54 protein-coding genes and 3 pseudogenes (2 of these 57 cut by a window edge) are annotated in these 56,622 nt (G+C 71.5%); 24 read left to right on the top strand and 33 right to left on the bottom strand.

The genetic code is table 11. The features are described from left to right. Together VG276_21825 and VG276_21830 are read left to right on the top strand one after the other, a co-directional pair. The coding region (locus VG276_21825) for an FAD-dependent oxidoreductase (GenBank protein HEV8651960.1) at positions 1–1,459 on the top strand (1,459 nt) is incomplete at its 5' end. Continuing rightward, positions 1,456–2,880, top strand: coding sequence for an ATP-binding protein (locus tag VG276_21830; protein HEV8651961.1), 1,425 nt, complete (start codon positions 1,456–1,458; stop codon positions 2,878–2,880). The genes VG276_21825 and VG276_21830, both read left to right, overlap by 4 nt. Before the next feature lie 95 nt (positions 2,881–2,975). Here the strand turns inward: VG276_21830 and VG276_21835 are convergent, their stop codons facing one another. After that, positions 2,976–4,058, bottom strand: coding sequence for an NAD-dependent epimerase/dehydratase family protein (locus tag VG276_21835; GenBank protein ID HEV8651962.1), 1,083 nt, complete (start codon positions 4,056–4,058; stop codon positions 2,976–2,978). 186 nt (positions 4,059–4,244) lie between these two features. Here VG276_21835 and VG276_21840 point away from each other — a divergent pair, with 186 nt between their 5' ends. Both VG276_21840 and VG276_21845 read left to right on the top strand, forming a co-directional pair. Next, positions 4,245–4,985: a response regulator transcription factor gene (locus tag VG276_21840; GenBank protein HEV8651963.1), complete on the top strand. Its 741-nt coding sequence runs from the start codon at positions 4,245–4,247 to the stop codon at positions 4,983–4,985. After that, positions 4,982–6,250: a HAMP domain-containing sensor histidine kinase gene (locus tag VG276_21845; protein HEV8651964.1), complete on the top strand. Its 1,269-nt coding sequence runs from the start codon at positions 4,982–4,984 to the stop codon at positions 6,248–6,250. The genes VG276_21840 and VG276_21845 overlap by 4 nt, the downstream gene beginning before the upstream one ends. A 69-nt stretch (positions 6,251–6,319) precedes the next feature. Here VG276_21845 and VG276_21850 read toward each other — a convergent pair whose 3' ends face one another. Next, complete coding sequence (locus tag VG276_21850; GenBank protein ID HEV8651965.1) at positions 6,320–7,003, bottom strand: TIGR04282 family arsenosugar biosynthesis glycosyltransferase; 684 nt, start codon at positions 7,001–7,003, stop codon at positions 6,320–6,322. A 130-nt stretch (positions 7,004–7,133) separates the two neighbouring features. Beyond that, positions 7,134–7,895: a glycosyltransferase family 2 protein gene (locus tag VG276_21855; GenBank protein ID HEV8651966.1), complete on the bottom strand. Its 762-nt coding sequence runs from the start codon at positions 7,893–7,895 to the stop codon at positions 7,134–7,136. A 99-nt stretch (positions 7,896–7,994) separates the two neighbouring features. Between VG276_21855 and VG276_21860 the strand changes: the two genes are divergently transcribed. Then, on the top strand, positions 7,995–9,374 hold the full coding sequence (locus tag VG276_21860) for a hypothetical protein (protein ID HEV8651967.1): 1,380 nt from the start codon (positions 7,995–7,997) through the stop codon (positions 9,372–9,374). Between the two features lie 89 nt (positions 9,375–9,463). On the opposite strand, the gene VG276_21865 is transcribed toward VG276_21860, so the two are convergent. From VG276_21865 to VG276_21880, 4 genes are all read right to left on the bottom strand, one after another. Then, positions 9,464–10,294 carry a radical SAM protein gene (locus VG276_21865; protein HEV8651968.1) on the bottom strand — a complete coding sequence of 277 codons (831 nt, stop codon included), beginning with the start codon at positions 10,292–10,294 and terminating at the stop codon, positions 9,464–9,466. Further along, on the bottom strand, positions 10,291–10,866 hold the full coding sequence (locus tag VG276_21870; protein HEV8651969.1) for a carboxymuconolactone decarboxylase family protein: 576 nt from the start codon (positions 10,864–10,866) through the stop codon (positions 10,291–10,293). Before VG276_21870 ends, VG276_21865 begins: the two co-directional genes overlap by 4 nt. Positions 10,867–10,964: 98 nt before the next feature. Beyond that, positions 10,965–11,507, bottom strand: coding sequence for a DoxX family membrane protein (locus VG276_21875; GenBank protein HEV8651970.1), 543 nt, complete (start codon positions 11,505–11,507; stop codon positions 10,965–10,967). 210 nt (positions 11,508–11,717) lie between these two features. Beyond that, a complete protein-coding gene (locus tag VG276_21880; GenBank protein HEV8651971.1) occupies positions 11,718–12,398 on the bottom strand; it encodes an HAD family hydrolase in 681 nt (226 codons plus the stop codon). Between the two features lie 436 nt (positions 12,399–12,834). Here VG276_21880 and VG276_21885 point away from each other — a divergent pair, with 436 nt between their 5' ends. Continuing rightward, a complete protein-coding gene (locus tag VG276_21885) occupies positions 12,835–14,355 on the top strand; it encodes an APC family permease (GenBank protein ID HEV8651972.1) in 1,521 nt (506 codons plus the stop codon). Positions 14,356–14,563: 208 nt separating this feature from the next. Here the strand turns inward: VG276_21885 and VG276_21890 are convergent, their stop codons facing one another. From VG276_21890 to VG276_21900, 3 genes and pseudogenes are all read right to left on the bottom strand, one after another. Next, complete coding sequence (locus VG276_21890) at positions 14,564–14,938, bottom strand: DUF742 domain-containing protein (GenBank protein ID HEV8651973.1); 375 nt, start codon at positions 14,936–14,938, stop codon at positions 14,564–14,566. Between the two features lie 48 nt (positions 14,939–14,986). Next, on the bottom strand, positions 14,987–17,386 hold the full coding sequence (locus VG276_21895; GenBank protein ID HEV8651974.1) for a nitrate- and nitrite sensing domain-containing protein: 2,400 nt from the start codon (positions 17,384–17,386) through the stop codon (positions 14,987–14,989). Between the two features lie 277 nt (positions 17,387–17,663). After that, positions 17,664–18,236: pseudogene (locus VG276_21900) on the bottom strand (substrate-binding domain-containing protein). Here VG276_21900 and VG276_21905 point away from each other — a divergent pair. The 4 genes and pseudogenes from VG276_21905 (at position 18,154) to ugpC (ending at position 22,810) form a co-directional block, all read left to right on the top strand. Further along, entirely contained in the window at positions 18,154–18,825 is a 672-nt protein-coding gene (locus VG276_21905) for an extracellular solute-binding protein (GenBank protein HEV8651975.1), read from the top strand. The pseudogene VG276_21900 and the gene VG276_21905 overlap by 83 nt on opposite strands. A 172-nt stretch (positions 18,826–18,997) precedes the next feature. Beyond that, positions 18,998–19,828, top strand: a complete 831-nt coding sequence (locus VG276_21910; GenBank protein ID HEV8651976.1) for a sugar ABC transporter permease — start codon at positions 18,998–19,000, stop codon at positions 19,826–19,828. Positions 19,829–19,830: 2 nt separating this feature from the next. Continuing rightward, complete coding sequence (locus VG276_21915) at positions 19,831–21,672, top strand: glycoside hydrolase family 13 protein (GenBank protein HEV8651977.1); 1,842 nt, start codon at positions 19,831–19,833, stop codon at positions 21,670–21,672. Positions 21,673–21,697: 25 nt separating this feature from the next. Further along, positions 21,698–22,810 (top strand): annotated as a pseudogene (gene ugpC / locus VG276_21920) (sn-glycerol-3-phosphate ABC transporter ATP-binding protein UgpC). A gap of 254 nt (positions 22,811–23,064) precedes the next feature. Here ugpC and VG276_21925 read toward each other — a convergent pair. Further along, positions 23,065–25,185 (bottom strand): MMPL family transporter, encoded by a 2,121-nt coding sequence (locus VG276_21925; GenBank protein HEV8651978.1) that lies wholly within the window; start codon positions 25,183–25,185, stop codon positions 23,065–23,067. Positions 25,186–25,667: 482 nt separating this feature from the next. Between VG276_21925 and VG276_21930 the strand changes: the two genes are divergently transcribed. Then, the gene (locus tag VG276_21930) at positions 25,668–26,000 is read left to right on the top strand and encodes a phosphatase PAP2 family protein (protein HEV8651979.1); all 333 of its coding nucleotides are present in this window, start codon (positions 25,668–25,670) and stop codon (positions 25,998–26,000) included. Positions 26,001–26,032: 32 nt separating this feature from the next. Here VG276_21930 and VG276_21935 read toward each other — a convergent pair whose 3' ends face one another. The 6 genes from VG276_21935 to lpdA form a co-directional block, all read right to left on the bottom strand. Continuing rightward, entirely contained in the window at positions 26,033–27,601 is a 1,569-nt protein-coding gene (locus tag VG276_21935) for an alkaline phosphatase PhoX (GenBank protein ID HEV8651980.1), read from the bottom strand. A 270-nt stretch (positions 27,602–27,871) separates the two neighbouring features. Further along, the gene (locus VG276_21940; protein ID HEV8651981.1) at positions 27,872–29,230 is read right to left on the bottom strand and encodes a pyruvate dehydrogenase complex dihydrolipoamide acetyltransferase; all 1,359 of its coding nucleotides are present in this window, start codon (positions 29,228–29,230) and stop codon (positions 27,872–27,874) included. Positions 29,231–29,244: 14 nt separating this feature from the next. Next, on the bottom strand, positions 29,245–30,237 hold the full coding sequence (locus VG276_21945; GenBank protein ID HEV8651982.1) for an alpha-ketoacid dehydrogenase subunit beta: 993 nt from the start codon (positions 30,235–30,237) through the stop codon (positions 29,245–29,247). 4 nt (positions 30,238–30,241) lie between these two features. After that, on the bottom strand, positions 30,242–31,348 hold the full coding sequence (gene pdhA, locus VG276_21950) for a pyruvate dehydrogenase (acetyl-transferring) E1 component subunit alpha (protein HEV8651983.1): 1,107 nt from the start codon (positions 31,346–31,348) through the stop codon (positions 30,242–30,244). 36 nt (positions 31,349–31,384) lie between these two features. Next, on the bottom strand, positions 31,385–31,852 hold the full coding sequence (locus VG276_21955) for a CBS domain-containing protein (protein ID HEV8651984.1): 468 nt from the start codon (positions 31,850–31,852) through the stop codon (positions 31,385–31,387). 66 nt (positions 31,853–31,918) lie between these two features. Further along, positions 31,919–33,424 (bottom strand): dihydrolipoyl dehydrogenase, encoded by a 1,506-nt coding sequence (lpdA, locus tag VG276_21960; GenBank protein ID HEV8651985.1) that lies wholly within the window; start codon positions 33,422–33,424, stop codon positions 31,919–31,921. Between the two features lie 565 nt (positions 33,425–33,989). Between lpdA and VG276_21965 the strand changes: the two genes are divergently transcribed. The 10 genes from VG276_21965 (at position 33,990) to VG276_22010 (ending at position 42,128) form a co-directional block, all read left to right on the top strand. Next, complete coding sequence (locus VG276_21965; protein ID HEV8651986.1) at positions 33,990–34,742, top strand: DUF4118 domain-containing protein; 753 nt, start codon at positions 33,990–33,992, stop codon at positions 34,740–34,742. 496 nt (positions 34,743–35,238) lie between these two features. Beyond that, a complete protein-coding gene (locus VG276_21970; GenBank protein ID HEV8651987.1) occupies positions 35,239–36,060 on the top strand; it encodes a methane monooxygenase/ammonia monooxygenase subunit C in 822 nt (273 codons plus the stop codon). Between the two features lie 162 nt (positions 36,061–36,222). Continuing rightward, positions 36,223–36,987, top strand: a complete 765-nt coding sequence (locus tag VG276_21975; GenBank protein ID HEV8651988.1) for a methane monooxygenase/ammonia monooxygenase subunit A — start codon at positions 36,223–36,225, stop codon at positions 36,985–36,987. Positions 36,988–37,015: 28 nt separating this feature from the next. Continuing rightward, positions 37,016–38,245 carry a methane monooxygenase/ammonia monooxygenase subunit B gene (locus VG276_21980; protein HEV8651989.1) on the top strand — a complete coding sequence of 410 codons (1,230 nt, stop codon included), beginning with the start codon at positions 37,016–37,018 and terminating at the stop codon, positions 38,243–38,245. A gap of 41 nt (positions 38,246–38,286) precedes the next feature. Then, positions 38,287–38,463 (top strand): hypothetical protein, encoded by a 177-nt coding sequence (locus VG276_21985; protein ID HEV8651990.1) that lies wholly within the window; start codon positions 38,287–38,289, stop codon positions 38,461–38,463. After that, a complete protein-coding gene (locus tag VG276_21990) occupies positions 38,460–38,735 on the top strand; it encodes a hypothetical protein (protein ID HEV8651991.1) in 276 nt (91 codons plus the stop codon). The genes VG276_21985 and VG276_21990 overlap by 4 nt, the downstream gene beginning before the upstream one ends. A gap of 399 nt (positions 38,736–39,134) precedes the next feature. Then, the gene (locus tag VG276_21995) at positions 39,135–39,683 is read left to right on the top strand and encodes a hypothetical protein (GenBank protein ID HEV8651992.1); all 549 of its coding nucleotides are present in this window, start codon (positions 39,135–39,137) and stop codon (positions 39,681–39,683) included. Between the two features lie 83 nt (positions 39,684–39,766). Beyond that, a complete protein-coding gene (locus tag VG276_22000; protein HEV8651993.1) occupies positions 39,767–40,639 on the top strand; it encodes an IclR family transcriptional regulator in 873 nt (290 codons plus the stop codon). 131 nt (positions 40,640–40,770) lie between these two features. Continuing rightward, on the top strand, positions 40,771–41,103 hold the full coding sequence (locus VG276_22005; protein ID HEV8651994.1) for a hypothetical protein: 333 nt from the start codon (positions 40,771–40,773) through the stop codon (positions 41,101–41,103). A gap of 170 nt (positions 41,104–41,273) precedes the next feature. Then, positions 41,274–42,128 (top strand): GNAT family N-acetyltransferase, encoded by an 855-nt coding sequence (locus VG276_22010; GenBank protein ID HEV8651995.1) that lies wholly within the window; start codon positions 41,274–41,276, stop codon positions 42,126–42,128. Here VG276_22010 and VG276_22015 read toward each other — a convergent pair. After that, positions 42,101–42,355, bottom strand: coding sequence for a hypothetical protein (locus tag VG276_22015; protein ID HEV8651996.1), 255 nt, complete (start codon positions 42,353–42,355; stop codon positions 42,101–42,103). The two genes, VG276_22010 and VG276_22015, sit on opposite strands and share 28 nt — an antisense overlap. A gap of 342 nt (positions 42,356–42,697) precedes the next feature. Here VG276_22015 and VG276_22020 point away from each other — a divergent pair, with 342 nt between their 5' ends. After that, positions 42,698–43,198, top strand: a complete 501-nt coding sequence (locus VG276_22020) for a low molecular weight protein-tyrosine-phosphatase (GenBank protein ID HEV8651997.1) — start codon at positions 42,698–42,700, stop codon at positions 43,196–43,198. Positions 43,199–43,251: 53 nt separating this feature from the next. On the opposite strand, the gene nucS is transcribed toward VG276_22020, so the two are convergent. The 3 genes from nucS to VG276_22035 form a co-directional block, all read right to left on the bottom strand. Continuing rightward, a complete protein-coding gene (gene nucS / locus VG276_22025) occupies positions 43,252–43,905 on the bottom strand; it encodes an endonuclease NucS (protein HEV8651998.1) in 654 nt (217 codons plus the stop codon). 99 nt (positions 43,906–44,004) lie between these two features. Continuing rightward, positions 44,005–44,412: a DUF202 domain-containing protein gene (locus VG276_22030; protein HEV8651999.1), complete on the bottom strand. Its 408-nt coding sequence runs from the start codon at positions 44,410–44,412 to the stop codon at positions 44,005–44,007. Between the two features lie 150 nt (positions 44,413–44,562). After that, on the bottom strand, positions 44,563–44,727 hold the full coding sequence (locus VG276_22035) for a hypothetical protein (GenBank protein HEV8652000.1): 165 nt from the start codon (positions 44,725–44,727) through the stop codon (positions 44,563–44,565). 167 nt (positions 44,728–44,894) lie between these two features. Here VG276_22035 and VG276_22040 point away from each other — a divergent pair, with 167 nt between their 5' ends. Beyond that, positions 44,895–45,590, top strand: coding sequence for an HAD family phosphatase (locus VG276_22040; protein ID HEV8652001.1), 696 nt, complete (start codon positions 44,895–44,897; stop codon positions 45,588–45,590). Positions 45,591–45,670: 80 nt separating this feature from the next. Here the strand turns inward: VG276_22040 and VG276_22045 are convergent, their stop codons facing one another. The 11 genes from VG276_22045 to VG276_22095 all read right to left on the bottom strand — a co-directional run bounded on the left by VG276_22045 (position 45,671) and on the right by VG276_22095 (position 56,011). Then, entirely contained in the window at positions 45,671–46,567 is an 897-nt protein-coding gene (locus VG276_22045) for a carbohydrate ABC transporter permease (protein HEV8652002.1), read from the bottom strand. Then, on the bottom strand, positions 46,567–47,505 hold the full coding sequence (locus VG276_22050; protein ID HEV8652003.1) for a sugar ABC transporter permease: 939 nt from the start codon (positions 47,503–47,505) through the stop codon (positions 46,567–46,569). Before VG276_22050 ends, VG276_22045 begins: the two co-directional genes overlap by 1 nt. Before the next feature lie 4 nt (positions 47,506–47,509). After that, on the bottom strand, positions 47,510–48,553 hold the full coding sequence (locus VG276_22055) for an ABC transporter ATP-binding protein (GenBank protein ID HEV8652004.1): 1,044 nt from the start codon (positions 48,551–48,553) through the stop codon (positions 47,510–47,512). Positions 48,554–48,563: 10 nt separating this feature from the next. Continuing rightward, entirely contained in the window at positions 48,564–50,006 is a 1,443-nt protein-coding gene (locus tag VG276_22060) for an extracellular solute-binding protein (GenBank protein HEV8652005.1), read from the bottom strand. 291 nt (positions 50,007–50,297) lie between these two features. Then, complete coding sequence (locus VG276_22065) at positions 50,298–50,759, bottom strand: peroxiredoxin (protein ID HEV8652006.1); 462 nt, start codon at positions 50,757–50,759, stop codon at positions 50,298–50,300. A gap of 558 nt (positions 50,760–51,317) precedes the next feature. Further along, positions 51,318–52,055, bottom strand: coding sequence for an XdhC family protein (locus VG276_22070; GenBank protein ID HEV8652007.1), 738 nt, complete (start codon positions 52,053–52,055; stop codon positions 51,318–51,320). Beyond that, positions 52,048–52,212, bottom strand: a complete 165-nt coding sequence (locus tag VG276_22075; GenBank protein HEV8652008.1) for a hypothetical protein — start codon at positions 52,210–52,212, stop codon at positions 52,048–52,050. The genes VG276_22070 and VG276_22075 overlap by 8 nt, the downstream gene beginning before the upstream one ends. Before the next feature lie 16 nt (positions 52,213–52,228). Then, complete coding sequence (locus tag VG276_22080; protein ID HEV8652009.1) at positions 52,229–52,600, bottom strand: rhodanese-like domain-containing protein; 372 nt, start codon at positions 52,598–52,600, stop codon at positions 52,229–52,231. 13 nt (positions 52,601–52,613) lie between these two features. Next, positions 52,614–54,548, bottom strand: coding sequence for an aconitate hydratase (locus VG276_22085; GenBank protein HEV8652010.1), 1,935 nt, complete (start codon positions 54,546–54,548; stop codon positions 52,614–52,616). Between the two features lie 72 nt (positions 54,549–54,620). Then, entirely contained in the window at positions 54,621–55,355 is a 735-nt protein-coding gene (gene aat / locus VG276_22090) for a leucyl/phenylalanyl-tRNA--protein transferase (GenBank protein HEV8652011.1), read from the bottom strand. 269 nt (positions 55,356–55,624) lie between these two features. Further along, positions 55,625–56,011 (bottom strand): nuclear transport factor 2 family protein, encoded by a 387-nt coding sequence (locus tag VG276_22095; GenBank protein ID HEV8652012.1) that lies wholly within the window; start codon positions 56,009–56,011, stop codon positions 55,625–55,627. Positions 56,012–56,351: 340 nt separating this feature from the next. On the opposite strand from VG276_22095, the gene VG276_22100 reads away from it, so the two are divergent. Beyond that, on the top strand, positions 56,352–56,622 hold the 5' portion of the coding sequence (locus tag VG276_22100) for an STAS domain-containing protein (GenBank protein ID HEV8652013.1). Its footprint extends 92 nt past the window's final position; 271 of the gene's 363 nt are visible here — the first part of the coding sequence; it begins with the start codon at positions 56,352–56,354; its stop codon lies beyond the right edge, outside the window. Next, position 56,622: pseudogene (locus VG276_22105) on the bottom strand (RNA polymerase subunit sigma-70); it runs 233 nt beyond the window's last position. The gene VG276_22100 and the pseudogene VG276_22105 overlap by 93 nt on opposite strands.

Below are 56,622 nucleotides of genomic sequence, written 5' to 3' on the forward strand. Positions count from 1 at the left end.
GATGAGCGGCCTGGAGTTCCTGGAGCAGGCCATGGACCTGTTCCCGCATGCGCGGCGGGCGCTGCTGACCGCCTACGCCGACACCGACGCCGCGATCCAGGCGATCAACGTGGTGGACCTCGACCACTACCTGCTGAAGCCGTGGGACCCGCCTGAGGAGAAGCTCTACCCGGTCGTCGACGCGCTGATCGAGCTGTGGCTCGTCACCGGGGACAAGCCGGTCACCGAGACCCAGGTGGTTGGGCACCGCTGGTCGGCGCGCTCGTTCGAGGTCCGGGACTTCCTCGCGCGGAACTCGGTGCCGTACCGCTGGCTCACCGTCGAGCAGCCGGAGGGCCAGGGGCTGCTCGAGGCTGCCGGGCTCGACGCCACCAGCATCCCGCTGGTGGTGACGCCCGCCGGCGACTCCCTGGTCGACCCGAGCGTCGAGGAGCTGGCCGCCCGGGTGGGCCTGTCGACCACGCCCGCCACTGACTTCTACGACACGGTGATCGTCGGCGGTGGGCCCGCCGGGCTTGGCGCGGTCGTGTACGCCGCGTCAGAGGGGCTGCGCACGGTCCTGCTCGAGCGGCAGGCCACCGGCGGGCAGGCGGGCCAGAGCTCGCGGATCGAGAACTACCTCGGCTTTCCCGACGGCGTCAGCGGCGCGCAGCTCACCGACCGGGCACGTCGCCAGGCCCACAAGTTCGGCGCGGAGATCCTCACCGCCCGCAGCGTCGCCGGCCTCGAGGTGCGCGGGTCGTCCCGCGTGGTCCGCTTCGCCAACGGCAGCGAGGTCGCCGCCCACACGGTGGTGCTCGCCACCGGTGTCGCCTACCACAAGCTCGATGTGCCCGGCGCCGACCAGCTCACCGGCCTGGGGGTGTTCTACGGGTCGGCCGCGACCGAGGCGCCCGCCTGCGCCGGCGAGGACGTCTACGTGGTTGGGGGCGCCAACGCCGCCGGCCAGGCGGCGGTGTTCCTGTCCAGGCACGCGCGGCGGGTCACGCTGCTGGTGCGCGCGGACGGCCTGGAGCAGTCCATGTCGTACTACCTCATCCGCCAGATCCGCGACACGCCCAACATCGAGGTGCGACCCCGCACCCAGGTGGTCGGGGCGGCGGGCCAGGAGCACCTGGAGCGGCTCAGCCTCTGCGACACCCGCGCCGGCACGGTGGAGGAGGTGCCGGCGAGCTTCCTGTTCGTGTTCATCGGCGCGGCGCCGTGCACCGAATGGCTCGACGGCGTGATCGAGCGTGACCCCAAGGGGTTCCTGCTCACCGGCCCAGACCTGCTGGTCGGCGGGAAGCGGCCAACGGGCTGGCCGCTGAACCGGGACCCCTACTACCTGGAGGGCAGCGTGCCAGGGATCTTCGCCGCCGGCGACGTGCGCGCCAACTCGGTGAAGCGGGTCGCCTCCGCGGTCGGTGAAGGGGCGACGGCGATCCAGCTCGTCCACCGTTACCTGGAGACCCAGTGACCGAGCGGCTCGGCGCCGAGGCGCTCCGGGAGCTGTTCCTGTTCGAGAAGCTGAGCGACGAGCAGCTCGCCTGGCTCGCGGAGCGCGGCGAGGTCAGGAGCTACCCGGCCGGCACGACCATGTACACCGCTGGCGAGCCCGCGACCCGCCTGTTCGTGCTGCTGGATGGCACGCTGTCGATGTCGGTGCGGGCGGGCGGCACCGAGATCGAGATGAACCGCTCCGACTACCGGGGCACCTACGCTGGCGCGTTCTTGGCGTACCTGGACGTGCCCCCGCGCTCGTACGTCGGCAGCCTCCGTGCCGTGACCGGCTGCCGCTTCTGGGAGCTGGCCGCCACCGACTTCGGCTGGGCGGTGCGGGAGTGGTTCCCGATGGCGACGCACCTGCTGCAGGGCTTCGCCATCCAGGGGATGGCTACGCAGCAGACGGTGAGCACGCGCGAGCGGCTGGTCGCCCTCGGCACGGTCACCGCCGGCCTCACCCATGAGCTGAACAACCCGGCGACCGCCGCCGTCCGCGCCACCGCCACCCTCCACGAGCGGCTGGCGGGCCTGTGGGGCGAGCTGGCCGCGCTCACCCACCACGGTGAGCTTGCGGCCGGCCGGCTCGCCACGCTGGTCGACCTCGTGCGCCAGGCCCTCGGTCGTCGTGCCGAGCTGGCGCCCCTGTCCCCGTTGCAGGCGTCCGACCGTGAGGACGAGCTGGGCGGCTGGCTGGAGGAGCACGGCGTCGCCGGTGGCTGGGACCTCACGCCGCCGCTGGTCGCCGCCGGCGTGGACGCCGCCTGGCTCGAGCAGGTCGCCGCGAGCGTCCCCGCCGAGCTGCTCCCGCATGCTGTGGGCGTCGTCGCCGTCACCTGCGAAGCCGAGAGCCTGCTCGATGAGCTCGCCGACGCGGCCGCGCGCATCTCCAAGCTCATCGGCGCGGCCAAGCAGTACACGCAGATGGACCGCAGCCCTCTGCAGCACCTCGATGTGCACGACGGGCTCGAGTCGACCCTGACGATGCTCGGGCACAAGCTCGGCACGGGCATCGAAGTGGTGCGCGACTACGACCGGTCGCTGCCGAAGCTCCCCGCCTACGCGGGCGAGCTGAACCAGGTGTGGACCAACCTGATCGACAACGCCGTCGACGCCATGGACGGCCGCGGCATCCTGACGGTGCGCACCCGCCGCGACGGCGACCGCGTGCTGGTCGAGATCGGCGACACCGGCCCGGGCATCCCTGAGCGGGTCGGCGCCCACATCTTCGAGCCGTTCTACACCACCAAGCCGGTCGGCAAGGGCACCGGCCTCGGCCTCGACATCTGTTGGCGGATCGTCGTGCAACGCCACAGCGGCGACCTGCGTGTCACCTCAACCCCGGGCGACACCCGCTTCCAGGTGCTGCTGCCCACGGGCGGTCCCCCCACCCAGTAGGGATGAGCAGCTCGGCCGCTGCCGGCGCTCGTTGTCGAGCTTGAGCGGCGGCCCCCGGTCGCATCAGGCGAGCTCGAAGCGCAGAGGGAGGTGGCTCAGCCGGTGTCGGTACCGGCGCGGGCCGGGGCGCGGAGAGGGGCGGTGGCGAGCTCGGCCATGCCGTCGGCGAAGCCGACCAGGGCCCGGAAGCCGAGCCGCTCGGCGGCCAGCTCGGGCGAGGCGACGACGTGGCGGACGTCGCCGGGCCGCCAGCCGCCCACCACCTCGGGGGCCGGCCCGCCCACGGCGGCGGCGATCGCCGCCGCCATCTCCCCCACCGTGTGCGGCTCGCCGCTGGCCACGTTGAACGCGCCGAGCACCGGCCGGGGAGCGGTCAGCGCCAGCACGTTGGCGCGGGCCACGTCGGCGACGTGGACGAAGTCGCGCCGCTGGCGCCCGTCCTCGAACACCCGAGGGGGGCGCCCGTCGGCCAGCGCGCTGCGGAAGATGGCGGCCACCCCGGCGTAGGGGGTGTCCCGGGGCATCCGCGGTCCGTAGACGTTGTGGTAGCGCAGGGCGGTCACGGCCGGACCGCCCTGCAGCATGGCGGCCGTGGCGAGCTGCTCCTGGTGGAGCTTGGTGGCCGCGTAGACGTTGCGCGGGTCGGTGGGCGCGTCCTCGGTGACGGCGACCGGGCCGACCTCGGCGCCGCAGCACGGGCAGACCGGCTCCCAGCGCCCGGCCGCGAGCCGTTCGACCGGGCGCGGGGCAGGGCGTACCCCGCCGTGCTCGCCGCACCGGTACCCGCCCTCGCCGTAGACGACCATCGAGCTGGCCAGCACCAGCCGGTCGACCTGCCCCCGGCGCCGGTGCAACGCGGCGAGCAGGGCCGCGGTCCCCAGGTCGTTGTCGCGGACGTAGTCGACGACGTCGGCCACGTCCCGGCCGAGCCCGACCATGGCTGCCTGGTGGCTGACCGCGTCGACGCCGTCGAGGGCGGCGTCGAGCGCCACCCCGGCCGCCGGGTCTGCCAGGTCGACCTCCCAGAACTCGGCGTCGTCGCGGAGGTGGTCGGGCCGCCCGGCATGCGCGTTGGGGTGCAGCCGGTCGAGCACCCGCACGCGGTGGCCGAGCTCGACCAGCCGGTCCACGACGTGGCTTCCGATGAACCCGGCCCCGCCGGTGACCAGGACGCGCATGACCTGGGAGCCTGCCGCCCGCGGCTCCCGCGGTCAACCGTTCCACCCTTACGAAGTCGTGACGGCGCGCGGGCCGGCCTGGCGGCCGCCGCGCTGGTGTGCCACCGTCGGGCGGGTGGACCGGGACCGGCGTCCGCGTGCCGCGCTGCCGGCCGACACCGGCCCGACCGGGGAGGAGGGGGCGGGATGGCCGGGGAGCGGGTGCTGGTGGTCGACGACGAGCCGACCGTCGGCGAGGTCGTCCGGCACTACCTGGAGCGGGAGGGCTACCGGGTCGAGGTGGCCCGCGACGGCGCCCGGGCGCTCGAGGCCGTCGCCACCCGCGCCCCCGACCTCGTGATCCTCGACCTCATGCTGCCGGCCGTTGACGGGCTGGACGTCTGCCGCCAGGTGCGGGCGGCCGGCGCCACGCCGATCATCATGCTGACCGCCAAGGGCGGGGAGGCCGACCGGGTCCTCGGCCTCGAGCTTGGCGCCGACGACTACGTCGTCAAGCCGTTCAGCCCCCGCGAGCTGGTCGCCCGCGTCCGCAGCGTCCTGCGCCGGACCCGGCCGACCGACGGCCCCCGCCCGCTGCCCGTCCGGGCCGGCGACGTCGTGGTCGACCCGGTCACCCGCGAGGTCGAGGTGGCCGGCCGCCAGGTCGCGCTCACCGTCCGGGAGTTCGACCTCCTGCTGTTCCTCGTCCGCCACCCGCGCCAGGTGTTCACCCGCGGGCAGCTCCTGCAGCAGGTCTGGGAGTACGCCTGGCTCGGCGACACGTCGACCGTGACGGTGCACGTGCGCCGGCTGCGCGAGAAGGTCGAGGACGACTCGTCCAACCCGCGACGGGTCCAGACCGTCTACGGCGTCGGCTACCGGTTCGTGCCCGTCGGGCCAGGCGAGGCGCTGGTCGCCAGGGAGGGCTTGGAAGGAGGGGCGGGATGAAGCGTCGACATGCACTCCAACCGGCGCTGTGGTTCGGGATCGGCGTCGCGGGAACCGCCTTGGTCGCCGCTGCTGCGGGCATCCCGTGGCCCGACCTGGCCATGCTGCTCGGCCTCAGCACCGCCGGCGGGCTCGCGGTCGCCGTGGCCGGGCTCGGCCTGCAGAGCCGGCTGCGCCGGCAGCGGGCCGCCATGGCCAGGCAGACCGCGCTCACCGCCGCGGTGACGGCTGGCGCCGCCCTGGCTGCGCTCGGCGTCGTGGCCGCGTGCATGCTGGCCAGCCCCCACGACCTGTCCGTCGTCGTCGCCTCGCTCCCCCTGGCCGCGGGCGCCGGCGTGGCCTACGGCATCGTCAGCTCGCGACGGACCGCGGCCGACCTCGAAGCATTGGCCGAGGTGGCGCGCCGCCTCGAGGCGGGCGACCTGTCCGCCCGAGCCCGCCTTGGCGGCACGCCCGAGGTGGCCGCCGTCGCGGAGAGCCTGAACGCGGCCGCCGCGCGGCTGGCCGACGCCCGCGAGCGGGAGCGGGCGGTCGAGGCGAGCCGACGCGACCTGGTCGCCTGGGCGTCGCACGACCTGAGGACCCCGCTCGCGAGCCTCCGGCTGGTGGCCGAGGCGCTCGCCGACGACGTGGCTCCCGACGAGGCAACTCGCCGCGGGTACCTGGCCGGCCTGGCTGGGCACGTCGACCGGCTCTCGAGCCTGGTCGACGACCTGTTCGAGCTGTCGGCGATCCAGGCTGGTGCGGTGGTGCCCCAGCTCGAGCCGACCTCCCTGCCCGAGCTGATCCGGGAGGTGCTGGAGCGGTTTCATCCCGAAGCCGAGGCAGCGGGGGTGCGGCTCGAGGCCGACCTGCCCCAGGAGTTCCGGATCGTGCTGGCCAGTCGTGACCAGCTCAGCCGCGTACTGGCCAACCTCGTCGTCAACGGCATCCACCACACCCCACCCGGAGGATCCCTGGTGGTCAGCGCGGACGACGCGGACGACGCGGCGGTGGTCCATGTGCGGGACAGCTGCGGCGGCATCCCCGCCACCGACCTACGCCGCGTGTTCGACCAGCTCTGGCGGGGCGATCAGGCCCGCTCGACCAGGGGGACCGGGCTCGGCCTCGCCATCGCCCGGGGGCTCGTCGAAGCCCACGGCGGCACCATCCAGGTGGCCAACGTCGACGGGGGCTGCCAGTTCGCCTTCCAGCTGCCCCACCAGGTCGGCTCCAGCGCGAGCGTCTGCAACGGTCGTCGGCGCACGACGTCGCCACCGTCGTGATCCCGGGACGCCCAGGCGTACGGCTGCGGTGATGAGCGCTGCTGGTGGGACGCTCCGAGGCTTCCGCTGTCACTCCTGGGGGGCAGGTGCGCGCCGGACGGCCAGCAGGTCGGCCACGGCAGCCCGGGTGCGCGGGCTGCCGTCGAGGTCACCGGCCGCGAGCGCAGCCCGCAGGTCCTCGAGCCGGTCCAGGTCGCGCAGCATCGGGACCATCCCGATCCGCAGCCGCCGGCGAATGGCCCGCTCGATGGTCACGTGGAGCACCGCGTCGGTGCCCATGGGAACGCCGACGAACAGCTCGGGGAGCGCCGCCTTGGCACCCACCAGATAGTAGCCGCCGTCCTCGGCCGGCCCGAGGACGACGTCGACCTGATCCAGCAGCGCGAACGCCGCATCGTAGGTTTCGCGAGGCACATGCGGAGTGTCGGCCCCGACGATCACCACCCGCTCGGCGCCGCCGCCGAACAGCGCCGCGAAGCAGGCAGCCAGGCGGTCGCCGAGATCGCCCTCGACCTGGGCGATCAGCCCGCAGCCGGGGGCGAGGCGGGCCATCCGCATGCGCGCATCAGGCGGTGCGAAGCACACCCACGGCTCGGCGTCGAGCTCGGCCATGACCGCCAGCGTGTCGGTCAGCATCGCAGCCGCCGCCCACGCGGCGCCGTCGGCACCCAGGACGGGCGCAAGGCGCGTCTTGACCGCGCCCGGCACGGGCTCCTTGGCGATGACGACCAGCGCGCGACGAGGCCGCGTCATCCGGCGGCCCAGCTCGAGCAGCGCTCTCGCACCAGCATGCGTGTGACCACGGGCAGGCCGACCTCGGACGGGAACAAACGCAAGCGCGGCGGGCCGGCCGCCGGCCGGCGGCGAACGGGTAAGTGGGGGTTCATCTGGCGGTTGGCGTTCCAGGTCGACGGGCGGGCGCCTCTCGCAGGAGACGGTAGGTGACGCGGGTCATGGCGGCCAGCGCGCGAATGGTCCCAGGCAGCGACCCGGACACCTTGCTGGTCCCCGCGGCCCTGGGCCGGTAGCGCACCGGCACCTCCAGGACCCGGAGCCGATGCCGGCCGGCCCGGCCGATCATCTCCAGCGGCCAGCCGTGGCCACGGTCGCGGATCCCGAGCGCCAGCAGCGTGTCGCGTCGGACCGCTCGGAACGGGCCGAGATCGGAGAGCGGGACGTCGAACAGCAGCCGGCAGGCGAAGCCGAGGAGGAGGTTCTCCGCTACCGCGACCGCCGACATCGCACCCGGCTCGCGGGTGCCTTTCAGACGCGAGCCGACGACAAGGTCCGCTTCCCGCGCGAGTACCGGCCCGGCAACAGCGGCGAGGTCGGCGCCATCGAAGGAGCCGTCCGCGTCAGCGAACGCGATCACCTCGGCGTCGGGTGAGGCCAGAACCCCGGCCCAGCAGGCAGCGCCGAAGCCGCGGCGCGGCTCGTGCACGACCCGGGCACCGGCGGCGGCAGCGGCAGCGCCGGTGCCGTCGGAGGAACCGTTGTCGACCACGACGAGGTCGGCCTCTGCCGGGAACGAGGCGAGGGCGGTCGGCAAGGCGGCCGCTTCGTTGAGGGCCGGCAGGACGACGGTGACCCCGGTGAGGTCCATGGCGGAAGTGTACGGGCGGGATCGTTCGAAGTCGGCGTTCACTTCTTACGGTCTTGCCACAGATGGCCAGCCGATCTTACGGTCTTGCCACAGATGGCCAGCCGGCGGGCGCCATGGCCTTCGGGCCGTTACGCTTCGCGCATGCGGCCGAAAGCGCTCCGGAGGCAGCTCGAGCAGCCGGCGGACAAGGCGTTTGCCCGAGCGAGCATCGCGGCCGCGGTGACGGTCCTCGCGATCGGGACGCTCGGTACGTTCTATCTCCGCCACCAGAGCGGGGTCGCGCTCCAGGTCCCGAGCGTCCCGTACTTCTTCAGCCTCCCGTTCTACGTCTTCCCCCACCCGCACCTCGCCGCCGGCTGGGCCGCCGCTGCCACGCCCGTCATCGCGGCCGCGGCGGCCGCGGTGGTGGCGCTGCATCGCGGCCAGGCCGGATGGCGGGTGCGGGTGGCGGTCTCGGCGGGCCTCGCCGCCATCCTCGCCCTCGCCGTCTCTGCGCTGGCCGGCGGCCCGTGGGCGTGGCGCAGCCCGTTGGACTACGCGGGCGAGTACCCGGCGGGTGTGGGCCATGTCGGCGCGGTCCCGACGTTCCTTCGCCACTTCCCGCAGCTGCTGCCCTCCCTGCCCACCCACGCTGCCGGACACCCGGCCGGTGCGATGCTCGTGTACGCGCTGGTGAGCAGGGTCTGGCCGGGTCTCACCGCCGCCGCGCTCGCCACGGTGGCCATCGGGTCGCTCGGGGTGGTGGCCGCCGGCGGCCTGGCGCGCGACGAGCTCGGTGAGGAGGGCGGGCGCCTGGCGCTCGCCGCGTGGGTCCTGTCGCCGGGGGTCGTCCTGTACCTTGCGACCTCCGCCGACGCGATCTTCGCGACCGTGCTCGGAGCGGCCGCGTGGACCGCTCACCGGGGCCTCACCCGCCGCTCCCCCGCCTGGACGGTGGCTGGCGGAGCCCTGCTCTGGGCGGGGGCGATGCTCACCTACTCGGCCGTCCTGCTGCTCGCGTTCCTCGGCGTGCGGGCCATTGGCCGGCTGCGCGGCGACCGGGCCTGGGTCCTGCGCTGGGCGGTGGGTACCGCGGCGGTCTCCACCGGACTGGCCGGGCTGCTCTGGCTCACGACCGGCTACGACGTCGTCGCCGCGGTGCGGGCGGTCCATCGCGCCTACCAGGCAGCCCCCGGCTCGGCGGGTCGACCCCTTGTCCTGTGGCTGCCAGGCGACATCGTCGCCTTCGGCGGGATGCTGGGCGTGCCGCTGCTGGCTGCGCTCGCCACGCGCGCCGTGGCGGTGGTCCGCGAGCGGGCATGGACGTCGGTCGACGGGGCCGCGCTTGCGACCCTGCTCGCGGCGGCCTCCTGGGGCTTCACCAAGGGCGAGGTCGAGCGCATCTTCCAGTTCCTCGTGCCGCTCGTCCTGGTGCCGGCGACCCGCCAGCTCCTCACTTGGCGCGTGCGCTTCCCGGTCGTCGCGTGCCTGCTCCTGACCCAGGTCCTGGCTGTGCAGGTCCTGTTCGACACGCGCTGGTAGCGGCCGTGTTCGAGGCGGTCCTGGATGAGCTCCGCTGGTGGGTGAAGCGGGATCTGGGTGAGCCCGACCGGGCTCGTAGCGGCTCACGCTCACCTGATGTTGAGCTGGGTGTCGGCTCCCTGGGGGCGGCCCTCGACGAGGCGGAGCAGGACGCCGGCCGGGGTGCTGAGCGGATCGGTGGTCCGGGTCAGCAGCAGGTCGGTGTCCAGCCGGCCGCCGTGCACGGTGGGCCCGAACGGGCTCCAGAACGCCCCGTCGGTCGTGATGGTGAGCTCGGCGGGCAGGTCGGCGGGGCCGGCGTCGACGCCCAGGCCGTGGTCGACGGCACGGCCGCGGTGGACGATCGGGCGGATGACGTGGTCGTCGTCGGCGACGCCGAGCCGGCGGTGCAGCTCGCACAGCCGCTCCTGCTCGCCGGCGGCCATGGACGTCACGGTCGTGGCGATGCGCACGCGCACGCCCTGCCCGACCAGCCGGGGGATCGTCTCGACGACCTTGCGGAAGTTCTCCGGGCCGCGCATCGCGTCGTTGGTGTCGGGCTCGGGCCGGTCGAGGGAGAGCTGGATCGCGGCTGGCAGGTCCGCGAGGGGCTGCAAGCGCGCCAGCCGGTCACGGGTGAACATGGTCCCGTTGGACAGGCACACGATGGGCAGGATCCCGGCCAGCTCGACGAGCAGCTCGGGCAGGTAGGGCAGCAGGAACGGCTCGCCGCCGGTGACGCCCAAGGCGGTGAAGCCCAGCGTCCGGGCTTCCTCGGCCAGCTTGAGCATGCGCTCGCGGCCGAGCTCGCGCCGAGCCGCCTTGGGTCCCGACTCGGTCAGGCAGTAGGCGCAGACCAGGTTGCAGTGGTAGTTGGCGTAGAACCAGACCCGGCCGGGCAGCACACCCTCGGCGACGGCCCTGGCGATGGTCGCGGTCATGCCAGCCCCTCCTGGGCCAGCCGGGCCAGCACCTGTGGGGAGGTGGGCAGGTCCAGCGCGGTGCAGAACCGGTTGAGCAGCACGGTCGCGCCCACGAGCAGGGTGAGCTCGACCAGCTCGGCGTCGCCGAACCAGACCCGGACGGCGGCCCGGGCCGAGTCGGGCACCGGTCCAGGGCCGAGCGCGACCGTGTCGACCCAGTCGAGCAGGGCGAGCTCGTGCGGGTCGTCGAAGGCGGCCTCGAGCGGGAGCTCGCCGCGAAGTGCCCGTACCTCGTCCAGCGCCAGCCCGGTGTCGCGGGCGGCCACGGTGTGGGTCTGCACGCAGAACCGGCACGCGAGCCGGGCCGAGGTGCGCAGGATGACGAGCTCCTTGGCGCGCGCGCTGATCCAGGACGGGCCGAGCGCCGCACCCAGGAACGGCATGGCGACCTCGAGCAGCTCGGGCACGTGGGCCAGAGCGGCGACGATCGGCCCCGGGTCGCCGCTGGCGTAGTAGGGCCGGGCGAGCAGCGGGGCTTGCTCGGCCTTGATCAGATGAACGCCGCCGATGGCTCTGCCCTCCTGAATCATGGGGCTTGCCCTGTGAACGCTTCCGCCGCTTGCCTCCCATACGTCCGGACTGGTGCCGCCCCGGCGGGCACGACCCGGGTGCTCACCACTGACCAGGGTCAGAACGGCCATCGGTCGCCGAAGCGGGCGACCATGCGGCCGTCGAGCCCCCATACCCGGCCCGAGGGCACCAGCGCCAGGATCACGAACGGCACGACATCGGGCAGGAAGTCGAACAGGTAGGCGCCGTTGTCGATCGTCATGATCAGCAGCGGCCCGATCAGGCCGACCCCGATCAGCCCACCGAAGCGGCTGGCCAGCCCGATGCAGAGCAGGACCCCGCCCGTGACCTCGGCCGCAGTGAGGAAGTACTGCCAAAACGCCCAATGGTCGAGCACGACCGAGTTGTAGAACGACTTCATGAACGCTGGCGCGTGCGACTTGGGGCCGGCATAGACCACCAGCAGCCCACGCGCGACCCCCCGGTCGATGAGACCGAACGAGACGATCTTGAAGTCGTAGGCGCTCTTGTTGACGACTTTGGCCAGCCCGTTGGTCAACAGCGTGAAACCCATGAAGATCCGGAACGCGGCCAGGCCCTTGGCCACCACCCGGGCTGGGAGCACCCCCACTCCGACAGGCGCCTTGGCGGTTCTGGCCATCGGAGTCCTTTCGCAACCACTCGCAACCACGGCCACACCGGGATCCTAGACCTGAACCATCTCGGTCGCCCTGGCAGCAACCTTACGATCTTGGGACAACACCGGTTCGCCAGGGCCTGGCCGGCCGGTCCCCACGACGCCCGCCCCACGACCGCCGCACGGAGCGCTCACGGCAGGCTTGGCCGGCGGGTCGCGCTCGTCGAGACAGATTTAGAGGGTGCGTGGTCGCACGCCGACCTCGTCCAGGTGGTCCAGCAGGTCGGCCGGGTCCTCGTACACCCGGTAGGCGCCGGCCCGCTCCAGCTCCTCACGGCCGTAGCCGCCTGCCAGCAGCCCGATCCCCAGCGCCCGCGCCCGCCGGGCCGCCAGCAGGTCCCACACCGAGTCGCCGACCACCATCGCGTCGGCGACGTCGGCGCCCAGCCGCTCGGCGGCGGCCAGGAAGAGGTCCGGGTCCGGCTTGGCGTGAGCGACCTGGTCGCGGGTGATCACCGGGACGTGGTCGGGGACCCCGAGCAGCTCCAGGGTCGGCCGGGCCGCCTCCGCGAGCCCGCTGGTCGCCACCGCCCAGGGCACGCCCAGGTCGGTCAGATGCTCCAGCAGCTCGCGGGCGCCGGGCAGCAGCCGCAGCCGGCCGGCGCGGCGGCGGTAGGCCTCGGCATGGGCCTGCTGCAGCTGGGCCACCGTGGTCGGGTCGACGGGCTTGCCGGTCTCGCGGAGCAGCGCGCCGACGAACAGCCCGCCGCTCATGCCGATGCGCCGGTGGATCCGCCAGACCGCCAGGTGGATGCCGGCGCCCTCGAGGGCCTCCTGCCAGGCGAGCACGTGCTGGTAGACGCTGTCGACCAGCGTGCCGTCCAGGTCGAACACGAACACCGTCCGCTGGTTCATCGCCTCCGCCACGAAACCGGGAAGTCCAGGAAACCGGGAGCCGGGAAGCCGGGAGGCCGCAGGGAGATGCCGGCCCTGCAGCATGCCTCCATCCAACCGGTTGCCACCGTGGTGATCCCCTAACCAGACCCCATGCGCGTCGACCGGGTCCGGATGCTGTCCTGCTGCTCCCTCAGGGTACTGCCACCTACTGCGAGCATGCACCGCAGGACGAGCTCACGGTTCATGGACCGCCCGGTACGGCTCGCTTGATGCCCGGTACGTCGCACTTGCCGACCCCTGTCCTGATCGTCTAGGCTCACCTAAAGCTCTTGGTGATGAGCCAATAACTATTGGCGAAGATGCAATAAGGATCTCCCACCACAGTCGCGACCGACGCGCGCTCTGACCTACCAGCAGCCAGCAACGCCAACCAAACGCCACCAGGAGGCGGCACATGGATCAGCCAGTCCTGCAACGCGCGACCGTGCAGGTCGACGACCGGCAGCTCCTGAAGGCGTTGCACTGGTACGACGGGTTCGTGGTCTGCCTGGCCAACCCTGGCTTTCTCATCGCCAGCCTCGGCGCGTCCATCGGCACCCTCGGCGCGCTGGGCGCCTTCGTGCTGTGGACGCTGTCGATGCTGATCGGGGTCGCCCAGAACAAGATCTACTCCGAGCCGGCGACCATGTTCCCCGACCGCTCCGGCGGCATCCCGATCTACGCCCACGAGGGCTGGCGCCGCTATTGCACCTTCGTCGGACCCATGGCCGCGATCGGCTACTGGGCCGGCTGGACGGTCGTGCTCGCGATCAACGGCCTGGTCATCGGCTCGCTGGTGCAGGCGCAGTGGTTCCCCAACGCGACCTGGACGATCGACGTCGGCGTGACGCTCACGCTGCCGCGCCTCATCGCCATCCTGTTGATCGTGGCGGTGTGGGCCTTCAACGCCCTCGGCGTCAAGCCGGCGCTGTGGGTCGCCTATGTGACCGCCGCCCTGCTGGTCATCCCGCTCGCGCTGTTCATGATCTTCCCCTACCTCACCGGCTACTTCCGCCCGCACAACCTCACCTGGCTCGTTGACGACACCGGCGGCTCGCTGGGGAACAGCTGGCGGCTCGCGCTGGTCTGGTTCTACCTGATGGGGTGGTCGTCGTACGGCGTCGAGTCGGCCGCCACCTTCGCGCCCGAGTACCAGGACCCGGAGCACGACACCGCTCTGGCCCTGCGGCGCTCGGCCGCGTTCTCGCTGGTCGTCTACGCGCTGCTGCCGCTTGGAGTAGGCGGCGTGCTGTCGGCCGACAAGATCGCCGCAGGCGCCGTCGACTACTCCTTCTACGTCGCCGCGATCAACAAGATGATCGGCGTGGGCGCGAACTTCATCCTGCCGCTGCTGATCGCCGCGTTCATCCTGGCCATGAACACCGCCACCATGGACGGGTCGCGCGCCCTGTACGGCATCTCCAAGACGGGGATGACCATCAAGTGGCTCGGGCGCCTGAACCGCTTCCACGTACCGGCGCGGGCCATGACCGTGGACATGGTCGTGAATATCGTGGTGGTGCTGACGCTCACCAACACCATCGCGATCCTCGCCGCGAGCAACCTCGGCTACATCCTGTGCCATGTGTTCGCGCTGACGGCCATCCTGCTGCTGCGCCGGGACCTGGCCACCTGGCCGCGGCCGCTGCCCCTGTCGTCGCTGTGGCTGTGGGTCGCGGGCATCCTGGCAGCCGCCAACCTCGCCTTCGTGCTGATCGGCGCGCCGTCGTTCAGCCTCACCGGCTACGGCGGCTACAAGGAGCTCCTCATCGGCCTCCTCACGCTGGTCGCCGCGTGCGTGCTGTACGCCTACCGGCGAGTGGCCGAGGACCGCGAGCCGCTGCGGCTGCGGGACCTGTCCCCGACCTCGCCCATGCCGACGGGCGTGCCCGCGACCGAGGCAGACAGCTATCACCGCGGTAATCAAACGGGGTGATGCTGTTTCGCGTTTCCGCTGGTGAGCAGCCTGACAAGTCACACCGTTTGGCTGCCCCGTAGTAGGACGAGCGAGGAGGGCGGCACAGGCCTGCGCCCGTCGGTCACCTGCTGCTGTGGCGAGGTCGTGACACCACCGTCCTGCGGGGGCCTGCCCGGGTCCCTGCCCTCGAGCCCGGGTCCCTGCCCTCCTTGCCGCGCGGTCGTCGCTAGATCGTCCGCAGGCCGGCCAGGACCCGCTCGAGCAGGACGAGGTCGGGGCGCCCGCCGGAGCTCGCGGGTCGGTGCACGATCACGAGCCGCTCGTTGGCCATGTCGCTGACAAGGATCTTGGCGACGCCGAGAGGCAGGTCGAGGCAGGCGGAGATCTCAGCGACCGACAGCACGTCCCGGCACAGCATGGCGATCGAGCGCCGCTCGAAGCCGAGCGACGGCGCCGTGGCCTCGCCGTGGGAGGAGGTCGTGACCAAGGTCTCCAGCTCGAGGTCGTCGCGCTGGGAGTGGGTCCGGCCTCCGGTCACCGCGTAGGCGCGGACCAGGCGGCTCGGCCCCTCCGAGCTGTCGGCGCCGCCGGTGCTGCTCATCGCGCGTCCTTCTCCTCGCGACCAGGGGGCCGGGCGACCCGTGCCCGGCTAGTGCGGCATGTCATGCGCGCTCCCGGGGAGCAACGGGTCGGAGGGGTCGGCTGCGGGCTGGGTGTGCTGGTCTCTGGTCGCCTCCAGGCGGCCGTGCCGGAGACCGGCCCGGTAGCTGGTGAGCATATTCCGGATGTCGTCGGGCGAGCGGGTCAGCCCAGACGGTGGCGGTGGCGGCTGCGCCGTCGGCTGGGCCGTGGTGGCCAGCCCGGGAGCGAGATTCTCCTGCGGGGTCCTGCGCGGCAGGGCGCTCTCGGACATCTTCTCGGGTCGCAGCGGTGGGTGCGTGGTGGCCCAGGCACCGCCCTGGAACCACTCCGACCGGGCCGCCTCGAAGATCGGCAGGTCGCCGCCGCGACCGACGCTGGCCATGGCCGGCGCGGGCGGCGGCGGGAGCTGCGCGAGGCGGCTGTCCTGCGGGAACTCGCCGGCCTCGGTCATTGACAGCTGGGTCGCGCCCGGCTGGGTGAGCAAGCCCGGCGGGATCAGCACCAGCGCGGTCACGCCCCCGTACCAGGAGTGCCTGAGCTGGACCTTGATGCCGTAGCGCTGCGCGAGGCGGCTGACCACGAAGAAGCCGAGCAGACGCGACAGCGCGAAGTCGATCATCGGCGGGTTGGCGAGGCGCTCGTTCGCTGCGGCCAGCTGGTCGTCGGTCATGCCGATGCCGCAGTCCTCGATCTCGAGCAGGTGCCCGTTGGGCATGGCCTGCCCGGCGATCTTCACCGGCGTCTCCGGAGACGAGAAGGTCGTGGCGTTCTCGACCAGCTCGGCGAGCAGGTGCACGACGTCGTTGACCGCGTGGCCGGAGACCTGTACCTCGTCGACCGTGATCTGCTGGACCCTGGTGAAGTCCTCGACCTCGGAGATGGCCGCGCGAATCACGTCGGCGAGGGGGACGGGCTCGCTCCAGCGTCGCGCGGACTCGGCGCTTGAGAGGACGATCAGGTTCTCGGCGTTGCGCCGCATGCGGGTCGCCATGTGGTCGAGCTGGAAGAGCTTCGCGAGCTCGTCGGGGTCGGTCTCGTCGCGCTCCAGCTCCTCGATGAAGTTGAGCTGCCGGTCGATCAGGCGCTGACTGCGCCGGGCCAGGTTGACGAACATGTCGCCGATGCTGCGGCGCAAGGCGGCCTGCTCGGTGGCGACGCGAGTCGCCACCTGGTGCACGGAGTTGAACGCCTCGGCCACCCGGCCGATCTCGTCCTTGGATCTGATCGGCACCGGTTCCGCCTGCATGGCGGCGAGGTCGACCTCCTGGGCCTGCTGCAGGCGTTCGACCACGCCGGGGAGCTGCTGCTCGGCCACGTCGCGCGCGCTCCGCTCGAGGAGCTCCAGCGGTCTCGCCATCGAGCGGGCCATCAGCAGCGAGAAGCCGATCGTCGCCTCGAGCACGATGATTGTCAGGAAGAACGCGACCGTGGCGCGGTTCTCCGTGCTGGTCCGCACCGACCCGGCAAGCTTCCCCACGTCGCCGGCGAGCTTCTGCTCGACGGCGCGAAGCAGGTCGATCTTGGCCCGGGCGGAGAAGAACCAGTCGGTGGCGTCGTTGAAGCCGGCCAAGTCGGGGGTGTTCTTGAGGTCGTGGACAAGGTCGTGAGAGTCCTGGGCAGCGATCGCGGCGTCGTGGATGGCAGTTGCGCGGTTGACGTCTGGCCCCTTGACGGTGTGGTCGAAGAACTCGGTCTGCTCGGTGGCGGCGGTCGCGCGGAACTGCTTGCGCCAGGCGCTCTCCTCACCGGTGGCGGTGGTGAAGTCCGCATACTGCGTGCCGACGAACCGGCCGCCCGCCAGGGCCGCGAACAAGATCCCCTGCTGCTCGGACGCGGCCTCCTTGAGCCGGGAGACGGCGGTGAAGGTGACCAGGTTGCGGGCCAGGTTCCGGTCGGAAGTCTGAGCATCGATCTCGTTGTGCAACAAGAGCAGGTCGCCGATGACCTGGTTGTAGTACTCGGCGACGTCCTTCACCGACCCGGCTTCCTCGAAGGCCCTCCGCTGGTATCCCTGCGCCTTCGGGTTGACGAGCTGGTCCGCCCTGGCCACCGTCGCGGTCAGCTGGGCGCGCAGGCGCCCACTGAAGATGTCGAGGTCGAGCTTGGCGAACTCGGCGTCGAGGGCGCGCTTCGCCTGGTTGGTGATGACCCGGTCCGCGAGCATCGTGCTGCGATAGTGCCGGCGGCTGCTGCCGACGTAGCCGAGCGTGATCCCCCGCTCCAGCTGCGCGGCGTCGACCATCCGGATCAGCGCCGGCATGAAGTGGCTGATGTCGTTCACGCCACGGGCCTCTTTGCTGTTGCGGGAGGTGGAGATGACCTGCGACGAAGCGAAGACCGCGAGTGCCGCCAGCGGGAGGATCAGCAGGCTGACGATCTTCGACCTGATTGTCAGATTCTCGAGCATCAGCTACCCTTTGTCGTAGTCCGATCCTTGGGCCAGCTATCCAAAGCGACCGGATCGCGATGCTCTCGCGCATGACCACGGCAAGCCGGGCCGCCGGTTCCTCGGCGGCGCGAAATGGGCAGCCTCTTCGGCTCCATAAGGCAGAGGGTGGCGATATCCGAAGCTTGGACGAGGAGCGGGAACCTACTCGCGCATGCCTGTCACTGCAATAGCCCCAACAGCGAGATTCCGGCAGTTCAACCCGACAGACTCACCGGCGTCCTGGGAGGGTTTGGCGCTACCGGGCCTGGGTGAGCGGCGCCACGGAAGCCGCCCCGGCCCGAGCTGGCCCGGTCGACCGGCGGACGACCAGCTCGGTGTGGAAGAGCAGCTCCCGGCGGGGCTGCGGGGTGCCGCGGATCTCGTCGAGCAGGGCGGCGACCGCGTGCTGGCTCATCGCCGGGACGTTCTGTCGCATCGTGGTCACCGGCGGGTCGGTGAAGGCGATCAGCGGAGAGTCGTCGTAGCCCGTCACCGAGACGTCCCGCGGCACCTGCAGGCCTTGTCCCCGCACTGCCCGGATCGCGCCGAGCGCCATGAGGTCGCTGCCGCAGACGACCGCGCTCACGCCCCGCTCCAGCAGGGCCTCGGTGGCCGCCTGGCCCCCCTCGACGGAGTACACCGAGTGGACGACGAGGTCGTCGACCACCTCCGCGGTCGCGCCGGGGTCCGCCCCGTCGTCCCGGGCCAGCAGCGCCTGCTGGAAGCCGCGGACCTTGCGCTGGCTCGTGACGTACCGGGCCGGGCCCATCGCGCAGCCGATCCGGCGGTGGCCGAGGCTGCGCAGGTGCTGGACGGCGATCATCATCGCCCTCGGCGTCGCCAAGCCGGAGGCCGCCAAGGCGTTCGAGAAGATCGCGGAGCTGGGCGAGAAGGGGGAGGGCGCGCTCAAGCGCTCGATCAGTGGCGACAACGTGACCAGCGTCTTCACCGGCAGGAAGACCGCCTTCATGATCTCCGGGCCGTGGCAGATCCCAGACCTCAAGAAGAGCGGCGTCAAGTACGACATCTCACCCGTTCCCTCCTTCCAGGGCGGCAAGCCGGCCCGACCGTTCATCGGCGTGCAGGCCATGTACGTCGCCAGCAAGGGCAGGTTCAAGTCGCTGGCGCAGGAGTTCGCGACGAACTACTTCATCCAGCCCGACGTGGCCATCGCGCTCTACAAGGCCGACCAGCGCCCGCCGCCGCTGAAGGCCGCGTTCGCCGAGGTCGTGAAGACTGACCCGGACATGGCGAAGGTGCTGGCAGCAGGCAAGGGCGGCGACATCATGCGCGCCATCCCGCAGATGGCGACGGTCTGGGACCCGCTCGGCAAGGCCGAGGCGGCGGTCATCGGCGGGGCGCCGCCGGGATCCACCATCACTGCGGCAGCCAACGCGATCCAGTCACAGATCAAGTGAGCACGTCCGCTGACCGGCCCTGTGCGGGCCGGTCCAGCGGACGTCACCCCGGTAGGAGGCTGACGTGGCGCAACAAACAGAGATCCCCGCCGACAGCGGCCCCGCCCCGCGGCCGGGCGCCCAGCCGCCCGGTCGGCGACTCAGGTCGAGCACCACCTCCACCACAGGACTCATCGTCAAGATCCTGCTGCTCGGGCTGGTCCTGGCGATCGCGATCTTCGCGGCGTTCCCCATCGTGTTCGTGGTGTCGGCGGCGCTGAACCCGATCGGCACGCTGAGCTCGTCGCAGCTCATCCCTACCGGAGCGAGCTTCGAGAACTTCAGCAAGCTCTCCTCGAACACCGAGTTCGTCTCGTGGTACCGCAACACCCTGCTCATCGCGCTGCTGGCGGTCGTGCTGTCCATGTTCATCTCAGCCTGTGCGGCGTACGCCTATTCCCGCTTCCGGTTCAAGGGGCGGCGCCTGGGGCTGCTGAGCCTGCTGCTGATCCAGATGTTCCCGCAGTTCCTGGCCATCGTGACCCTCTACCTGATGTTCACGACGATCACCGACTACTACCCGAGGGTCGGCTTCAACACCCCATGGGCCCTGATCCTGCTCTACCTCGGCGGTGCGCTCGGGGTGAACACCTGGCTCATGAAGGGGTTCCTGGACACCATCCCGAAGGACCTCGACGAGTCGGCCAAGGTCGACGGCGCCACCCACTCGCAGATCTTCTTCGGCATCATCCTGCCGCTGGTCACGCCCATCCTGGCCGTCACCGGGCTGCTCGGCTTCATCGCCTACGTCAACGAGTTCCTGATCGCCAACATCTTCCTGACCGACCCCAGCTCCAAGACGCTGGCGGTCGGCCTGTGGGGCCTCGTCGCCGGGGAACGCAACAACAACTTCGGGGTGTTCGCCGCGGGGGCGCTGCTTGCGGCCATCCCGACGGTCGCGCTGTTCCAGGTCCTGCAGCGCTACATCGTCGGCGGCCTGACCACCGGGGCGGTCAAGGGCTGACCGTGCACACTCCCCTGCTCGAGCAGCCGCACCACGACGGTGCCGCGCTGCACGTGGCCGACGACGCACCCTCGCCCGGCGAGACGGTGCCGGTGTTCGTGCGCGTGCCCCACGGCGACGGCGCGACCCGCCTGTGGGTGCGCACGACGCCGGACGCCGAGCCTCACTTCCTGCCAGGCGAGGTCGACCGGACGACGGCGTCGGAGACCTGGTGGCGCTGCGACGTCAAGGTGCGCAACCCGCTGACGAACTACCGGTTCCTCCTCGACGGCGGACCCCGGGGCTACCGCTGGCTCAACGGCACCGGCACCCACGCCTACGACGTCCCCGACGCCAACGACTTCCGGCTCTCCGCCTCCCCGCCGCCTCCGGCCTGGGCCCGCGACGCCGTCGTCTACCAGATCTTCCCCGACCGGTTCGCCCGCTCCGCCGCCGCGGACGGCCGGCGGCTGCCCGAGTGGGCCCGGCCCGCCGGCTGGGACGACCCCGTCGCCTACCGCGGCGACGACGCCGCGCTGCAGCTCTACGGCGGGGACCTCGATGGGATCGCCGACCATCTCGACCACATCGCCGCACTCGGCGCCGACACCCTCTACCTGACGCCGTTCTTCCCGGCCGAGTCCAACCACCGCTACAACGCGTCGAGCTTCGAGGAGGTGGACCCGCTGCTCGGCGGCGACAAGGCCCTGGCCCGGCTGGCGCAGCAGGTCCACGCCCGAGGCTGGCACCTCGTCGGTGACCTGACCGCCAACCACTGCGGCGACACCCACCCCTGGTTCCGCCTGGCGCGCAAGGACGTCGACTCCCCGGAGCGCGGCTTCTTCTACTTCCCCGGCCCGCACGACGACGCCTACGAGAGCTGGCTCGGGCACAGCACGCTGCCGAAGTTCCGGCACGGCTCCGCCGAGCTGCACCGCCGGCTGCTCCTGGGACCCGGTTCCGTGGCCGGGAGGTGGCTGCGACCGCCGTACGACCTCGACGGCTGGCGCATCGACGTGGCCAACATGACCGGGCGGCGGGCCACCGACGACTTCAACGCCGAGGTGGCCCACGCCCTGCGCGCGACCCTGGCGGAGGTGCGGCCGGACACGCTGCTGCTCGCCGAGCACTGCCACGACGCCTCCGGCGACCTCGCCGGCGACGGCTGGCAGGGCACCATGAACTACGCCGGGTTCACCCTGCCGGTGTGGTCGTGGCTGCGTCACCCCGACGTGCGCCAGCCCTACCTCGGGCTGCCAGTGGACGTGCCGCGCCTGGGCGCGGAGGCCCTGCTCAGCACCGTCCGCGCGTTCACCGCCGCCGCCCCGTGGCGGTCGACAGCGACCTCGTGGTCGCTGCTCGGCTCGCACGACTCGGCACGGATCCGCACCATCGTCGGGGACGCCGACCTCGGCGAGGTCGCGGCCGGGCTGCTGTTCACGATGGCCGGCGCTCCGATGGTCTTCGCCGGCGACGAGATCGGCGTGGAGGGCCTGCTGGGCGAGGACGCCCGGCGGCCGTTCCCCTGGCACCAGCCCGAGCGCTGGGACCGCGCCACGCTGCGTCGCTACCGCACGCTCGGGGCGCTGCGCCGCTCCCACGACGCCCTGCGCCGCGGCGGCCTGCGCTGGGTCCACGCCGAGGGCGACGCCCTCGCCTTCCTCCGCGAGAGCGAGCACGAGCGGCTGCTCGTGCTCGCCGCCCGGGCCGCGCACCGGCCGCTGCGCCTTCCCGCCGGCAGCCTCGGCCTCACCGGCGAGGCCCCCAACCTCTACGGCGGCGCCGACCCGCTCCATGCCGATCCTGACCACTCCTTGACCCTGCCCGGCGACGGGCCGACGTTCCAGCTCTGGCAGCTCGCCTGACCAGCCAACACGGGAGGGAACCCAGATGGCCGAGGTCATCCTCGACAAGGTCAACAAGCAGTACGACAACGGCTTCCACGCGGTCCAGGACCTCGACCTCGACATCGCGGACGGCGAGTTCCTCGTGCTGGTAGGGCCTTCCGGCTGCGGCAAGAGCACCGCCCTGCGCATGGTCGCCGGACTCGAGGACATCTCGAGCGGCACCATGCGCATCGGTGACCGGGTGGTCAACACGCTCTCCCCCAAGGACCGCGACATCGCCATGGTGTTCCAGTCCTACGCCCTCTACCCCCACATGAGCGTGGCCGACAACATCGCCTACGGCCTGCGCATACGGCGCATGGACAAGACCGAGATCGACCGTCGCGTCAAGCGCGTCGCCGACATGCTCGAGCTCGACGCGCTGCTGGACCGCAAGCCCAAGCAGCTCTCCGGCGGCCAGCGCCAGCGCGTCGCCATGGGTCGGGCGATCGTGCGGGAACCGCAGGTCTTCCTCATGGACGAGCCGCTGTCCAACCTCGACGCCAAGCTGCGGGTGCAGATGCGCTCCGAGATCGCCCAGGTGCAGCACGACCTGAACGTGACGACGATCTACGTCACCCACGACCAGACCGAAGCGATGACCATGGGTGACCGGGTCGCGGTGCTGAAGGCGGGGCTGCTCCAGGAGGTCGGCGGTCCGCAGTTCCTCTACGACAACCCCGCCAACATCTTCGCGGCCGGCTTCATCGGCTCACCGCCGATGAACATGGCCCTCGGGCGGATCGAGCGGCAGGGCGACGACCTGTCGATCCGCCTCGGCTCGGCGCTGATCAGGCTGCACCCGGCCGTGGTCAAGGAGCGTCCCGCGCTGGCGTCCTACGAGGGCCGGAATGTCGCGGCCGGGATCCGCAGCGAGGACATGGAGGATGCCCGGCTGGTCCGGGACGCACCAGCGGGCTCCCGGCTGCGCGCGGTCGTCACCCTCACCGAGGCCCTGGGCTCGCACATCATCGTGCACTTCGACGTCGACGCGCCGCGCGTGGTCACCGAGGACACCAAGCTGCTGGAAAAGGACGCCCACACCGAGGACGTTCCCCACCACGAGGGCACCCGGTTCGTCGCGTCGTTCGCGCCCCGCTCCCGGGTCCGCGCCGGCGACGCGGTCGAGGTGGTCGTCGACACCGAGCGGATGCACTTCTTTCGACCCGGAGGCCGGCACCGCGATCCGCACCGAACCGTCCCTGGTCAGGCGCCTGACGGGGGCGTAGAGCCCCCGCCAGAGCTGTGCCGACATCCTTGCGTACCCCGGCGGCGCTGGCATAGGCAAGACCGCGCTGGCCGTTGCCGACACCACCGCGCTGGCCGTTGCCGACGCCTACCGGCAGCGCAGAGCAGGTCCGGTCATGGTGGTCAGCGGGTGAGCGCCGCCGTCTCCTCCTCGAGCTCGCCGAGGTCGACGTCGCGCTTGCGGAACAGGCTGCTGGGCCACCAGATCCAGCGGCCGACGTCGAGGTTCAGCGCGGTGACCAGCACCGAGCGCACGACGAAGGTGTCCAGCAGGACGCCGAACGCCACCGCGAAGCCGATCTCGGTCACGAACACCAGCGGCAGCGTCCCGAGGGCGGCGAACGTCCCCGCCAGCACGACGCCCGCGGAGGTGATCACCCCGCCGGTGGCGGCCAGGCCGATCAGCGCGCCCCGCCGGGTGCCGTGGCGCCTGGCCTCCTCGTGCACCCTGGTCATGAGGAAGATGTTGTAGTCGGTGCCCAACGCGGCCAGGAACACAAACGCCCACAGCGGGAACGCCGGGTCGGCCCCGGCGAACCCGAAGAGGTGGTCGAAGGCCAGGGCGCTCACCCCCAGCGCCGCCGCGAACGACAGCACCACCGTGGCGACCAGCAGCAGCGGCGCGACGACCGCGCGCAGCACCAGCCCGAGGATGACCAGCACCACCACCAGCACCAGCGGCACGACCAGGTTGCGGTCGTGGCGGGAGGCACGCTGGATGTCGAGGTTGACCGCGCTGCCGCCGCCGACCTTGGCGTCCGCCCCCGGGATCGCGTGCACGCTGGCGCGGAGCTTGTCGACGAGGTCGTAGGAGGCCTGGCTGTCGGCGCTGCTGGACAGCGTTCCCTCGACGTAGGCGTAGCCGTCCCTGACCACCGGACTCGTGACGGCCGTCACCCCGGCGGTTCCGGACAGGGCGGAGCGGAGCTGCTGGGCGGCGCCGGCGTCGCCGATGACCTGGACGGGGTTGCCGGCGCCGGCCGGGAAGTGGCGGGCGAGCACCTCTTCGCCCGTCACCGCCTCCGGCTTGGTGCGGAAGGAGTCCTTGCTCTGCAGGCCGTTGGCCTCCAGTCCCGTCAGCCCCAACGCCAGCGACCCCAGCACCAGGGCGGTCACCAGCCAGACGACCCGGGGCCGGCGGGCCATGCGGACACCGATCCGGGCCCACAGGCCGCGCTCGGTCGGTTCGGCGGAACCCAGCGCCGGCCGCAGCGGCCAGAAGACCCAGCGGCCGAAGATGACCAGCAGCGCCGGGAGCAGGGTGATCATGGCGCACAGGCCGACCGCGATGCCGACCGCCATCACCGGGCCGAGGCTCTTGGTGGAGTTGAGCTCGGCGACCAGCAGGGTCAGCAGGCTCAGGATCACGGTGGCGGCGCTGGCAATGATCGCCGGTGCCGCCCGGTGCAGCGCCACCGCCATCGCCTCGTGCCGGTCGGCATGCCGGCGCAGCTCCTCGCGGTAGCGGGCGGTCAGCAGCAGCGCGTAGTCGGTGCCGGCGCCAAACACCAGCACGGTCAGGATGAACGCGCTCTGGCCGTTGACCGTCAGCCCCGCGTGCCGCGCGAGCAGGTAGATCACCGCCTGGGCGGCCGTCAAAGCGACGAACACGCAGGTCAGGGGCAGCAGCCACAGCACCGGGCTGCGGTAGGTGACGAGCAGGATGACGATGACGATCGCCGCCGTGATGTACAGCAGCGTGGAGTCAAAGCCGGAGAACACGTTGGCGAAGTCGGCGAAGTACCCGGCCGGCCCGGTCACATACACCCCGAGCCCGCCGGTGTCGGCCCGCGCGATCGACCGCAGCTCCTTGATCCTCGGGCCGAGCTGCTCCCAGCCGTTGCCCTCCTCCGCGACCTTGATCGGCACGACCACCTGCAACGCCCGGCCGTCCTTGGCCGGGATGGGGCCAAGGACCTTGCCGCTGACGTCGGTGACGGCGGCGAAGCGCCCGACGTCGGCGGCGACCTTGGCCCGGTCGGCCGCGGTGACGGCGCCGTCGGCGCGTTCGTACACCACCAGGGCGGGGAAGACGTCGCTTGGCGTGAACTGCTTGGCCAGCTCGACGACCTGGGTGGACTCGGCGTTCTTCGGCAGCCACGCCGACGCGTCGTTCTGCTGGGCGCTGTTGAGCTTGCCGGCAAGCGGCCCCGCGACCACGAACACCCCGATCCAAAAGACCAGGATCGCCCACTTGGTCCAGCGTCCACGCAGAAGCCCTGCGACCCCTCGCCCTCCGTCCATGACACCCCCACGATCTCCCAGCCGTCACAGCTCACATGGCCGGTCACGATATATCGTGACACCAGGGTCGTCAAGACATATCGCGTCACTTCGGACGGTGCGAGATCCGCAGCTCGACCCCCTCGGGCACCCCACCCGCCAACTCCCACCCGCCAACTCCCACCTCCCACCCGCCAACTCCCCAAGGCGAGCTGCCCGATCCGGCAGCGACGGGTGGCCGTTGGCCTGCCCCGAGCCTGGGTCGCCGGCGCAGTCGCGTGGAGGACGCACCGTCAGCCGTGGTTCACCGGCTCCGACTCTCGAGGTTACGATCCCAACAATGAGCGGCGTGCTGCACAGCCTTGGCGACCTGGCGAGCCCGTGGGCCTACCTGGTGATCGGGCTGCTGGCCGTGGCCGAGGCGACCGCCGGCCACGCTGGCGCTGGTCGACACCCATGGCGCCTTCGGGTTCCCGTCGGGCCACGCGGCCCAGGTGGCCGCCGTGTACGGGATGCTCGCCTACCTGGCAGCCAGCGCCGCCACCACCTGGCGGCTGAAGGTCAGCGTGTGGACGGCGGCGTTGCTGGTGACCCTGGTGGTCGGCTTCTCCCGCGCGTATCTCGGGGTGCACTGGCCGACCGACGTGCTCGGCGGCTGGGCGCTCGGCGGCCTGTGGCTCGCCGTGCTCGTGGTCGCCCACGCCACCCTGGCACGGGCCCGCCAGCACCCGCCGGGAAGGCCGCCAGCAGCACCCGACGGCGCGGTCCGGACACCGGGGACGGCAGGGGCCGTGGGGGGAGCTCGCTCCCCCCACGGCCAACAGGAGCGCCGGTAGACCAGTGGCCGGCAACAGCCAGCAGACACGCCTCAGCCTGAGGGACGCAGCAGGAAGAGCTGGCCGTCCTCCACTGTCACCGGCGCACCGCCGGGCGCGGTCGTGGGCGGGTGTGCCTGGGCGTCGGAGAGCCAGGTGTCGGCGCCGAACAGGGCGGAGGCGTCGATGATGCCGCTCGTCTCCCAGATCCCCGGGCCGACCGGGACGCCGTCGCGGCCGGGCGGGTCGAGCTGGGCGACGCGCGTCGCCGTCGAGGCGTCGACGCCGACCGCACCCACCGGGCCCTTGACGAGGGGGAACCGCCAGATCGAGCCGTCGCGGCCCTTCGCGGCCATGACGACCCGGCTCTCTGTCGTGCCGTCCTCGTTGATCATGAGGTACTGGCCGCTCACGCCGATGTTGTCGGGGCTGATCGCGATGTCGCCGCCCGCAGCGACGACCGTGTCGGCGTTGTAGACGGTCGTGAGGGTTGCCGGCTTGAGCGGGTTGCCAGGGTGCAGCCGCAGGGAGTACAGCCGTCCGAGCTCGTTGACGCCGTTGTCGGCGCCGCTCGACGAGCCGGTGGTGTCGAAGAAGAACTCGTTCGGGTTGTTCGGGTTGAAGGCGCCGTCCTCCGGGCGCACGAACGTCATCGCGCCGGCGGCGTCGCTCGCCGCCTCGAGCTGCACGTCGGTGAGGTCCTCCGCGTGCGGGATCTCGACCCACTCGCCGGTCACCGAGCCGCTCGTGAACGTCCGCTCGCTGTTCCGCGCGGGATCGAGCGAACGGAAGACGTAGAGCGTGCCGTTGTCGAGCCCGTTCCGCGCCAGGACGGTGGCGTTCGCCGACCGGTCCTGCTTGCCGACGTACATGTAGAGCTGGTTGTCGAGCGTGGCCGGCCCGTCCTCGGTCGCGAAGACCACCGTCTGGGTGCCCTGCCCGGGCTGGACGTTGGTGTTCTCCTTGGAGTAGCGGCCGAGCTTCGGCAGTGTGTGGAGCTCGTTGTCGAAGACCGCGACGGAGAGGCCGCCCTTGCCGTCGAAGGTGTTGGGGCTGTTCTCCTCCTCGTTGGTCAGGTAGATCGGGCGGTCGAAGCCGTTGTCGGGGCCGGCGAGGAAGCCGGAGCAGAACCGCGCGAGCTGGCGGGGCATCTGCGCCTCGTTGCCGACGACCGGCGCCGGCCCGAGCAGCGTGTTCTCTGCGTAGACCGAGTCGTAGGCCCGCTTGCCCGCGACCGGGTCCCCGTTCTGGTCGAGGATCCACTGCGACACGATCGCGCCGCGGTTCTTCGGCCCGCCGACGACGGGCTCGGACTGCGTCGTGAAGCCCAGCTCGTGATTCATGAACAGCGTGCTCGTGCCGTCGCCGTTCGGGTGGGCGCCGAGCCCGTCGGGGATCCCGACCATGCGGTACTGCTGTCCGGCGGCGCCACCGAGCAGCGGCACCTTGTCATCGACGCTGAAGAGCGCCTTGATCTCGTACGCGCCGCCGACCGGCTCGACGTACGGCTTCACCGACGTGGCGGCGAGCGCGGAGCCTGCCACCGCCACCGTCACGGCGAGCGCCGCGGCGAAGGCGGCGCGAATCGGGAATCGACTTGCCCTGCGGCTGCGTTCCTGCAAGGGTTCCTCCCCTCCTTCGAGACCGGATCCGAATCCTACGGCGGTCACGGCGCGCGGGAGTGACACGGCGGTGGCGCCCCGGTGAAGATGCCGCGACCCCAGTCAAAGAGACGCGGCCAGGTCTTGTGCTCGCACACGCGCAGGCTGGCCGAGCCCGCGCAGTCTGCGGCTGACGGCTGTCGTGGACCGCGGGCTAGGGGTTTCGCGGGCATGTCCCTGACCCTGCACGCTGGTGCTGCAGGTGTCAACCCGTCGGCGGCGGGGTCGTCACTAGGCCAGGATGCGCAGGGGCTCTTCGAGGATGGCCTTGAGATCGGCGAGGAACTGCGCGCCGGTGGCGCCGTCCAGGGCGCGGTGGTCGATGGACAGGGTGAGCTTCATCCGCTGGCGGGTGGCGAGCTGCCCGTCGCGGAGGACCGGCTCGGAGGTGGTCGCACCCACGGCCAGGATGGCGGCCTCAGGCGGGTTGATCACGGCGGTGAACTGGTCGATGCCGAACATCCCCAGGTTGGAGATCGTGAAGGTGCCGCCGGTGAACTCGTCGGGGCGGAGCTTGCCGGCGCGGGCCTTGTCGATCAGCGCCTTGGCGTCCCGGGAGATCTGGCTGACGCTCTTCTGGTCGGCGTCGCGGACCACGGGCACGATCAGGCCGCCACCCACGGCGACGGCGATGCCGACGTGGATGCGTCGGTGGCGCAGGATCTTGTCGCCGGCCCAGGAGACGTTGATGTCCGGGTGGGTGCGCAGCGTGACCGCGCATGCCCTGACCAGCAGGTCGTTCACTGACAGCTTGGTCCCCTGGTCGGCCAGCCGCTGGTTGAGCTCGGCGCGCAAGCCGAGCAGCGCGTCGGCGTCGACCTGGATGGTCAGGTAGAAGTGGGGTGCTGACTGCATGCTCTCGACCAGCCGGCGGGCGACCGTCTTGCGCATGCTGGTGAGCGGGATCTCCTCCACGTCCGCCGCGGCCGCGGCAGGAGCGGCAGCGGGCGCGGGCGCGGCAGGCGCGGCGGCAGCGGGCGCGGCAGGAGCGGCGGCGGCGGCAGGAGGCGGCGCGGCCGCGGCCGGGGGGGGCGGGGCGGGGGTGGCCCGGCCGCCGTCGCTGGCCGCCAGGGCCTCGACGTCGGCCTTCACCACCCGGCCACCGGGGCCGCTGCCGGTGACGGTGGACAGGTCGATGCCGTGCTCGCGGGCGATGGCGCGGGCCATCGGCGAGGCCTTGACCTGCTGCTCGCTGGCAGGGGCGGGGGCCTCGCCCGTCGCCGGCGGGACCGGCTGGGCGGTGGCCGCGACGGTGGTCTCCACCTCCGGGGCGGTCTCGATCGCCGCGGCCGTCTCGGCTGGCGATGCCGGCGCTGCCTCGGCGGGGGCCGCAGGGGAGGCGGCCGCGCCGCCGTCGCCGGTGCCGATGAGCGCGATCGGCTGGCCGATCGGGACAGTCTCCCCCTCCTGGACCAGGATCTGCTGCAGCACCCCCTCCTCGAAGGCCTCGAGCTCCATCACGGCCTTGTCGGTCTCGATCTCGGCCAGGATGTCGCCCCGTTGCACCTGCTCGCCAGGCTGCTTCAGCCAGGCGGACAGCGTGCCCTCCTCCATGGTGTCGGACAGGCGCGGCATGATGATCTCGGGCATGGTCGCGCACCTCCCTAGCGGGCACCGGACGCGTCGAGCGTCTCGTGGATGACCTTGACCAGATGATCGGCGTTGGGCAGGGCGGCCAGCTCCAGCGGCTTGGCATACGGCAGCGGGACCTCGGCCGCGGCCACCCGGCGCACCGGGGCGTCGAGGTAGTCGAAGGCGCCCTCGGCGATGGTGGCGGCGATCTCGGCGCCGACCCCGTAGGACAGCCAGTCCTCCTCCATGATCACGGCGCGGTTGGTCTTGCGGACCGAGGCCACGACCGTGTCGCGGTCCAGCGGCCGCAGGCTGCGCAGGTCCACCACCTCGGCGCTGATGCCCTCCTCGTCCTCCAGGCGGCGGGCGACGTCGAGAGCGACCTTGGCCATGCGGGAGTAGGCCACGATCGTCAGGTCGCTGCCCTGCTTGACGACCTGGGCGCGGCCGAACTCGACGGTGTAGTCACCGTCGGGGACCTCGCCCTTGGTGTTGTACAGGGCGAGGTTCTCGATGAAGATCACCGGGTCGTTGTCGCGTACGGCGGTGCGCAGCATGCCGCGGACGTCGGCCGGGGTGGCCGGGGTGACGACCTTGAACCCGGGGACGTGCGCGTACCAGACCTCGAGGTTCTGGGAGTGGGTGGCCGCCAGCTGCTGGCCGCCGCCGCCCGGGGTGCGCAGCACCATTGGCACCGGGGTCTGCCCGCCGAACATGCCGTGGATCTTGGCCCCGTGGTTGACCAGCTGGTCCAGGGCCAGGATCGAGAAGTTGATCGTCATGATCTCCACGATCGGCCGCAGCCCGAGCATGGCCGCGCCGATCGCGGCGCCGACGAACCCTTCCTCGCTGATCGGGGTGTCGACCACCCGTTTGGGGCCGAACTCGGCCAGCAGCCCCGCGGTGATCTTGTAGGAGCCCTCGAAGACCCCGATCTCCTCACCCATCAGGAAGACGTCGGGGTCGCGGAGCAGCTCCTCGCGCAGCGTGTCGTGCAGCGCCTGGCGGTAGGTCATCACGGCCACGGGATCACATCACCTCCACGCTGTGCGGGGCCGAGGCCACCACTGGGTCGCCGGGCAGGCCGCGCGGCTCGTTGGCGACCGGGGTGGCGTAGGCGTCGGCGAACAGGTCCTCGACGCTCGGGTCGGGGCTTTGGTCGGCGAAGTCGATGGCCTGGGCCACCTCGCGCTCCACCTCGGCCTCGAGCTCGGCCGCGCCGGTCTCGTCCAGCACCCCGGCGGCGACGAGCCGGGCGCGAAACGCTGGCACCGGGTCGCGGGCCCGGCCGCGCTCGACCTCCTCATTGGCGCGGTAGCGGGCCGGGTCGACCACCGAGTGGCCGCGCATCCGGAAGCTGGTGGCCTCCAGCAGCGTGGGGAGCGACTCGGTGCGGGCCCGGTCCACCGCCCGCCGGGCGGCGTCGCGCACCGCGAGCAGGTCGTTGCCGTCCACGCGCTCGCTGGCCATGCGGTACGCGCAGGCCCGCTGGTACAGCTCCGGCTCGGCCGAGGCCGCCTCCACCGTGGTCCCCATGCCCAACAGGTTGTTGACGATCACGTACACGATCGGGAGCTTCCACAGCTGGGCCAGGTTCAGGCACTCGTGGAAGGCCCCGGTGTTGGTCGTGCCGTCACCCATCTGGCACATGACCACCTCGTCCGAGCCCCGGTAGGCGATCGCCTGGGCGGCGCCGGTCGCCAGCGGGATCTGCCCACCGACGATCGCGTACCCGCCGAGCAGGCGCGCACTGGCGTCGAACAGGTGCATCGAGCCGCCGCGACCGTGCGACACGCCGGTCTGCCTGCCGAACAGCTCCGCCATCACCCGCCCGGGCTCGATCCCCTTGGCGAGCGCGTAGCCGTGCTCCCGGTAGTTGGTGAACAGGTAGTCACGCGGCTCCAAGGCGGCCAGCAAGCCGACGACGGTGGCCTCTTCACCGAGGTTGAGGTGGCAGTAGCCGCCGATCTTGGCCCGCTGGTACATCTCGCCGGTGCGCTCCTCGAACCGGCGCATCAGCCACATCATCCGGTAGTAGTCGACCAGGACGTCCGGCTTCTCGTCGGCAAGCGCGTCCGCCGCACGCTGTGGCTTCCGGCTGCGCCTGCGTGGTGGGGCTTTCTCGTCAGTCGCCATCGCGGTCCTCCTCCTTGTCACCGGCCGCCCCCGGCGCTACTCCCCCGGCGGCTGCTCCTGCCGGGTGAAGCGCTCGGTGGGCTGGCCGCACCGTGGGCACTGGTCGGGCGGCTGCTGGCCGCGGACCGGCTCGCCGCAGACCTCACAGGTCCACTCCAGCGCCAGCAGCTCGACCAGGTCGGAGCGGCTGACGATCCCGACCAGCTGCTGCCCGGCCAGGACCGGCACCCGCCGGATCCGCATGTCGACCAGCAGGGCGCGGACGTGCTCGACGTCGGTGTCCTCGGTGACGCTGATGACCGTCGGCGACATGAGCTCGCGCGCGGTCGCGCCCTGCTTGACCAGCAGGTCGTACTCGCTGACCAGCCCCACCACCGCGCCGGCTTCGTCAGTGACCGGGACGCCGCTGATCTTGTGCCTGGTGAGCAGCTCGGCCACGTCCGCGGTCGGGGTGTCGGGCCCGGCGGCGACGACCGGCGTCGTCATGATCTCCTTGACCTTCACGCTTCACACCTCCGTGAGATCGACCAGGCCGTGACCATCGTGGGAGCGACCAAGCCGTGACAAGGGCTAGCGGCGGCGGGGTGGGGCGGTGTGCACCGGCAGGCCGAGCGCGACCATGGCCGCCTCCATCGACCCCTCCCCCAGGGTGGGGTGGGCATGGACGGTGTCGGCGATGTCGGCAAGCGTGGCCTCCAGGTGCATGGCCAGCACCCCTTCGGGAATCAGGTCGCTGGCGCTGGGCCCGATGATGTGCACGCCCAGCACCTCGCCATACTTCCGCTCCGCCACGACCTTGACCAGCCCCTCGGTCGACCCGTAGGTCTGGGCGCGGCCCAGCGCGGAGAACGGGAACCGGCCGACGACCACGTCGTGGCCAGCCTGGGTGGCCTTGGCCTCGGTGAGCCCCACGCTGGCGACCTCCGGGTGGGTGAAGGTCGCGGCCGGGATGGCCTTGTAGTCCATGCGCTCGTGGCGGCCGGCGATCACGCCAGCGGCAACCAGCCCCTGGTGGCTGGCCACGTGGGCCAGCAGCACCCTCCCGGTCACGTCCCCGATCGCGTGCACCCCCGGCACGCTGGTCCGCAGCTGCTCGTCGACCTGGACCCAGCCCTTGGGGTCGGTCGTCACCCCGGTGCGCTCGAGGTCGAGCCCTTCGGTGTTGGGCCGGCGGCCGACCCCGACCAGCACCACGTCCGCCTGGGCCTGCTCGGGGTTGCCCCCGTCCGGGTCGGCGATGGTGACCCGCAACGGCCCGCTCCGCTTCCCTCTGCCCGCATGGGCGATCTCGGCGACCGTCCTGCCCGTCTGGACCCTGATGCCCCGCTTGGCGAACGAGCGCTCGAGGGTCTTGCCCATGTCGGCGTCCTCGGCCGGGAGCAGCGTCGGCAGCAGCTCGACCAGGGTCACCTGGGCACCGAAGGCGTGGAACATCGTCGCCCACTCGGCACCCACCGCGCTGGCGCCGATGATCACGATGCGCCGCGGCACCTCGCCGAGCAGGAACGCGCCGTCGGAGGTGACCACCCCGGGCAGGTCGATCCCGGGGATCGGCAGCAGCACCGGCGTCGAGCCGGTGGCGACGATCACGTTGCGCCCCTCGAGCCTGGCCTGCGGCTGGCCGTCGGGCGCGGGCGGCGCGTTGTACAGCGGCCCGCCCGCACCGAGCGTGGAGGGGCCGACGCCGACGACCTCCACCGTGGTCGGCCCGACGAAGCGCGCGTGCCCGCTCACCACCGTGACCCCGTTGGCCTTCAGCAGCCCCGCCACGCCGTCGGTGAGCCCCTTGACGATCTTCTCCTTGCGCTTGAGCACCGCCGAGTAGTCCAGCCGCACGTTGTCGGCCAGCACGCCGAACTCGGCGCTGTGCTGCATGGTCTCCAGCACCTCGGCCGAGCGCAGCATCGCCTTGGTCGGGATGCACCCCCAGTTCAGGCACACCCCGCCCGGACGCTCCTTCTCGACCAGCGCGGTCCTCAAGCCCAGCTGGGCCGCGCGGATCGCGGCCGGGTACCCGCCCGGGCCACCGCCAACGACCAGCAGGTCGAACGCCTGCTGCTCTGCCTGCTCGGCCATCCGTCATCACCTCCCGTGCCGTTGCGGCCCTGAAGCGTACATGCCTACAGCCGCTCGAAGACCACCACGACCTCTCCCTCCCTGGCCACGACCTGTCCCTCCCTGGCCATGCCGACCCCTCTGCTCGTGTGCCACCGGTGCTGGCCGCCTCGTCACATGTACAGGTGTACAGGCCGCCGTCGATGCCGTACATCTCCCCGGTGCCGCACCTCTCCCCGATGCTTTCCCCGATGCTTTACATCCCCCCGGTGATATACCCCGAATCCGGGTCGGCCGGGAACCACACCACGCAGCGGTGCTGCTGCGGTGGGCAAGGCGGCAGGGATGGCGGTAGCCGGCAGACGCCCACACCGACTCGAGCCGCCTCAAGTCGGACATCGAGCATGCCGATGGCGGCGTCAAGGCTTTGCAAAGACCAGCCAGCTCGACATGGCCAAGGCCACAATGGGGTGGGCTGGCTCGGGCGCCGGGCCGCCACCGCACCGACGGCCGGGCCGCCGGCGATCGCATGGGCCCGCATGACCGAGGTGACAAGATGCGGAGAAGCGACATTGATGGAGAAGGTGTGGCGTGGGCGCTTGGCGCGTTGGTCGCCAGCCTGCTCGTCGGGGTCGTTGTCGAGCCGTTCCGAGACACCATCGGGCTCGAGAACGTCGTGATCATCTACCTGCTCGTGGTCGTGGCCGCGGCCGCGATCGGCGGACGGGCAGCCGGGATGGTGGCGGCGCTGTCGGCCGCGCTGTCCTACGACTTCTTCCTGACCCGCCCGTATCACTCGCTTCGGATCGACTCGCGCGCGCAGGTCATCACGGTGGTGTTGCTGGTTGCCACTGGCATCGTGGTCAGCATCGGCGGCCGGGTGCGACGCCAGTCGGCCGTGCGGGCCAACGATCACGTCAATGCGATCCGGCTGCTGCACCAGGTCACCGAGATGGCTGCCACCGGGGCTGCCGTTGACCGGGTGACCGCCGAGGGCCTCCACCAGCTGCTCGGCGCCCGCCGCGTCAGCGTCCTTCGCCGCAGCTCGGGCGGCCTCGTGGTGACGGCCGACGTCGGCGCCACCGGTACGCCGATCGAGCTGGACGAACTGCCCCACCTGGACCGGGACGGCCGCATCCCGCCTGGGCGCCGCCGTGTGGTCGGCGGCACGATGGTGCTGCCCAACCAGGGCGTCGTGCTCGACCTTGTTGCCGGCCGGCGGCCGGTGGGGTCGCTGGTCATCATCCCGGGACAGGACGCGCCGGCCGACCGCACGACCCGTCTCGCGGTGGCGGCCATGGCCAACGAACTGGCCATCGCAGGCACCCACCAGCCATGACGGGAACATGAGGCACCGAGCAGTGGGGACCCAGCCGGACATGGCTAATCGGGCTGCAATTCCGACATGCTTGCAACGGAGGCCCCTTATGCCGGCTGGTGGCTTGTGGCAGTGTTCCCAGCTTCCTACCTTAAGGTCACGGGAGTTCGAGGAGCCACCCCCGAACAGGTGCCGTTGCAGCTCACCCTCCGTAGTCGGACGGGTGCGCCTCGATGGTCGCCGGACCGAATTCGGGAGGTCACCTGATGACGGCGGGGCGAGGAAGGCGCAGCGTGGTCGTTCTGGCCCGGGTCCACGGGCCGGTCGAGCCGCGTGGCAGCCTCCCCCAGCCCGAGCCCTCCGACTCCCTGCTGTCCGGCCCCGGTGACGGCGGCGCCCGCTGGGCACCCGCCTCCACCCGGGCACAGGACCGGCTGCCTGCCGCGCCGCAGGCCGCCCGCCCCCCGCCTGTCTCGCAGCACGCAGCGCAGCGACCGAGGCGGAGAAAGGAACAGGCATGGCGCAAGTACTAACGCCCACGGCCGACGAGCGGGTCTCGAGCGAGCGTCCCGGCAGGGGGCCGATCGACTGGCTCGGAGGCTGGCGCACCTGCATCGTGGGCTGCGTCGTCTTCTTGCTGCTGGCCATCGCGATCCGCATCTTCCAGCAGTTCACCGCCTGGACGATCGGGATCGACTCGGCCAGCCGCGACTTCGGCCTGTACTACCGCAGCCTGTTCGTGGCCGAGGTGGTGGGGGTCACGGTCGCCACGCTGTGGTGGTGGGGCGGCCTGGTCAGGCGGGGCCGCACGGCGGTCAACAAGAAGATCACCCACAGCGAGGAAGTCCGCCGGATCGCGGTCTTCTGGGGCCTGGTCGGCACCACCTGCGTGATCCTGTACATCATGGCCAGCTTCTGGCCAAACCAGGACGGCGCCTGGCACCAGACGGCCGTCCGGGACACCGCCCTGACGCCCGCCCACATCCCGATGTTCTTCCTGTTCTTCCCGCTCGGGATCACCTTCACGGTGGGGACCTACCTGTACGGGCGGTACTGGCTGCCGAAGGTCTACGGGGCCGAGAAGGGCTTCCCCTGGTCGTTCTTCCTGCTGATCGCCGCGTCGGTCACCGAGATGATGCAGGTCGCCATGAACGAGTGGGGCCACAGCCTGTGGATCACCGAGGAGATCTTCGCGGTGCCGTTCCACTGGCCGTTCGTCTTCTACGGCTGGCTGGCGGCCGGCATCTTCGCCCTCTGGGCCGAGACGCTCGTGCGCCTGCTCCAGATCGAGGGCGAGATCGAGCAGCAGGCGACGGAAAGGGAAGAGGAGGTCGCATGACCCGCTGAGGGGAGGGCCGGAGCCCTCCCCTCGGGGGACCACCCGGGAGCACCACGTCCCGCCGCGGGAACCGAAGCTGCGACGGCGACCGTGACGCGGTTCACGGTCTGCCTCGGCCGAGCGCCGCTTCGAGGTCGGGTTCGAGAGTGGGAGGCACAACAGGTGGCGACGGACGCGAAGACGCTCGAGCTCCGTGAGCTCGTGAACAAGAAGTACAAGTACATCGACCGGAAATGGGATGCGGTCTTCTGGATCACCGCCGCGTTCGTGGTGGGGGCGGCCGCAGACATCACCAAGCAGCTGTTCGCCGGCGACTGGGACTTCTGGACCGACTGGAAGGACCGGCAGTGGTGGCCGATCATAACGCCGTTCGCGATCATCATCATCGGGTCGGCCCTGCAGTACATCCAGTGGCTGGCGTGGCGCTTCCCGACCGGGATGACCTACACGGCGGTCTGCCTGTTCGTCGCCACGCTGGTGGGTAGATGGGTCCAGTGGGGCGCGTTCGTCTACTACCCGATGAACTTCGTCTGGCCGGCGACGATGGTGGCGGCGGCGATCTTCGCCGACTGGGTCTTGTTGAAGACAAAGAGCTTCGTCCTGACGTCGATAGTCGGCTCGATGTTGTTCGCGCTGACCTGGTGGATATCGAACTACGTCCCACTCGCGCCCTTCCTGCAACCGGCGCAATGGATGGACCGGGTGGTGACGGTCGCCGACATCCAGGGGATCGAGTACGTCAGGAGCCAGACGCCCGAGTACCTGCGGATCATCGAGCACGGCTCCCTGCGCACCTTCCTGGGAGAGACCCAGTACGTCTCGCTGGTGTTCGGGGCGACCGTCGCGGTCGGCGGCTACTGGGTCGGGCAGTTCATCGGCAGAGGGTTGGCCATCTGGCCAATCGGCCGCTTCATGAAGAAGTGGTGACCCGACGGTAGAGGAAGGAGGTCGTACGATGCTTCGCCGATACCGCCGCTACCTTTGGGCCGTCCTCGTCGCGGGCGCGCTCGTGGTGTCGTCCGCGCCGGCCGCGAACGCCCACGGCGAGCGCGCCCAGGAGGCGTTCCTCCGGATGCGCACCGTCGGGTGGGTAGACGTCACGTTCTCCAAGGACACCGTCAGGCAGGGCGAGACGCTCACCGTCACCGGCACGGCCAAGATCCTTGACGCGTGGCCGACCAACCTGGCCAAGGGCAACCCCAACACCGGCTACATGGCAGTGATCGCGCCGGGACCGGTGGTGATGCTCAAGGAGCGGACCATCAACGGCGAGTCCGCGCCCAGCCGGATCGACATCCAGAAGGGCAGGATCTACGAGTTCAGCATGACCATCGCCGGGCGGCGGCCCGGCCGCTGGCACGTGCACCCGTCCTTCTCGGTCAAGGGCGCCGGGACCCTGCTCGGGCCGGGCCACTGGATCACCGTCAAGGAGAACCCCGACGGCTTCACCAACGACGTGAAGCTCGTGACGGGCGGCACCGTCAACCTCGAGAACTACCAGCTAGGGTTCACGTGGATCTGGCTGATCCTCACCTTCCTGATCGGCCTGGCCTGGATGATCTACTGGACGGTGCCGAAGCGGACGGTCACCAACCTGGCCGTCACCAGCCAGATCCCCCTCAACACCGACGGGATGGCGTACGGGCTCATCACCAAGAAGGACCACCGCAACATGAACTGGTTCGCCATCGGCACCGCGCTGCTGCTCCTGGCCGGGTGGCTGTACCAGGCGAACGCGTTCCCGACGAAGATGCCGCTGCAGGTGATCCAGTTCGCGCCGCCGCAGCCCGCCATCGCCGAGGAGCCCGTGTTCGCCAAGGCGGAGGGGGCCGACGCCGGGGCACGGTACGACCCGGCCACCAAGACGATGACCATGGACGTGAACGTCACCAATACCGGCACCGCGCCCATGGAGCTGAAGCAGTTCAACGCGGCGTACCTGGGGTTCAAGGCCGGCACGACGCCCGGGCCGGGCGTCGTGACCGTGACGCCCGGGGCCACCGTCGAGCCGGGGGCGACCACGAGGCTGACGTTGACCATGAAGGACCCGGCCTGGGAGAACGAGCTCCTGGTGCCCATCGGCGAGTCGCAGCTCCTGGTCACCGGCATCATGGTGTTCGAGAACACCGAGGGCAAGCGGAACCTCACGGAGGTGGAGGCAAACCTGCAGCCAAGGTTCGCATAACACGGGAAACCTGGGGAACACAGGGACGCATGAGCGGGTCGATGCTTGCGCACGGAGGAGGACTGGCGGCCTTTGACGAGGCCGTCATCCTCTTCCTGTTCCTCGCGCTGGGCATCGGCATGGCCCTGGTCCTCAAGGCGGCCACCAACACGAGCACGGAGAACGACGACGACGCGGACGCCGAGGGCGCGGACGCCGAGGGCGTGGAGCAGTCATGAGCGGCATCCTCGCGCACAGCGGGGTGATGGCGGGCAGCCACACCCTGCTCGTGTTCCTCCCCTTCATCCTGGCCGGGGCCGGCCTGGGGTTCATCGTCATGGCGGTCAACGACAAGGTCGACGCTCGGCCAGACGACGGGTCGGTGCGCCTGCCGACCTCGAAGGAGCGGCCGCTGTATCACCTTCACATGCAGATCAGGGCGGGGGGCAAGGACGAAGACCCCGCGCGCGAGTCGGGGCCCGCCGTCGTGAACCTGCCACGCCGACGGTAGCTGCTCCGCCTGGGTGGGGGCTGCTCCGCCTGGTGGGGGCGCAGGCGGCCCCACACTTGGCTGCGGTGTACCGCGACCCGGTCCCGGGCCTGCTCAGGGTCTGGACGGCGGCGCGCCCGCCCGGGCATCGTTCACCCGCGCCCTCCTGGGTGCGGGTGAACGATGCTGCGCAGAATTCCTTTCGCGTTTTCCGGAGCGTGGTCCGAGGGTCCGGAACGGGCGAACGTCTAGGGCTCGGAAGCCCGCATGACGATGCCGACGCAGGCAATCGTCGCCAGCGCAATCACGATCGCAAAGATGACTCCGGCCATCGTCCTCGCTCCTGTCGCCAGCCCGGCTTTCCGACGAGGCGATAATATCACCTGGCCAGGACCGTGGTCACGTGCTCATGGAGGGCGGATGGCAGAAGACCGAAGGGTCGAGGGAGTCTCCAGCCTGGAGCGGACGGTCGAGGCCGGCATCCTGGCCGGAATGGTGGCGGCAGTGCCGATAGGGCTTTTCGCGGCGATCGCCGCCGCGACCTACCAGCACATGGGCTTCTTCACGCCCGTGTACCGCATCGCGGCCGTCCTGGACCCCACCTCCATGCTGGTTTCGGTGCAGGAGGCCGAAACGGGCTCGCCGTTCTATTTCGATTTGCAGCCGCTGGTCGCCGGCAGCGCCATGCATCTGACGATCGGCGGGTTCTTCGGCGTGGTCTTCGCCCTGCTCGCACGGAGCCTCGGGGTACGGGGCCCGGTCGCGATCCCGGTCGGGCTCCTCTACGGCCTGGCGGTGATGGCGCTCATGGGCCTCCTGGTGCTCCCCCTGGTCGCCGACCTGCTCGGGGGTGGCCAGCCCGTGGCCGACGCCGCCAGCATCGTGGGCTGGCCCACGTTCACCGTCGGGCACGGGCTCTACGGGCTCACCCTCGGGGCGTGGACGGTGGCACGGCCGTGGCCGTCGTGACGGTGGCGGCGCCTTCTGCAATGCCTAGGCAGCCGGAGCCGTGCCGGGTAGACTTCGGGCACGGATCCCGAAGAAGGGGGCCGATGGTGCCGGAAGGGAAGAATCCCTCAACGAGCGCAGCCGCCTCCGGGCGGGTACTGAGCACGGCCCAGCACGCCCTCCAAGCCCTCGAGATCATCGCCCAGCACCCCAAGGGCATCCCGATCAAGGCCCTGGCCCGCCGCCTGAACATCAGCCTCTCGTCGGGGTACTACCTCATCAGCTCCATGCGGGAGCAGGGCTTCGCCGAGGTCTCGCCGGCCGGGCCGGGCCTCTACACCCTCGGACCGAAGTTCGCCGAGCTGTACGAGGGCTACGTCGCGGCCAGCCTCCAGCCCGAGCGACTGACCCCGGTCCTCGAGGAGCTGCGCGACAAGGCGTCGGCCCGCGCCTACTCGGCGATGTGGAGCAACGGGGACCTCGAGGTGGTGGAGATCCGGGGCCGGCGCGGCGCGCGGGAGCTGCAGGACGTCACCAAGGGCTTCCGGGGTGCCGCCCACGGCCTCGCGCTCGGCAAGATCTACCTCGCCCACCTGCACGAGGACGCGTGGCCGGCGAGCCTGAGCGGGTCGAGCTACAAGCGCTACACCCCGGCCACGATCACCAGCCCGGCCGCGCTGCGGCGCCACCTGCTCTCGGTGCGGGACAACGACCTCGCGTTCGATCTCCAGGAGTTCTCGACCGGCGCCTGCTGCGTTGCGGCGCCGGTCCGTGACGGCAGGAACGGGCTGGTGGCGACCTTGGGCATCTCGGTGCCCGCTCGACGGTTCGAGGCCGAGCAGAAGAACCTGGTCCGGGTGGTCCGGGAGCTGGCCGCCGCGGCGTCCGGGGAGCTGGCGGCGGTGACCGTCGCCTCCGCCCTGGGCGCGCAGGAGTCCAGCCAGCAGAGCCCGGGCAGCCCGGCCGGAAGCGCGTAGCAAGAGCGGGCCAGCAGCTCGCCCCGGGAGTGCCAAGCTCCCAGGAAGCGGGCCAGCAGCTCGCCGCCGGGAGCGCCAAGCTCCCAGGATGCGGGCCAGGCGGGCCGGAGCCTCGAGGAACCGGAGTGGCGATGACCGCGGACGACCAGATGACCGACCGGCTGGTCAAGATCGTGGTGGTCGTCTTCTTCCTCAAGGCGGCGGGCTTCGTGCTGCTGTTCCTGGCCGCGCCCGTCCGCCCGGTCCCGACCCGCAGCCTGGTGGTCGCGCTGGTCCTGGCCGCCGCGCTGGCCGGCACGGCGGTCGGCCTGCTGAACCGGAAGCGCTGGGCGTGGCCGCTCGCCCTGGCCGTGCTGCTCTTCGACGCCATGCTGGTGGAGAGCGTCCTGCGCTGGCTGATCGACCTCGGGCTCGCGCTCGTGCTCATCCAGCCGCGGGTCCGGGCGGGGTTCGGCATGCGCTGATGCCCACCCGCCGCAGGACCTCTGATCGGGCCGGGCCAGGCGGTGTCGACGCTCGCGGTCGGACTCCCCCACCGCCACGGGCCCGGCCGGGACGCCATGGATTCCACCTGACAGGCAGCGCCGGCGGGCCTACGCTGTGGGCGTCGCAGGATCGACCAGCGGGAGGGCCGGTGGCCGGCGAACCCTCGATCCGGCCGGCGACCCCGGCCGACCTCGACCCGGTGCGGGCGCTCGCCAGCGCCTACGGCAACCTGCGGGACTGGCCCGACCGCCCGGACTACCTCGACCACGAGCTCGCTGCCGGACGGATGCTCCTGGCCGAGGACGGGGCCGGGCTGGCCGGCTTCGCGTCGGCACTCGAACGAGACGGGGTCACCCACCTCGCCGACCTCTTCGTCCGCCAGGACCGGCTCGGCCAGGGCGTGGGCCGGGCGCTCCTGACCGCCATCCTGCCCGCCCGAGGCGAGCGGATGACGTTCGCGTCCGCCGACCCGCGGGCGCTGCCGCTCTACGCGCGGGCCGGCATGCGCCCGGTCACCCCCCTGCTGTACCTCCGCGGCGACCGGGCGTCGGCCGCGCGGCTGCCCAATCCCGGCACCGCGACCGCGAGCGCCGGGCCGGCCGCGGTCGCCGACCTCGACCGGCACGCGGCCGGACGGCACCGCGGGGCCGACCACGCCTTCCTCGCCGCGGCGGGGGCCTCGGGGCTGCTGGTCGGCGACGGCGACCGCACCCTCGGCTATGCCTGGGTGCGCGTGCCGGCCGGGGCTGGCCCGGGCCTGGAGGCGTTCCTCGGCCCGCTCGGCGCCAGCACCGAGGACGACGCGCGGCGGGTGGCGATCGCCGCCGTCCGGTACGCGGCCGCCCGCGCCCAGACCGTGCACGTGCCGCTGCTCGGCCCCCACCCCGCGCTCGCCCCGCTGCTGGCGGCCGGGTTCCGGGTCGACGACACCGACACCTTCATGGCCTCCCGGGTGAACCTGCTCGACCCGCGGCGCTACGCCCCCTCGCCCGACCTGGGATGAGTGGGCCGCGTGCCAGGGCGCCCGCGAAGCTCGGCGAGCCCCGCCGGGTTGGCACCCGCCGCACCCCTGGCGGGCACCTCGGCGCGGCGGAGCAGCGCCCGCAGGGCCTGGCGGGCGGCCGCCCGCCTGGCCCGCATGACCTCCCTGGCCAGCCGGTCCCCGGCCGCCTGGCGGTGGAACTCGGCGATGCGCTGGTCGGCGAGTTCTCGGCTGAACGTGGCCTGCATGTCGTCCTCCTGCCGGGTGACCATGGTCCGGGGCCCGTGGAGCCCCGGCTCTTGCTCCGTGGGACAAGCATGGAGCTAAGGGGCCAGACCCCACATGGGCAGGACGGGGTATCGGCGGCCACGCGGGCTCCTCATTTCCGCCCGCCCTGGACCGGTGAGGCTCCTTAGCCGCACGTGGCGACGCCGTAGTAGGCGCCTTGCGTGCGTCCGCATGGTCCCGCAAGCCTTCAACCTCCACCAGGCTGGCGCAGCGGCGCGTCGCGCTCTGATATGCGGTCCGAGCACCGGTCGCTGCCATCAAGGGCCTTGGATGCCTCCGGCATCCACGCCTACGATGTGCAGATGACCCACGATCCAGCCGCGAGTTCCCGTCCGACTCGGCGCGTTCTTGTCGTGTGTGCGGGGAACATCTGCCGGTCGCCGACCGCAGAAGCCGTGATTCGCCGCCTTGGAGCCAGCCACCCTGTGGTGGACTTCGAGGTGCGCTCGCGCGGCACGCAGAACTGGAACGTCGGCAAGCATGCTCACCCCGCCATGACCCGCATTGCCGCGGAGCGCGGCTACGATCTCTCCAGGCATGTCGCTGCTCAAGTCACCACCGACGACCTGGCATGGGCGGATGATGTTCTCGTGATGGATGACGAGAACCGTCAGCAGCTTGTCGCAAGACATCCGGACCTTGCGCAGCGCGTTCGGCTGCTGGACTCCCGCAGCATTCCGGACCCCTGGCTGGTTGACGAAGATCCCGCCTACACCGATTCGCTTGACCGCATCGAGCTAGCTGTCCGCACCTATCTGGCCAGCCTCGAACCCAACGCCGAGCAACGCGGACCGCGTCCCTGACCGGTCTCTGTCGTCCTGGGTGTACCTCATGCTCAGAACAGGGTGAGCGATGCTCAGAACAGGGTGAGCGCATTGGACTGCACGCCTTTGAGCGCATCGTAGTCCACCCGAACACAGTCGATACCTCGCTCCGCGGCGAACACCTTCGCCTGCGGCTTGAACTCCTGGGCAACAAGTATGCCTGTTACCGACCCCAGTAGCGGTCTTAGCCGTGCGATATAGCGCCACAATTGCTCGATGCCGTCGATCTCGCCGCGACGCTTTACTTCAATCGCTACGGGTAGACCTTCTTGATCACGGCACAACAAATCCACTGGACCAATATCGGTAGGATACTCGCGCCTGATCAACGTCAGATCCGGCCGGATGACATGGCAACGCTCGGCGAGGAGAGCCTGGAGCTGCTTCTCGACGCCTTCCTTCACCAACCCTGGGTCGACGCCGAGCTGGTGCACCGAGTCGTGCAGGATCTCCTCCACTGTGACGGTCATGACTTCGCCGACGGGGTTGGTCACGCGCCAAAGGCCGTCTTCCTCACAGAATGTGCATGGGGCGGACATCCAGTTGAGCGGCTTGTAGCCGCCGCCGTCGGCGTGGACCAGCACCGAGCCGTCCGCCTTGACCATGAGCAGCCGCACCGCGCTGGGCAGGTGGGTGGAGAGGCGGCCGGCGTAGTCGACGCTGCATCGTGCGATCACCAGGCGCATGGCGGTGATGGTATCGGGGCCGCCGGCGGGGTTCCAGTCAGGAGGGATTCTGGTCAGGAGGGATTCTGGTCAGGAGGGATTCTGGTCCGGCGGGCGGCTTCACCGCTTCTCGAGCAGCAGCACCAGCGTGAAGAACGACACCACCGCCACCGTGGCGGTCAGGATCGGCGGCATCAGCGACCTGGGCAGCGGGGTCGCGGTGCGCATGGCGTGCTCGATGCGGCGCCAGCGCCGGTGGCTGCTGGCGGCTATGAGCATGCCAACGAGCACCAGGCTGGCACCGAGCGCCTCACGCGCCCCCGGGATCGGCAGCGAGGGCAGGAACCGGATCACGGCGATCCCGGCGCCGACGAGGGCCAGCGCCGTGCGGACCCAGGCCAGGTAGGTCCGCTCGTTGGCCAGGCTGAAGCGGTAGTCGGGCTCGTGCTCGGGCTGGCCGGGCAGGGAGCGCTCGTCTCCGGCGCGCAGAGGGCGCTCGTCGCCGGGCGGTGACACGCCGGCGGTCACGGTCGGGTGCCGGACGCCAGGAGGGCAAGGCTCCCCCCGAGCCCTCGGCCGAGGACCTGCGGAACCAGGTTGGTGCCGGACGCCGGGAGGGCGAGGCTCCCCTCAAGGAGTCGTCCCCCGGCGCCGGGCACGCCAGCAGTCTCCATGCAGCTACCTGGGCTCGTCCTCGTCGTCGAGGGGGACCGGGATCGACTGTTCGAGCGCGTCCGCCTCGGGAATCTCGTCCCCGATCACCGGCACCTCGGGAGCGTCCGGGTCCAGCACGGGTCGCTGCTGCTCCTGTACGTCGGCTTCGGGCACTGCGTCCTGCGTCATCGGGCATCAGCTCCTGTACGGACGGGCGCGTCGAGCGCCACGACGGGTGGCCACCGTGCCGGTTCGGCCACGGCATGGTGTTCTACCCGAGCAGGCACCCGCAACGCACGCCCCCTACCCTAAAGGCACAACCGGACCCTGATGGTACGAGCGGGAAGGAGCCGGCGGTGGCGGACGGGTTGCAAGCCGTGATCCTCGACCTGGACGGCGTGCTGATCGAGTCCGAGGAGGTGTGGGCCGAGGTCAAGGAGGGGCTGGTGCGCGAGCGGGGCGGCCGCTGGCCGCCCGGGGCGGTGCGCGCCATGCAGGGGATGAGCTCGCCCGAGTGGTCGCGGTACATGGCTGACGAGCTGGGGGTGCCGATGCCCGCGGCGGCGATCTCCGAGGAGGTGGTCGCCCGCGTCGCGGCCCGCTACCGGGCCGACCTCCCGCTCCTGCCTGGCGCGGCGGCCGCCGTGCGGCGCCTGGCCGGGCGCTGGCCGCTCGCGCTCGCCAGCTCGGCCAACCGCCCGCTCATCGACCTGGTGCTGGAACGGGCCGGCCTGGCGGGGGTGTTCTCGGTCACGGTGTCGTCCGAGGAGGTCGCCCGGGGCAAGCCCGCCCCCGACGTGTACCTCAAGGCGGCCGCCCGGCTCGGGGCCGAGCCTGGCCGCTGCGCCGCGGTCGAGGACTCGGCCAACGGGATCCGCTCGGCGCTCGCCGCCGGCATGCGGGTGGTCGCCGTGCCGAACCGCAGCTACCCGCCCCCAGCCGAAGTGCTGGAAGCGGTCGACCTGGTCCTGCCCGCCCTCGACGAGCTCACCGTGCAGACCCTCGAGCGCCTCCCCACCCGCGCCAACGGCACAGCAACGGGATCCGCCTGACCATGGCACAGCGCCTTTGGGATCCATTCGACCATGGCGCCGGCGCCCTTCGGGATCCGCCCCACCGCGGCACAGGCGCCTCACCCTTTCACGGCGCCCATGGTGAATCCGGTGATGAACCGGTCCAGGAACAGGTTGAACACGAAGGCGATGGGCACCGCCACGACGATGGCCGCGGCCTGCAGGGACTGCCAGAAGAAGACGTCGCCGCGGATCAGCTCGGTCGGCACGCCCGTGCTCACGACCTTCTGGCTGGTCGGTGAGACGAACGCGAGCGCGTAGATGAACTCGCTCGCGGTGAGCGTGAACGCGAAGACCACGACCGCGACGATCCCAGGAAACGCCAGCGGCAGCACGGCCCGCGCGAAGGCGCCCAGGCGGCTGTAGCCGTCGACCATGGCCTGCTCCTCGATGTCCTTCGGGATGGCCTTGAGGAACCCGATGAGCAGCCACACCGACACCGGGATGGTGATGGTCGGGTAGACCAGCACGAGCGACCAGGTGGAGTCCTGCAGCCCGACAGTGACCACCAGCCGCGACAGCGACAGGAACAGCAGGCTGGGTGGCACCAGGTAGACGAAGAAGATCGCGATGGCCATGCGGCCGGACCAGGGGCGGTCGAGCCGGGCCAGCGAGTAGGCCGCTGGCAGGCCGAGGGCGAGCGTGATGGCCACGACCAGCGTGCCGACCCACAGGGTGTTCCACACGAAGGTGAGGAACGCGGTGTCGCGGAACAGGTAGAGGACGTGGTCGGGGGTTGCCGCCCCGTTGAAGAAGAACGGGTTGTTGTCCGGGTTGTAGAGGTCGCTGTTCTGCTTGAACGCGGTGACCAGGCTCCACAGGAACGGCGCCGCGCACACCAGCGCGGCCAGCAGCGCCGCCAGGTAGAGGCCCACGCGGGCGAGGACGTGGCGGCGGGCGAACCGCCGCCGCAGCCGCTCGGCCTCGGCCGGGCTCGACACCTCGACGGCGGCCATCACAGCACCTCCATGCGGCGGACGGCGCGCAGGATGGCGATGGCGGCGGCCAGCAGCAGCGGGAACAGGAACAGCGCCACCGCGGCGCCCTGGGCCACGTCGCCGCCTTCGATGCCGCGGATGAACGCCCAGCTCGCCAGCACCTGGGTGGAGTTGGTCGGCCCCCCGCGGGTGAGCACGTAGACCACGGTCATGTCGGTGAAGGTCAGGATCGCGCCGAACAGCGCGGCGACCGCGACCACGGGCAGCGTGAGCGGGATCGTCACCTCGAGCATGCGCCGCCAGAAGCCGGCGCCGTCCACGCGCGCCGCCTCGTGGATGTCCTTCGGGATGGCGACCAGCCCGGCCATGATGATCACCGCCGACAGCGGGGTCAGCCGCCACACGTGCACCGCGATGACCGAGGCCATGGCCAGGTACGGCCGGCCCAGCCAGTAGGCGTTGCCGTCGAGGAGCCCGAGCTGGCGCAGGGTCCAGTCGATCGGGCTGTAGATCGAGTCGAGCATCCACAGCCACGCGACCGCCGACAGCGCCACCGGGGTGGTCCACGGCAGCAGCACCAGGAAGCGCACCAGCCACTTGCCGCGGAAGTCGGCCACCAGGATGTTGGCGAGGACCTTGCCGAGCACCACGATGAGGGCCATCGACACCACGGTGAACACGAAGGTGTTGCGCAGCGAGCGCCAGAACACGGGGTCGTCGAGGGCGCGCCGGAAGGTGCGCAGCCCCGCCCAGTGGAAGGTGGGGTCGCCAGCGGTCACGTCGCTGAAGCTGAACGCGATGGCGAGGAAGAACGGGACCGCGACCAGCGCGACGATGTAGACGATCGACGGGAGCAGCATGGCCCAGGCCAGGAAGCCATCGCGGTCGGCCAGGCGCCGCCTGGCCGGCTGCGCGCCGTCTCGCGCGCCGCCGCGTTCGAGCGTCACCTCGGCCATCGGCTCACCCCCCGACCCGGACGGGTTCGGTGCGCTCCCCGGTGGCCGCGTCGAAGAAGCGCAGCCGGCTGGCGTGCACGGCGAACTCGTGGGTCTCGCCGGCCGCGATCGGGGTCGGCACGATGGCCGGCAGCCGGGCGATGACGCGGGTGTCCTCACCGATCCGGGAGGCGGTCCCGTAGACGTGCCGGTCGCCGGAGAGGTACTCGATCCGTTCCACCCGCAGCGGCAGCGTGGTCCGGTCGGTCCCGGGGACGACCTCGACCGGCAGCAGGTGCTCGGGCCGGAACCCGACCAGGCGGCCGTCGCGCGGCACCAGGTTCATGGGCGGCGAGCCGAGGAAGGTGGCCACGAAGGTGTCGGCCGGGTCGTCGTAGACCTCCACGGGCGGGCCGAGCTGGCGCACCTTGCCGTGGTCCATGACCGCGATCCGGTCGCCGAGCCCCATGGCCTCGGCCTGGTCGTGGGTGACGTAGATGGTGGTCGTCCCGACCCGCTGCTGGAACCGCTTGAGCTCGTCGCGGGCGCTCGCGCGCAGCTTGGCGTCGAGGTTCGACAGCGGCTCGTCGAGCAGGAAGACGCGTGGCTCGCGGACCAGGGCGCGGGCCAGCGCCACGCGCTGCCGCTCACCCCCGGAGAGCTGGCGCGGCCTGCGAGCGAGCAGGTGGCCGATGCCGAGCAGGTCCGCCGCCCACCGCGCCTTGCGCTCCTGCTCGGCCTTGTCGAGCCGCTCCGCCCGGAGCGGGAAGACGATGTTCTGCCGGACGGTCTTGTGGGGGTAGAGCGCGTAGCTCTGGAAGACCATGGCGATCTTGCGGGCCCGGGGCGGCAGCTCGTTGACCACGTGCCCGCCGATGCGCACCTCCCCTTCGGTGGGCTGCTCGAGCCCGGCGATCGTGCGCAGCAGTGTGGTCTTGCCGCACCCCGACGGGCCGAGCAGCACCAGGTACTCGCCCTCCTCGGTGGCGAGGTCGACCCCGTCGACGGCGTGGACGCGCCCGCCGTCGAACTCCTTGACGAGCTTCCTGACTTCGACGACGACGGTCACCGGACACTCCTCACGCGCCGCCGACCAGGCCGCGGGAGCGCCACTTCTCGAAGATCGGCTTGATCTGGGCCTCGGCCTGGGCCACCGCCTGCTTGGGGTTGGCCTCCCCGCGCGCCGCCCTGGCGAACATGGTCGGGATCACGAACGTCCCGAAGACCTCGCCGATCGCGGTGTTGGACGGCCCGGGGTGGCCGATGTTGGTGCTCCAGTTCGTGGCGTCCTTGAGGAACGCGAGCTTGTTCGCGGGCTTGGCGCCGAACGGGTCGTTGGCCAGCCAGCCCTCGAGCTGGGGTACCAGCTTCGACCACGCTGGGAAGTCGTAGAGCTTGGAGGCGTAGGTGGCCGCCGCGAAGTTGGACGTGTAGTGGAGCAGGAACTCCTTGGCCGCGTCGACGTTCTTGGCGTGCTTGGGAACGATCCAGTTGTACATCACGTGCTGGGCGGCGCGCGCGTCCTTGGGTCCGCGCAGCGCCGGGACGAACGAGATGTCGTCGGCGACCTTGGGGTTGGCGCCCTGGGCGGTGCGCCAGGCCGAGATCGAGTTGAGGATGTAGGAGAGCTTGCCCGCGATCAGGCCCTGGTTGTTGGATGCGGCGTTCCAGGAGAAGACCTCGTCGGTCATCGCCTGCTTGAACAGCTTGGTCATGAACTCGACCGCGGCCACGGCCTCGTCGGAGTTGAGCACGACCCGCTCGTTCTGGTCCTGGACCGACGCGCCATAGGACCACAGCAGGGCCCGCCCGGCCATGTTGGAGTCGATCTCCTGGGACATGCCGATGCCGAGCTGGGTCCCCTTGCTCTTCTTGATCTCGCTTCCGCCCTTGAGCAGCTCGTCCCAGGTCGAGGGCCCGTTGGGCAGGCCCACCGCCTGCCACAGCGACGTGCGGTAGTCCCCCGGGTCGGGCACCCAGCCGGGCGCGTACGCGTAGAACCTGCCGGTGGCCGGGTTGAAGCTGGACTGCTTGCACAGCTCCAGCTGCTGGCCCCAGCGGCTGCTGGCCTCGTCGGTGATGTCCTTGAGGTCGTTGACGCTCGGCTCGAACTGCGACAGCGTCGCGATGTACTGGATGAGGTCGTGACCCTGCCCGGCCTGGACCTCGGCGGCGATGCGGGTGGGGATCTGCGCGTTGTCGATGTGGTCGACGGTGACGTTGACCCCGGCCTGCCTGCCCCACTCCTTGGCGAACGGGTCGAACCACTGGTCGTGGCTGGGCACGAAGTGGCTCCAGAGCAGGATCTTGAGGTCGCCGGAGAGCTTGGTCCGCGGCTCCGCGAAGGTCGTGGTGGGCGCCGCCGCCCCGGGTACCGCGGTGCCGCCGCCGGGTCCGCCGCCGCCCGGCTCGCTGGTGCAGGCGCCGAGCGCCACCCCCAGCCCGGCCAGGCCGACCGTCCGTAGGAACTGGCGCCTGTCAGGTGTCCACAGTGGACTCGGTCTTGAACCGCTGTCGGTCATGGGCGCGCCTCCTGGGGTCTCACCCTTGACGGCACCGGCAAGGCACACCCGCCAGTGGCCGAGAGCATCGCCCTGGCGTCCGCACCATGGCCGCGTGCCGACCAGATCCTGCCCGGCTGCGGTGGATCCCCCGCTCTGCCGATCCGCCGCGGTTGATCTCAACAGCCCTCTTACCGCGATCTGACCAGACCAAACCGGTTCCCACCGCCCGGGCCGCCCGGCTCGCATTCCTGGCCGCCCCGCTTCATAACCATCCGGGCTACGCTTGGCGCGCCGGACCCCGAGGTCCTGCTACCCCAGAGCGGCCAGGGCCTTGCGGTACTCCTCCGGGTCGCGGGGCTCGGCGGGCTGGTGGACGGTCCGGTAGCGGACCACGCCCTGCTTGTCGACGATGAAGGTGCCGCGGTTGGCGAAGCCGCGCTCCTCGTTGAACACCCCGTAGGCCCTGGCCGTCTCGCCGTGGGGCCAGAAGTCGCTGAGCAGGGTGAACTCGTAGCCCTCGCGGTCGGCGAACGCCCGCTGCACGTAGGGGGAGTCCACCGACACGGCCATCGTGGTCACGCGGTCGCTCTCGAAGCTCGGCAGGTCGTCGCGGAGCTGGCAGAGCTCGGCGGTGCAGATCCCGGAGAAGGCGAGCGGGTAGAAGACGACCACGACGTTCTTGGCGCCGCGGAGCTCCGCCAGCCGCTGCACGGCGCCGTTCTGGTCCTTGAGGGCGAAGTCGGGGGCCTCCTGGCCGATCTCGATGGGCATGACAGCGAACGTCCTTTCTGTACGGCAGCCACCATCCCGGCCAGGTCTGGGCCGGGACTCTGAGTCTACGTACAGCCTGCGGCCAAAGGTGAAGAATCTGGGGATTGACCTGAGCAACATGGTCTAGTTAGAGTCGGCGGTGCTGGCACGGAGGCATGCCTTGCGCCCCCGTGCCAGAGAACGGTAGGTCGGGCGATTTCCGCCGGACCAAGCGCCCCGGTCTCCTCCCGGGACTGGGGCGTGATCCGTCGGGGCCGGTGCTGCCGGTCGCGGCGGGCTGGACTCGTTCCCCGGGGCGGGTTCGGAGGGTGCCGTTCGGGGATGGAGAGCCCCGAGAGGGTCGAGGGCGCGGTGCACTCGAGGCCTGCTCGGGGCTCTTCAGTGCGCGCTGGTCAGTCTGCGCCCCTGGTGGCCTGCCACACCCGGTCCGCTGGAGGGGTGGCCTCCCGCACCGGTTGCCGCGCCGGTTCAGCCGCAGGGCCGGCCGGCCGCGTCGGTTCAGCCGGAAGGCCAGCCTGCCGCAGCGGTTCAGCCGGAGGGCCGGCTGGCCGCAGCGGTTCAGCCGGAAGGGTGGCCCACGATGTCGAGGCTGCCGCCGGCGCGGCCCCGGGTCGCGGCCAGGACCTCGGCCAGGATCGACAGGGCGATCTCGGGCGGCACGCGCGCGCCGACGTCGAGCCCGGTGGGGCTGTGCAGCCTAGCGAGGTCCAGCCCGGCCTCCCGCAGGATGGCCACGAACCCGGGGGTGTGGCGCCGGCTCCCCATGACCCCGACGTACCCCGCCTGCCCCTCGAGGACCCTGGTGACCGCGGGCACCAGGTCGGGGTCGTCGTGGTCGACGAAGACCACCGCGTCGCCCGGCCCAAGGCCGGTGCTGGCCTCGGCGAACGTCGCCGACCCCGGCGGCTCGGCCGTGACGGCCAGGCCCAGCACCTCGCCGATGGCGGCGAGCGCGCCGGCCACCGGGCCGCCGCCGCCGACCACCAGCCGGGCCTGCCCGGCGAACGCCTCCAGGAAGACCTCGACGACGCCCTCCCCCGGCTCCCCCTCGAAGCTGGTGTAGCGGCGCAGCCCCGACCGCTCCCCGGCCTCGAGCAGGCCGTGCCCGTCAGCCCCGGTCCTGCGGTCGAGCCCGTTGCAGCCGATCGTGCCGGCCAGCAGCTCCCCGCGAGCGCCGAACAGGGCCCGGTTGCCCGGCGCCGAGGGCGGGTCGCCCTCGATGCGGACCGTGGTGCCCATCACCACCGGTCGCCCCGCCCGCCGGGCCGTGGCAAGGGCCTCGAACACGTCACTCATCCCAGATCACCCCGCCCATCCGGATCACCCCGCCCCTCCAGATCACCCCTGCCCGGCCAAGTCCTCCCTGCCCGGCCAGGTCACCCCTGACCAGCCAGATCACCCGGCCCGGCCAGGTCACCTGCCCGGCCAGGTCACCCCTGCCCGGGCAGATCACCCCTGCCCCCGGCAGATCACTCCTGCCCGGCGTCGAGGTCCGGCACGGGCACCGCGCCCAGTCCGGCCGCCTTCCAGCCTGCCAGCCCGCCCAGCAGGACGCCCACCCGCGGGAACCCGGCCCGGCGCAGGCGGGTGCCGAACCCGAGGCTGCCTGCCTCGCCTGGGCAGTCGCAGTAGGCGACCACCAGCCGGTCCCGGTCCAGCGAGGCGAGGTCGGTCGGGCTCGGGCTGGCCGGGAAGCGCCGGTCGCCGGGCACGTGCTCGCCCGACTGCTCGTAGAGCGCGCCCGAGCGGATGTCGAGGAGCAGGACCGTGCCGGCCTCCATGCCCGCCTTCACCTCGACCGGAGCGAGCTCGAGGATGTCGGGGTCGTAGTGGTGGGTCACCTGCTGCCCGCCTTCACCTGCTGCCCGCCTGCTGCTTGAGCTGGTTGACCACGCCGCCGGCCACGACCACCTCGCGCTCGCGGGGGGAGAGGTCGAGCCGGGCCTGGAAGCCACCCTTGCCCTCGACCTCCACGTCCACCTGCTGGGCGCCACCGGCCACCGCCTCGCGCAGCCCGCCGATCGAGAGCTGGTCGCCGACCTCGAGCCGCTCGTGGGCCTCGGCGTCGATGAACAGCGGCACCAGGCCCTGCGCGATCAGGTTGCGCCGGTGGATGCGCGCGAACCCCCGGGCCAGCACGCCCCTGATGCCGAGCTGCAGCGGGGCGAGCGCGGCGTGCTCGCGGCTCGAGCCCTGACCGTAGTTCTCCCCGGCCACGATGAAGCCGCCCCCCCAGTCCTTGGCCCGCTGCACGAACTCCGCGTCCTCCTTCATGAAGGTGTACTCGGCGATCGCGGCCACGTTGGAGCGGTCTGCCATGACGATCGCCCCGTCGGGCGCCATCGACCCGGTGGAGATGTTGTCTGGCAGGACGATCAGGACCCGGCCGGTCATGTCGTCGGGCAGCGGTGGCGGGATCGGCGGCGTCTTGATGTTCGGGCCGCGGATGATCTCGATGCGCTCGCGCTCGGCGGGCGGGGCCGGGTCGAGGATCATGAAGTCGTCCACCACCGGGTCCGGGTCGTCGATCTCGGGAGGGTCACCCAGGGTGCGTGGGTCGGTGATCCTGCCGTGCAGGCCGGTGGCTGCCGTGGTCGCCGGCGAGGCCAGGTACACCTGGTCGTCCACGGTCCCCGAGCGGCCCTTGAAGTTCCGGTTGAAGGTGCGCACGCTCGCCTTGCCCGACGGGGGCGCCTGCCCGATGCCCACGCACGGGCCGCAGGCCGGCTCGAGGATGCGCGCCCCGGCCCGCTCCAGGTCCTCGAGCACGCCCGAGGTGGTGATCGTGGTGAGGATCTGGCGGCTGCCCGGGGAGACGGTGCCGGCCGTGGTCGCGGGCAGGTGGCTGCCCCGCAGGACGGCGGCGGGGATGGCCAGGTCCTCGTACCAGGAGTTCACGCTCGACCCGAAGCAGACCTGGAACACCTCGGTGCCCGCGACCTCCTCCACCGCCACCACGTTGTCGGGCTGGGACGGCTTGGCGATCAGCGGCTCGAGGGTGGACAGGTCGACCTCGACCTGCTCGTCGTAGCTGGCGTCGGGGTCGGGGCCGAGCTCGACCCAGTCGTGCTCCCGCTGCTGGCGGCGCAGGAACCGGCGCGTCTGCTCGTCGGACGGGAAGATCGCGGTGGTCCCGCCCAGCTCGGTGATCATGTTGCACACGGTGGCCCGCTGGGTGACCGGCAGGGCGGCCACGCCCGGCCCGGTGAACTCGAAGATCCGGTTGAGGCCACCCTTCACCGTGTACTTGCGGATGAGCCACAGGATGAGGTCCTTGGAGGCCACCCAGGCCGGCAGCTCGCCGTCGAGCCGCACGCCGACCACGGTCGGCGTGGGCGTCCGGAACGGCTGGCCGGCCATTGCCAGCGCCACCTCGAGCCCGCCGGCGCCGATGGCGATCGAGCCGACCGACCCCGAGGTCGGCGTGTGGGAGTCGGCGCCGAGCAGGGTCGCGCCCGGCCGGGCCACCCGCTCGGTGTGGACCTGGTGGCAGATGCCGTTGCCGGCCCGGGAGAAGCGGATGCCGTACCGGGCCGCGAACGTCTGCAGGAACAGGTGGTCGTCGGCGTTGCGGTGGTCGAACTGGAGCATGTTGTGGTCGACGTACTGCATGGCGGTGCCGACCTTGACCTCGTCAAAGCCGAGGGCCTCCAACTCCATGCAGGCCATCGTGCCGGTGGCGTCCTGGAGCAGGGTCTGGTCGATCCCCAGGGCGATCTCCTCGCCCGGGGCGAGCCGCCCCTCGACCAGGTGCGCCTCGAGGATCTTGGCGGTCAGCGTGCCCTGCATCCTACCCTCCACGGTCGAGCGGCGACGGCGCCCCCGATCCTACGCCCCGGCCAGGGCGGCAGCCGGCCGCTCCTACCCGCCGGCCAGGGCGGCAGCCGGCCGCCGGTCGTCGGGCAGGCGCACCGGGTCGTCCCGCACCCGGCCGAGCAGGGCGAGGTAGTCGGCCCTGGGGATCTCGCGCGCGCCCAGGCGCACGAGATGGGGGGTGAGCACCTGCACGTCGACGAGGCAGCCGCCCCCCTCGGCGAGCCGGGTCACCAGGTCGACCAGGGCGACCTTGGATGCGTCGGTGGTTCGGTGGAACATGGACTCGCCGGTGAACACACCCCCGAGCAGGAGCCCGTACAGCCCGCCGGCCAGGGTCCCGTCGTCCCAGACCTCGAGGCTGTGTGCCCAGCCGATCCGGTGTAGGCGCCGGTAGGCGGCCCGCATCCGTCCGGTGATCCAGGTGCCCTCGCCCCGCCGGTCCGCGCAGGCGGCGATCACCGCGTCGAACGCCTGGTCCACGGTGGTGTGCCAGCCGCAGCCGCGCAGCCGCTGGCGGAGCGAGCGCGACACCTCCAGCCCTTCGAGAGGCAGAACGCCCCGGGGGTCGGGCGAGAACCACGGCAGCGGCACTCGCGGGTGGGGCCAGGGGAAGATCCCGTGCCGGTAGGCGTGCACGAGCGTCTCCGGCTCGAGGTCGGCCCCGAAGCCGACCACGCCGTCGGGCCCGGCCGCGGCCGGGTCCGGGAACTCCCACCGGGACGCCGCCACCCGGAGCGGCGCGCCCGGGCCGTCGTGCAGTCCCCCACCCTCTCGATCCAAGCCTGGACTCCCGGCCACCCTCGTCCCACGGCCGCTCGTGGCTGCCTGGCCCTGCGTGCCCGCCTGGCCCTGCCGTGCCCGCCTGGCCCTGCCGTGCCCGCCTCGCCCGGTCCCGCCCGCCTCGCCCCGCCACGCCCGCCTCCACGATACCGACACAGCGCCGATACCGACACAGCGCCCGCCGCGTTCCATCGCCGCCCAGAGCGGGCTCAGCGGCCCGAGGCGGCCAGCCGCACACCGAGGGCGACCAGCACCGAGTCCATGCCGGCTCAGTCGGCGTTCTCGCGCCGCAGCATGTACCACTCCCGGAACTCCCGGCAGCGGCCCTCGCCGTCGAACCGGAGCGCGAAGACGTTGTGGTACTCCCGCTGGAGGGTGCCGTCGGGCTCGAAGTAGCGGCTGCGGCCGGTGGCCACGGCCAGGTCGCCGTCGACCGCGAGCGGCTCGTAGCTGCCCTTGTAGGTGCCCGGCTCGTCCCGCTCCTCCAGCCACGCCGCGACGATCGCCTCCCGGCCCCGTTCCGGCTCCCCCCACGGCTCGTACGCGTACACGGCGTCCTCGCTGAACAGCTCGCCGATCGCCTTGGGGTCATAGGTCCGCCACGCCTGCACGTACGCGTCGAGCCAGGCGGCCACCTGCTGCCTGTCAACGGCCATTGCTCCTCCCCTCGGCGGCGCCCCGGCCGCCCCGCAAACCCTACGTCAGGATGTCGTCGAGGCGGTGATGCGAACGTCGGGGCTACCAGGGCAGGCCGTCGCCGGCGTGGGCCAGGTGCTCGTCGCAGAACTCGCAGAACTCCTGGAAAGATGGCCGCATCCGCGTCACCGCAGCAGGGCGCAGCAGTCGCCAAGGAGGAAACCTTCGCGATGAGAGCGATGACTTCCTCCCCGTCGACCGGTCTCTACTCTACGGGGGACCGCGAGTCTCTACTCTACGGGGACCGCGAAAGGAGCTCCGCTGTCGCCGCGACCGCTTCCCGAGTCGAGCACGACCGTCGTGGTCATCGACGGTTCGCTCACTGGCGCCGATGTGCCGCGCCTGTGCGATCGCGTGCGCGTCCTGCTCGAGGGCACTGACGCCGAGCTGGTCGTCTGTGACGTGGGCGCGGTTGTCCATCCGAACGTCTGCACGGTCGACGCTTTGGCCCGGCTGCAGCTCATGGCGCGGCGGCTCGGGCGCCAGGTTCGGCTGCGCCACGCCTCGTCGGAACTGCAGGAGCTCCTCACCTTCGTCGGGCTGAGCGACGTCCTACCGCTCAGCGCCGGCC

The sequence above is a fragment of the Actinomycetes bacterium genome (genome assembly GCA_036000965.1).
GTDB lineage: Bacteria > Actinomycetota > CALGFH01 > CALGFH01 > CALGFH01 > DASYUT01.

Coding starts and splice junctions, on each gene's coding strand:
- VG276_21835 (HEV8651962.1), bottom strand. CDS start 4,058: ATGCGCGTCCTGGTCACCGGCGGGGCCGGGTTCATCGGAAGCCACGTC.
- VG276_21840 (HEV8651963.1), top strand. CDS start 4,245: ATGGCCGGGGAGCGGGTGCTGGTGGTCGACGACGAGCCGACCGTCGGC.
- VG276_21845 (HEV8651964.1), top strand. CDS start 4,982: ATGAAGCGTCGACATGCACTCCAACCGGCGCTGTGGTTCGGGATCGGC.
- VG276_21850 (HEV8651965.1), bottom strand. CDS start 7,003: ATGACGCGGCCTCGTCGCGCGCTGGTCGTCATCGCCAAGGAGCCCGTG.
- VG276_21860 (HEV8651967.1), top strand. CDS start 7,995: ATGCGGCCGAAAGCGCTCCGGAGGCAGCTCGAGCAGCCGGCGGACAAG.
- VG276_21865 (HEV8651968.1), bottom strand. CDS start 10,294: ATGACCGCGACCATCGCCAGGGCCGTCGCCGAGGGTGTGCTGCCCGGC.
- VG276_21870 (HEV8651969.1), bottom strand. CDS start 10,866: ATGATTCAGGAGGGCAGAGCCATCGGCGGCGTTCATCTGATCAAGGCC.
- VG276_21875 (HEV8651970.1), bottom strand. CDS start 11,507: ATGGCCAGAACCGCCAAGGCGCCTGTCGGAGTGGGGGTGCTCCCAGCC.
- VG276_21880 (HEV8651971.1), bottom strand. CDS start 12,398: ATGAACCAGCGGACGGTGTTCGTGTTCGACCTGGACGGCACGCTGGTC.
- VG276_21885 (HEV8651972.1), top strand. CDS start 12,835: ATGGATCAGCCAGTCCTGCAACGCGCGACCGTGCAGGTCGACGACCGG.
- VG276_21890 (HEV8651973.1), bottom strand. CDS start 14,938: ATGAGCAGCACCGGCGGCGCCGACAGCTCGGAGGGGCCGAGCCGCCTG.
- VG276_21895 (HEV8651974.1), bottom strand. CDS start 17,386: ATGCTCGAGAATCTGACAATCAGGTCGAAGATCGTCAGCCTGCTGATC.
- VG276_21925 (HEV8651978.1), bottom strand. CDS start 25,185: ATGGACGGAGGGCGAGGGGTCGCAGGGCTTCTGCGTGGACGCTGGACC.
- VG276_21940 (HEV8651981.1), bottom strand. CDS start 29,230: ATGCCCGAGATCATCATGCCGCGCCTGTCCGACACCATGGAGGAGGGC.
- pdhA (HEV8651983.1), bottom strand. CDS start 31,348: ATGGCGACTGACGAGAAAGCCCCACCACGCAGGCGCAGCCGGAAGCCA.
- lpdA (HEV8651985.1), bottom strand. CDS start 33,424: ATGGCCGAGCAGGCAGAGCAGCAGGCGTTCGACCTGCTGGTCGTTGGC.
- VG276_21970 (HEV8651987.1), top strand. CDS start 35,239: ATGGCGCAAGTACTAACGCCCACGGCCGACGAGCGGGTCTCGAGCGAG.
- VG276_21980 (HEV8651989.1), top strand. CDS start 37,016: ATGCTTCGCCGATACCGCCGCTACCTTTGGGCCGTCCTCGTCGCGGGC.
- VG276_21985 (HEV8651990.1), top strand. CDS start 38,287: ATGCTTGCGCACGGAGGAGGACTGGCGGCCTTTGACGAGGCCGTCATC.
- VG276_21990 (HEV8651991.1), top strand. CDS start 38,460: ATGAGCGGCATCCTCGCGCACAGCGGGGTGATGGCGGGCAGCCACACC.
- VG276_21995 (HEV8651992.1), top strand. CDS start 39,135: ATGGCAGAAGACCGAAGGGTCGAGGGAGTCTCCAGCCTGGAGCGGACG.
- VG276_22000 (HEV8651993.1), top strand. CDS start 39,767: ATGGTGCCGGAAGGGAAGAATCCCTCAACGAGCGCAGCCGCCTCCGGG.
- VG276_22005 (HEV8651994.1), top strand. CDS start 40,771: ATGACCGCGGACGACCAGATGACCGACCGGCTGGTCAAGATCGTGGTG.
- VG276_22015 (HEV8651996.1), bottom strand. CDS start 42,355: ATGCAGGCCACGTTCAGCCGAGAACTCGCCGACCAGCGCATCGCCGAG.
- VG276_22020 (HEV8651997.1), top strand. CDS start 42,698: ATGACCCACGATCCAGCCGCGAGTTCCCGTCCGACTCGGCGCGTTCTT.
- nucS (HEV8651998.1), bottom strand. CDS start 43,905: ATGCGCCTGGTGATCGCACGATGCAGCGTCGACTACGCCGGCCGCCTC.
- VG276_22035 (HEV8652000.1), bottom strand. CDS start 44,727: ATGACGCAGGACGCAGTGCCCGAAGCCGACGTACAGGAGCAGCAGCGA.
- VG276_22045 (HEV8652002.1), bottom strand. CDS start 46,567: ATGGCCGCCGTCGAGGTGTCGAGCCCGGCCGAGGCCGAGCGGCTGCGG.
- VG276_22050 (HEV8652003.1), bottom strand. CDS start 47,505: ATGGCCGAGGTGACGCTCGAACGCGGCGGCGCGCGAGACGGCGCGCAG.
- VG276_22060 (HEV8652005.1), bottom strand. CDS start 50,006: ATGACCGACAGCGGTTCAAGACCGAGTCCACTGTGGACACCTGACAGG.
- VG276_22065 (HEV8652006.1), bottom strand. CDS start 50,759: ATGCCCATCGAGATCGGCCAGGAGGCCCCCGACTTCGCCCTCAAGGAC.
- VG276_22070 (HEV8652007.1), bottom strand. CDS start 52,055: ATGAGTGACGTGTTCGAGGCCCTTGCCACGGCCCGGCGGGCGGGGCGA.
- VG276_22085 (HEV8652010.1), bottom strand. CDS start 54,548: ATGCAGGGCACGCTGACCGCCAAGATCCTCGAGGCGCACCTGGTCGAG.
- VG276_22095 (HEV8652012.1), bottom strand. CDS start 56,011: ATGGCCGTTGACAGGCAGCAGGTGGCCGCCTGGCTCGACGCGTACGTG.